Annotated in this window: 43 protein-coding genes, 1 tRNA gene and 1 pseudogene (1 of these 45 running past the window's edge); 19 read left to right on the forward strand and 26 right to left on the reverse strand. The window is 65.9% G+C overall.

Going from position 1 to position 57,671, the window contains the following annotated elements; translation table 11 throughout:
* On the forward strand, positions 1–219 hold a 219-nt coding region (locus AC0GNO_RS21285), incomplete at its 5' end, for a transposase (protein WP_472905418.1).
* A 358-nt stretch (positions 220–577) separates the two neighbouring features.
* On the opposite strand, the gene AC0GNO_RS21290 is transcribed toward AC0GNO_RS21285, so the two are convergent.
* Complete coding sequence (locus AC0GNO_RS21290) at positions 578–1,540, reverse strand: IS5 family transposase (protein ID WP_472905419.1); 963 nt, start codon at positions 1,538–1,540, stop codon at positions 578–580.
* Between the two features lie 177 nt (positions 1,541–1,717).
* Between AC0GNO_RS21290 and AC0GNO_RS21295 the strand changes: the two genes are divergently transcribed.
* A complete protein-coding gene (locus AC0GNO_RS21295; RefSeq protein ID WP_472905420.1) occupies positions 1,718–3,619 on the forward strand; it encodes an ATP-binding cassette domain-containing protein in 1,902 nt (633 codons plus the stop codon).
* 140 nt (positions 3,620–3,759) lie between these two features.
* On the opposite strand, the gene AC0GNO_RS21300 is transcribed toward AC0GNO_RS21295, so the two are convergent.
* Positions 3,760–5,229 carry an aminotransferase-like domain-containing protein gene (locus AC0GNO_RS21300; protein ID WP_472905421.1) on the reverse strand — a complete coding sequence of 490 codons (1,470 nt, stop codon included), beginning with the start codon at positions 5,227–5,229 and terminating at the stop codon, positions 3,760–3,762.
* Positions 5,230–5,400: 171 nt separating this feature from the next.
* Here AC0GNO_RS21300 and AC0GNO_RS21305 point away from each other — a divergent pair, with 171 nt between their 5' ends.
* From AC0GNO_RS21305 to AC0GNO_RS21335, 7 genes are read left to right on the forward strand one after another with little or no spacing between them, the layout of a single operon-like run.
* Positions 5,401–6,042 (forward strand): LysE family translocator, encoded by a 642-nt coding sequence (locus AC0GNO_RS21305; RefSeq protein WP_472905422.1) that lies wholly within the window; start codon positions 5,401–5,403, stop codon positions 6,040–6,042.
* Positions 6,039–7,001: a DMT family transporter gene (locus AC0GNO_RS21310; RefSeq protein WP_472905423.1), complete on the forward strand. Its 963-nt coding sequence runs from the start codon at positions 6,039–6,041 to the stop codon at positions 6,999–7,001. The genes AC0GNO_RS21305 and AC0GNO_RS21310 overlap by 4 nt, the downstream gene beginning before the upstream one ends.
* Positions 6,998–8,170, forward strand: a complete 1,173-nt coding sequence (locus tag AC0GNO_RS21315; protein ID WP_472905424.1) for an aminotransferase-like domain-containing protein — start codon at positions 6,998–7,000, stop codon at positions 8,168–8,170. The genes AC0GNO_RS21310 and AC0GNO_RS21315 overlap by 4 nt, the downstream gene beginning before the upstream one ends.
* A 10-nt stretch (positions 8,171–8,180) precedes the next feature.
* Complete coding sequence (locus AC0GNO_RS21320; protein ID WP_472905425.1) at positions 8,181–8,798, forward strand: glutathione S-transferase family protein; 618 nt, start codon at positions 8,181–8,183, stop codon at positions 8,796–8,798.
* A gap of 15 nt (positions 8,799–8,813) precedes the next feature.
* Positions 8,814–9,689, forward strand: coding sequence for a PhzF family phenazine biosynthesis protein (locus AC0GNO_RS21325; protein ID WP_472889998.1), 876 nt, complete (start codon positions 8,814–8,816; stop codon positions 9,687–9,689).
* Complete coding sequence (locus AC0GNO_RS21330) at positions 9,686–10,381, forward strand: VOC family protein (protein ID WP_472889999.1); 696 nt, start codon at positions 9,686–9,688, stop codon at positions 10,379–10,381. The genes AC0GNO_RS21325 and AC0GNO_RS21330 overlap by 4 nt, the downstream gene beginning before the upstream one ends.
* A 16-nt stretch (positions 10,382–10,397) precedes the next feature.
* The gene (locus AC0GNO_RS21335; protein ID WP_472905426.1) at positions 10,398–11,369 is read left to right on the forward strand and encodes a threonine dehydratase; all 972 of its coding nucleotides are present in this window, start codon (positions 10,398–10,400) and stop codon (positions 11,367–11,369) included.
* 180 nt (positions 11,370–11,549) lie between these two features.
* On the opposite strand, the gene AC0GNO_RS21340 is transcribed toward AC0GNO_RS21335, so the two are convergent.
* Complete coding sequence (locus tag AC0GNO_RS21340; RefSeq protein WP_472905427.1) at positions 11,550–13,892, reverse strand: hybrid sensor histidine kinase/response regulator; 2,343 nt, start codon at positions 13,890–13,892, stop codon at positions 11,550–11,552.
* Between the two features lie 176 nt (positions 13,893–14,068).
* Between AC0GNO_RS21340 and AC0GNO_RS21345 the strand changes: the two genes are divergently transcribed.
* The gene (locus tag AC0GNO_RS21345) at positions 14,069–14,752 is read left to right on the forward strand and encodes a histidine phosphatase family protein (RefSeq protein WP_472905428.1); all 684 of its coding nucleotides are present in this window, start codon (positions 14,069–14,071) and stop codon (positions 14,750–14,752) included.
* Here the strand turns inward: AC0GNO_RS21345 and AC0GNO_RS21350 are convergent, their stop codons facing one another.
* Positions 14,753–15,586 carry a creatininase family protein gene (locus tag AC0GNO_RS21350; protein ID WP_472890003.1) on the reverse strand — a complete coding sequence of 278 codons (834 nt, stop codon included), beginning with the start codon at positions 15,584–15,586 and terminating at the stop codon, positions 14,753–14,755.
* Positions 15,587–15,631: 45 nt separating this feature from the next.
* Between AC0GNO_RS21350 and AC0GNO_RS21355 the strand changes: the two genes are divergently transcribed.
* Positions 15,632–16,405, forward strand: a complete 774-nt coding sequence (locus tag AC0GNO_RS21355; RefSeq protein WP_472905429.1) for an alanyl-tRNA editing protein — start codon at positions 15,632–15,634, stop codon at positions 16,403–16,405.
* A 74-nt stretch (positions 16,406–16,479) separates the two neighbouring features.
* Here AC0GNO_RS21355 and AC0GNO_RS21360 read toward each other — a convergent pair whose 3' ends face one another.
* A complete protein-coding gene (locus AC0GNO_RS21360) occupies positions 16,480–17,724 on the reverse strand; it encodes a class I SAM-dependent methyltransferase (RefSeq protein ID WP_472905430.1) in 1,245 nt (414 codons plus the stop codon).
* 271 nt (positions 17,725–17,995) lie between these two features.
* Between AC0GNO_RS21360 and AC0GNO_RS21365 the strand changes: the two genes are divergently transcribed.
* The 5 genes from AC0GNO_RS21365 (at position 17,996) to AC0GNO_RS21385 (ending at position 25,584) form a co-directional block, all read left to right on the forward strand.
* Positions 17,996–20,206, forward strand: a complete 2,211-nt coding sequence (locus tag AC0GNO_RS21365) for a protein-disulfide reductase DsbD family protein (RefSeq protein WP_472905431.1) — start codon at positions 17,996–17,998, stop codon at positions 20,204–20,206.
* Positions 20,207–20,343: 137 nt separating this feature from the next.
* Positions 20,344–20,976, forward strand: a complete 633-nt coding sequence (locus AC0GNO_RS21370; RefSeq protein WP_472905449.1) for a thioredoxin family protein — start codon at positions 20,344–20,346, stop codon at positions 20,974–20,976.
* A gap of 564 nt (positions 20,977–21,540) precedes the next feature.
* Positions 21,541–22,635 carry a uroporphyrinogen decarboxylase gene (hemE, locus tag AC0GNO_RS21375; protein ID WP_472905432.1) on the forward strand — a complete coding sequence of 365 codons (1,095 nt, stop codon included), beginning with the start codon at positions 21,541–21,543 and terminating at the stop codon, positions 22,633–22,635.
* Between the two features lie 399 nt (positions 22,636–23,034).
* A complete protein-coding gene (gene priA, locus AC0GNO_RS21380; RefSeq protein WP_472905433.1) occupies positions 23,035–25,182 on the forward strand; it encodes a replication restart helicase PriA in 2,148 nt (715 codons plus the stop codon).
* Between the two features lie 90 nt (positions 25,183–25,272).
* Positions 25,273–25,584 (forward strand): DUF167 domain-containing protein, encoded by a 312-nt coding sequence (locus AC0GNO_RS21385; RefSeq protein ID WP_472905450.1) that lies wholly within the window; start codon positions 25,273–25,275, stop codon positions 25,582–25,584.
* A 3-nt stretch (positions 25,585–25,587) separates the two neighbouring features.
* On the opposite strand, the gene AC0GNO_RS21390 is transcribed toward AC0GNO_RS21385, so the two are convergent.
* From AC0GNO_RS21390 to AC0GNO_RS21400, 3 genes are all read right to left on the reverse strand, one after another.
* The gene (locus AC0GNO_RS21390; RefSeq protein ID WP_472905434.1) at positions 25,588–26,148 is read right to left on the reverse strand and encodes a histidine phosphatase family protein; all 561 of its coding nucleotides are present in this window, start codon (positions 26,146–26,148) and stop codon (positions 25,588–25,590) included.
* A gap of 105 nt (positions 26,149–26,253) precedes the next feature.
* Positions 26,254–28,467, reverse strand: a complete 2,214-nt coding sequence (katG, locus tag AC0GNO_RS21395; RefSeq protein ID WP_472905435.1) for a catalase/peroxidase HPI — start codon at positions 28,465–28,467, stop codon at positions 26,254–26,256.
* A 208-nt stretch (positions 28,468–28,675) separates the two neighbouring features.
* Positions 28,676–29,638, reverse strand: coding sequence for an AEC family transporter (locus AC0GNO_RS21400; RefSeq protein WP_472905451.1), 963 nt, complete (start codon positions 29,636–29,638; stop codon positions 28,676–28,678).
* Positions 29,639–29,766: 128 nt separating this feature from the next.
* Here AC0GNO_RS21400 and AC0GNO_RS21405 point away from each other — a divergent pair, with 128 nt between their 5' ends.
* The 3 genes from AC0GNO_RS21405 to AC0GNO_RS21415 all read left to right on the forward strand — a co-directional run bounded on the left by AC0GNO_RS21405 (position 29,767) and on the right by AC0GNO_RS21415 (position 33,565).
* A complete protein-coding gene (locus AC0GNO_RS21405; RefSeq protein WP_472905436.1) occupies positions 29,767–31,839 on the forward strand; it encodes an ATP-dependent helicase in 2,073 nt (690 codons plus the stop codon).
* Positions 31,836–32,345, forward strand: a complete 510-nt coding sequence (locus AC0GNO_RS21410; RefSeq protein ID WP_472905437.1) for a hypothetical protein — start codon at positions 31,836–31,838, stop codon at positions 32,343–32,345. Before AC0GNO_RS21405 ends, AC0GNO_RS21410 begins: the two co-directional genes overlap by 4 nt.
* 209 nt (positions 32,346–32,554) lie before the next feature.
* The gene (locus tag AC0GNO_RS21415; protein WP_472905438.1) at positions 32,555–33,565 is read left to right on the forward strand and encodes a cytochrome-c peroxidase; all 1,011 of its coding nucleotides are present in this window, start codon (positions 32,555–32,557) and stop codon (positions 33,563–33,565) included.
* A gap of 103 nt (positions 33,566–33,668) precedes the next feature.
* On the opposite strand, the gene AC0GNO_RS21420 is transcribed toward AC0GNO_RS21415, so the two are convergent.
* From AC0GNO_RS21420 to rplJ, 18 genes and pseudogenes are all read right to left on the reverse strand, one after another.
* Complete coding sequence (locus AC0GNO_RS21420) at positions 33,669–34,067, reverse strand: hypothetical protein (protein ID WP_472890015.1); 399 nt, start codon at positions 34,065–34,067, stop codon at positions 33,669–33,671.
* Between the two features lie 686 nt (positions 34,068–34,753).
* A pseudogene (locus AC0GNO_RS21425) lies at positions 34,754–35,251 on the reverse strand (metallophosphoesterase family protein); the annotation flags it as partial.
* Between the two features lie 436 nt (positions 35,252–35,687).
* Positions 35,688–36,692: a relaxase/mobilization nuclease domain-containing protein gene (locus AC0GNO_RS21430; protein ID WP_472905439.1), complete on the reverse strand. Its 1,005-nt coding sequence runs from the start codon at positions 36,690–36,692 to the stop codon at positions 35,688–35,690.
* Positions 36,689–37,237 carry a hypothetical protein gene (locus AC0GNO_RS21435; RefSeq protein ID WP_472905440.1) on the reverse strand — a complete coding sequence of 183 codons (549 nt, stop codon included), beginning with the start codon at positions 37,235–37,237 and terminating at the stop codon, positions 36,689–36,691. Before AC0GNO_RS21435 ends, AC0GNO_RS21430 begins: the two co-directional genes overlap by 4 nt.
* Positions 37,218–38,159 carry a ParB/RepB/Spo0J family partition protein gene (locus AC0GNO_RS21440; RefSeq protein WP_472905441.1) on the reverse strand — a complete coding sequence of 314 codons (942 nt, stop codon included), beginning with the start codon at positions 38,157–38,159 and terminating at the stop codon, positions 37,218–37,220. Before AC0GNO_RS21440 ends, AC0GNO_RS21435 begins: the two co-directional genes overlap by 20 nt.
* Before the next feature lie 94 nt (positions 38,160–38,253).
* On the reverse strand, positions 38,254–39,858 hold the full coding sequence (locus AC0GNO_RS21445) for a Fic family protein (protein WP_472905442.1): 1,605 nt from the start codon (positions 39,856–39,858) through the stop codon (positions 38,254–38,256).
* Between the two features lie 134 nt (positions 39,859–39,992).
* Positions 39,993–41,312 carry a tyrosine-type recombinase/integrase gene (locus tag AC0GNO_RS21450; protein WP_472905443.1) on the reverse strand — a complete coding sequence of 440 codons (1,320 nt, stop codon included), beginning with the start codon at positions 41,310–41,312 and terminating at the stop codon, positions 39,993–39,995.
* Between the two features lie 182 nt (positions 41,313–41,494).
* Positions 41,495–41,570: transfer RNA gene (locus AC0GNO_RS21455), tRNA-Phe, on the reverse strand.
* A 53-nt stretch (positions 41,571–41,623) separates the two neighbouring features.
* Positions 41,624–42,316 carry a response regulator gene (locus AC0GNO_RS21460; RefSeq protein ID WP_472890016.1) on the reverse strand — a complete coding sequence of 231 codons (693 nt, stop codon included), beginning with the start codon at positions 42,314–42,316 and terminating at the stop codon, positions 41,624–41,626.
* Positions 42,317–42,346: 30 nt separating this feature from the next.
* Positions 42,347–44,593, reverse strand: a complete 2,247-nt coding sequence (locus tag AC0GNO_RS21465) for a sensor histidine kinase (protein ID WP_472905444.1) — start codon at positions 44,591–44,593, stop codon at positions 42,347–42,349.
* Positions 44,594–44,634: 41 nt separating this feature from the next.
* Positions 44,635–45,225 carry a DUF4390 domain-containing protein gene (locus AC0GNO_RS21470; RefSeq protein WP_472890018.1) on the reverse strand — a complete coding sequence of 197 codons (591 nt, stop codon included), beginning with the start codon at positions 45,223–45,225 and terminating at the stop codon, positions 44,635–44,637.
* A gap of 94 nt (positions 45,226–45,319) precedes the next feature.
* Positions 45,320–46,669, reverse strand: coding sequence for a 16S rRNA (cytosine(967)-C(5))-methyltransferase RsmB (gene rsmB, locus AC0GNO_RS21475; protein ID WP_472905445.1), 1,350 nt, complete (start codon positions 46,667–46,669; stop codon positions 45,320–45,322).
* Positions 46,670–46,694: 25 nt separating this feature from the next.
* On the reverse strand, positions 46,695–47,765 hold the full coding sequence (locus AC0GNO_RS21480; RefSeq protein WP_472905446.1) for a M48 family metalloprotease: 1,071 nt from the start codon (positions 47,763–47,765) through the stop codon (positions 46,695–46,697).
* Position 47,766: 1 nt separating this feature from the next.
* A complete protein-coding gene (locus AC0GNO_RS21485) occupies positions 47,767–48,360 on the reverse strand; it encodes a LemA family protein (RefSeq protein WP_472890021.1) in 594 nt (197 codons plus the stop codon).
* Between the two features lie 182 nt (positions 48,361–48,542).
* Entirely contained in the window at positions 48,543–52,757 is a 4,215-nt protein-coding gene (gene rpoC / locus AC0GNO_RS21490) for a DNA-directed RNA polymerase subunit beta' (protein WP_472905447.1), read from the reverse strand.
* A gap of 27 nt (positions 52,758–52,784) precedes the next feature.
* Complete coding sequence (gene rpoB, locus AC0GNO_RS21495) at positions 52,785–56,909, reverse strand: DNA-directed RNA polymerase subunit beta (RefSeq protein ID WP_472905448.1); 4,125 nt, start codon at positions 56,907–56,909, stop codon at positions 52,785–52,787.
* A 335-nt stretch (positions 56,910–57,244) separates the two neighbouring features.
* Positions 57,245–57,619, reverse strand: a complete 375-nt coding sequence (rplL, locus tag AC0GNO_RS21500; RefSeq protein WP_177132494.1) for a 50S ribosomal protein L7/L12 — start codon at positions 57,617–57,619, stop codon at positions 57,245–57,247.
* A gap of 41 nt (positions 57,620–57,660) precedes the next feature.
* Positions 57,661–57,671 carry the 3' portion of a 50S ribosomal protein L10 gene (gene rplJ, locus AC0GNO_RS21505; protein ID WP_305359998.1) on the reverse strand. Its footprint extends 556 nt past the window's final position, so the window shows 11 of its 567 coding nt (coding positions 557–567); the start codon falls outside the window, past its right edge; the stop codon is at positions 57,661–57,663.

A 57,671-nucleotide genomic window follows, 5' to 3' on the forward strand; every position in this document is an offset into this window, starting at 1 on the left:
CCGCACAGCGCAGCGATGGATGCCAAGTTGAAGACACCCGAAGGCAAGGCTGCCTACCGCAAGAGGAAGTGGATCGTGGAGGCGCCCAACGGGTGGATCAAGAGCGTGCTGGGGTTCAGGCAGTTCAGTCTGCGGGGACTGGACAAGGTCAAGGCCGAGTTCAAGCTCGTGTGTCTGGCACTCAACTTGAGAAGGATATGCAGTTTGCGCGGCACTTGAGGGAAAACGGGGCATCTCGGGCCGCGAAACGGAGCGTTCTGACCCGCACAAGGCCGACACACAGACCACGCCAAACAACAGGAACGATCAAATCACCCGAGGCACCGCGCAGTTGCCCCCCAAATCAGCCCGCGAGACGTTCTGCCGCGCAGACATCCTAGATGTATGTTGAGGGGGGCAGCGGCCACAGGCCTTGGTCCGGTGTCATCTGAGCGCCCCTAAGGCTACGCTGAACAAGTAGCCGATTTGAGTGGCCCGCTGCCCAATGTGTCGCTGACGCGGGGAAGCCTCGCGATTTGACCGGGTTCCCCGGCCCTTCCAACGTTGCTTGCGCACTTGGAGTGCGCAGCGGACGCACTCATGCCATGAGGCGCTGACGCGCCAGGTAGATGTTGGCCAGACCCAGCACCACGAACGAGCGCGTGGCGTTCTTGGCCAGACCCCGGTAGCGCACCTTGGCAAAGCCCCAGAGCCGTTTGACCACAGCGAAGACGTGTTCGACCCGGGCGCGGACCTTGGACTTGTTGTGGTTCCTGGAGCGCTCGGCCTCGTCGATATCGCCACCCCTGCGCACGCGCTGGTTGGTGAAGTCCTTGGCCTTGGGGGCCTTCGATCCGATCAACGCCTTCTGGCTGGCGTAGGCACTGTCGCCATACACACGCTGCTCGTTGCCGTGCAGCAGATCGGGCAGCGGGTGCTTGTCGTGCACGTTGGCTGCTGTCACCACAGCGCTGTGCGCCAGCCCGGTGCGGCTGTCCACGCCAATGTGCATCTTCATCCCGAAATACCACTGCTGGCCTTTGCGGGTTTGGTGCATCTCGGGGTCGCGCTGCTTGTCCGCGTTCTTGGTGGAACTGGGCGCGCCGATGATGGTGGCGTCCACGATGGTGCCGGTGCCTACCTTCAAGCCTCGCGCCTGCAGCACCTCTCCCACTTTGGCAAACAGGGCCTCGCCCAGTTTGTGCTGCTCCAGCAGGCGGCGAAACTTCAGCAGGGTGGTCCCGTCAGGCACGCGCTCCCGCCCCAGATCGATGCCCACAAAGCGGCGCAGCGCCGTGCTGTCGAGCAGGGCCTCTTCGCAGGCCTCATCGGCCAGGTTGAACCAGTGCTGCACGAAGTACATCCGCAGCATGCGTTCGAGCCCGATCGGTGGGCGCCCGTTGCCGGCTTTGGGGTAGTGAGGTTCGATGACAGAGCACAGCGCCTGCCACGGCACGATCTGTTCCATCGTCGTCAGGAACACATCGCGCTTGGTCGGCTTGCGGTAGGGCTCGAATCCGTCGCCTTGATCGGCTGCCATCGCCAGGGTCTGTTGCTTCATCTTCACCTTAGTGTCTCAGGTGCATCGATACATGCAAACCTCGCGCCACCTCTCGACTTGTTCAGCGTAGCCCTAAATATATAGAACACGTGATCGCTCCACGCTCAAGAGGAAGGCTTGCACGCGCCTCATGGAGCGCACAGGGATAATCGCGTCTCCTTTGACTCTGGCTCCCCCATGGCACTCATCACCCTGCAAGACGCGCAACTGGCCTTTGGTCACGTCGCGCTGCTTGATCACACCGACTTTTCTCTTGAGGCCCAGGAACGGGTTGGCCTGATCGGGCGCAACGGGACGGGCAAGTCCTCTTTGCTGAAGATACTGGCGGCATTGGAAAAGCCGGACGACGGCACGCTACAAACACAGACCGGTTTGCGCGTCGCCTATGTACCGCAGGAGCCAGTGCTGGACTTGCAGAGCTCGGTGTTCGAGGCGGCCAGTGTGGGTCTGGCCGATGCTCGCGCCGCGCGCGATCTCTATTTGAGCGGTGAAGACGGCCTCGATCTGGATGCCCTGCAAAACCGCATCGAGGCACTGGACGCCTGGAACTGGGAACAAAGGGTGGAGGAGACGCTTCACCGCCTGCACCTGGAGCCTGATGTGACGGTCGGCACGCTTTCGGGCGGCAATAAGAAGCGTGTGGCCCTGGCACAGGCCCTGGTGAGCCGACCCGACGTGCTGCTGCTGGACGAGCCCACCAACCACCTGGATCTGGACAGCATCACATGGCTTGAAGATCTTCTGCTGGAGTACAAAGGGAGCGTCGTCACCATCAGCCACGATCGGGCGTTTCTGGACCGTGTTGCGACCCGGATGGTGGAACTGGACCGCGGACGCCTGCTGAGCTACCCCGGCAACTTCGCCCAGTACCAGCTGCTGAAAGAAGAGCAACTGGCCCAGGAGGCTGTCATCAACGCCCGCGCCGACAAGTTGCTTGCGCAGGAAGAGGTGTGGATCCGCAAGGGCGTGGAAGCCCGGCGCACCCGGGCGCAGGGTCGCATCACCCGGCTGGAAGGCCTGCGCGCCCAACGCGAGCAACGCCGCAATGCCCTGGGCAGCGTGAAACTGGAAGTGGCCAGCGGCACCTCCAGCGGGAAGATCGTGGCCGAGCTGGAGAAGATCTGCAAATCCTTCCCCACCGCCGATGGCGGGCAACGCATGGTGGTCCGCGATTTCACCGGCACCATCCTGCGCGGCGACAAGATCGGTCTGATCGGGCCCAATGGGGCGGGCAAAACGACCCTGCTGAAGATCATCCTGGGTGAGCTGGCGCCCGACAGCGGCACGATCCGCCAGGGCAGCAAACAAACCGTGGCCTACTTTGACCAGATGCGCGACCAGATCGACCTGGACGCCACGCTGGAGGACTTCATCAGCCCGGGTAGCGAGTGGATCGAGATCGGCAACAAGCGCACCCACGTCAAGAGCTACCTGAGCGACTTCCTGTTTTCGCCTGCACGCGCCAACGCACCGGTGCGCACGCTATCGGGTGGCGAGCGCAACCGCCTGCTGCTGGCGCGGCTGTTTGCGCGCCCGGCCAACGTGCTGGTGCTGGACGAGCCCACCAACGACCTGGACATCGACACGCTGGAGCTGCTGGAAGACCTGCTGCAGCAATACGAAGGCACGGTGTTCCTCGTCAGCCACGACCGACGCTTCCTGGACAACGTGGTCACCAGCACGCTGGTCTCAGAGGGAGAAGGCCGTTGGCGCGAATACGTGGGTGATGTGCAGGACTGGCTCACGCAGTCGGCGAGAGCCGAAGCGCTGCAGCGCGAGCGTGCGCCCGCCGCAGCGGCCACTGCACTGGCCCCCGTTTCGACCGTGCCCGCGGTGACCAACACCACGGCCTCACCGAAACGCAAGCTCAGCTACAAGGAGCAGCGCGAATTCGAAGCCCTGCAGGGGAAGATCGCCACGCTGGAGGCCGAACAGGCGGAGATCGACCGCGCACTGGCGGGGGGCCAACTCTTTGCCACCGATCCGGCCCGCGCCGCGCAATTGGGTGCCCGACACGCCGAAATAGAGTCTGAGTGGATGCAGGCCCTGGAGCGCTGGGAGGTGCTTGGAGGCGGTTGAACGCCCCAACCGGCCGAGTGCGGCGCCCGCTTGTCCAAGGGACTGGGCCGCGCTTTCACGCGACTGGCCACGCTTCGGCAGCGCGCTGCCACTGATGCAGGCCGAGGCGAAGCAGATCGACGGCGCGTTGGCCGCGCTGCTCAGCGCGCCGCCAGCCGCCTGAACACCTTCCAGAACGCCGCGTCCTGCGTGGTCGCGAAGTTGATGCGCATCAGCGTGCTCGGGGCGCGCGCGGCGTGGAACAGCGAGCCGGGCGCGATCAGGTAGCCCTCGTCCAGCATGCGCTGCGCCAGCGCCTCCGTGTCCACGCCCGTGTCCACCCAGCCGAACAGGCCCGCGGGCTCCGAGACGAAACGGCAACCCGCCGCCTGCGCCAGCTTCACGCTGCGGCTGCGGGCTTCGTCCAGCCGGGTGCGGATGCGCTCGGCATGGCGCAGCAGTTGGCCCTGCTCGATGCAGTGCGCCAGCGCGCGCTCCAGCAGGCTGGGCGTGGTGAGCGTGGTGAGCAGCTTGGTGTCGAGCAGTCGCTCCACCCAGTCGGGCGGCGCCACCAGGTAGCCCACGCGCCAGTTGGGCGCGAGGATCTTGGCGAAACCGCTGACGTAGATGGTGCGCTGCAAACCGTCGAGCACGCTCATGCGGGTGGCGTGCTCGGGCGCGATGTGGCCGTAGGTGTCGTCCTCCACCACGTAGAAACCGTGTTGCTGCGCGAGCTGCAGAACACGGTGCGCGCTCGCCGGCGAGAGGCTGTAGCCGGTCGGGTTGTGCAACACGCTCACGCTCACGAACAGCTTGGGTGCGTGTTCTTCGCAGTAGCGCGCCATCACCGCCAGATCGGGCCCCGCCGGTCCGCGCGGCACCGGCAGGATGCGCATGCCCATGGCCGCCAGCCGCGCGAACTCGACCGCCCAGCCCGGCTCTTCCACCATCACACAATCGCCCGGCTTCAGCAGGGTGCGGCTCACGATGTCGAGCGCGTGCGTGGCGCCCACGGTGGTGATGATCTGCTGCGGCCCAGCGGGCAGGCCCAGCACCTGCAGGCGGTCGGCCAGCACGCGGCGCAACTGCCCGTCGCCCAGCGGTTCGCCGTAACGCAGCGAGTTGTCGGCCAGCGCAGGCCCCGTGGTGACGCGGCGCACCGCCGCCTGCATGAAGTTGGAGACCATCCAGTCCGGCGGGAAGGCGCCCATGCCGGGCTGCGGCCGCGAGCCCGCCGGGTGGAACATGCCGCGGATCAGCGCCGCTGCGTTCACCGGCGCGGCCATGCGGTCGGACGACTCGGCGCCCGGTGCCGGAGCCGCACGCCCGGCACCCGCGCCCCGCAGCGGCGTGCGTTCACGCACGAAAAAGCCGCGGTAACGCTGCGCCTGCACCAGGCCCTGCGCCAGCAACAGGTCGTAGGCAGCCACCACCGTGGACGGGCTCAGGCCCTGCTGGGCCGCGCACTGGCGCACGCTGGGCAGGCGTGCGCCGGGTGCGAGCAGGCGGTCGCGGATGCGGGCGGCAAAACGTTCGGCCAGCTGCTCGGCCAGCGTCTGCGCCGCCGTGCGGCTGAGGGCGGGCGCACTGGACAACGCATCGCCGGGGCTGGCGTCGGAGGTGTTGAACATGGCAGTGTGTGGGCAGAACGAACCACACAGTTGTTGAACTGAATGCCCAAACTGTATGGCTTGTGTATTGGTGTGAAAGGATAAAGTGTCTGCCATGCGCCCGCAAGCCCTTTTCACTCACAACCGTCCGTTCAAGGCACCGGACCGGTGTGCACACGCGAAGGGCCGCCCATGAACGCCACCGAATTCAGCGCCCTGCTGGTGCTGGCCACGGCCACCAGCTTCACCCCGGGGCCCAACACCACACTGTCCACCGCGCTCGCGGCCAACTTCGGCCTGCGCCATTCGCTGCGCTTTGTCTGCGCGGTGCCGGTGGGCTGGGGTGTGCTGCTGGCGCTGTGCGCCGGGGGCCTGGGCACGCTGATCGTGGCGCAGCCGGCCTTGCGCTGGGCCATCCTCATCGGTGGTTGTACCTACCTGCTGTGGATGGCGTGGAAGCTCTGGGGCAGCCGCTCGCTCAGCCAGGTCAAGGCCGAGCGGCTGCAAGTCACCTTCCTGCAGGGTGTGATGCTGCAGTTCCTCAACATCAAGGCCTGGATGCTGGCGCTGTCCATCGTGGCGGGCTGGATCGCCGGGAGGCCGGACGCGCTGGAGCGCTTCGTGCAGGTGCTGCCGCTGATGCTGGCCTTCGCGTTTTTCAGCAACCTCCTCTATGCCTCGGTCGGTTCCCTGCTGCGCCACTGGCTGGCCGGTCCGGTGGTGGACGGCGTGGCCACGGGCGCGCGCCTGCAGGTGTTCAACCGCGTCATGGCCAGCGCGCTGGTGCTCACCGCCGGGTGGATGCTGATGACGGGCCTGGGAGGCCAGCCATGAGCCACAGCACCGCGCTGCCCGCCCTGCCCAGCCACCGCGAGCAGACCCTGGGCCTGTGGCTCGGCCTGGTCGGCGTGGTGGTGTTCGCGCTCACCCTGCCCATGACGCGACTGGCCACCGGCACGGCCGACGCGCCCCAGCTCTCGCCCTGGTTCGTCACCTGGGCGCGCGCCGCTCTGGCGGGCGGCCTGTCGCTGATCTACCTGCTGGCCACGCGCTCGCCGCTGCCGGCGCCCGAGCACCGCCAGCCGCTCGCGCTCTCGCTGCTGGGCAATGCCATCGGTTACCCGCTGCTGCTCGGCTGGGCGCTGCGCCACGTGACAGCCAGCCACGCCGCCGTGATCACCGCCCTGCTCCCGCTGGCCACCGCCGCCGCCGCGGCCTGGCTGCTGCACCAGCGCGCGCGCCTGGGCTTCTGGCTGTTCGCCGGGCTCGGCAGCCTGCTGGTGGCGGCCTACAGCCTGCTGCGCGCGCACCAGCTCGGCCACGGCTTCGGTCTGGCCTGGGCCGACGGGCTGCTGGTGGGCGCCGTGATCGCGGCCGCGCTCGGCTACGTGGCGGGCGCCAAGGTCACGCCGGTGCTCGGTGCCGAGCGCGTGATCAGCTGGGTCTGCGTGATGGCGCTGCCGCTCACCGTGCCCGGCGCGCTGCTGACCTGGCCCGATCAACCCATCAACACCTCGGCCTGGTGGGCGCTGCTCTACGTCGGCGTGTTCTCCATGTGGGCCGGCTTCTTCGCCTGGTTCCGCGGGCTGGCGCTGGGCGGCGCGCTGCGCGTGAGCCAGCTGCAATTGCTGCAACCCTTCGTCAGCATCCTGGCCGCCCTGCCGCTGCTGGGAGAATCGCTGGATGCGATGACGCTGGGCTTTGCACTCGCCGTGGTCGCCACCGTTTTCATGGGGCGCCGCATGGCCGCCCCGCCCGTCACACACCCCAAATCCAACAAGGAGACTTCATGAGCAGCACCTGGACCCTCGCGAAACGCGCCCACAAGATGAACCCGTCGGTGATCCGCGAGATCCTGAAAGTGACCGAGAAGCCCGGCATCATCAGCTTCGCCGGTGGCCTGCCCTCGCCCAAGACCTTCCCGGTCGAGGCCTTCGCCGCCGCCTGCGAAACCGTGCTGCGCACCGACGGTCGCGCTGCGCTGCAGTACGCGGCCAGCGAAGGCTACCGCCCGCTGTGCGAATGGGTCGCGGCCAGCATGCCCTGGGACGTGTCGGCCGATCAGGTGCTGATCACCACCGGCAGCCAGCAGGGCCTGGACCTGGTGGCCAAGGTGCTGATCGACGAAGGCAGCACCGTGCTGGTGGAAACGCCCACCTACCTCGGCGCGCTGCAGGCCTTCACGCCGATGGAACCGAACATCGTGAGCGTGGACAGCGATGCTGAGGGTGTGGACGTTGAAGACTTGGCCTCAAAGGCCGACGGCGCGCGTTTCCTCTACGTGCTGCCCAACTTCCAGAACCCCACCGGCCGCAGCATGAGCGAAGCACGGCGCCAGGCGCTGGTGGAGCGCGCCGCCGCCATCGGCCTGCCCCTGGTGGAAGACAACCCGTACGGCGACCTGTGGTTCGACCAGCCGCCCCCGAAACCGCTGACCGCGCGCAACCCCGAAGGCTGCATCTACCTGGGTTCGTTCTCCAAGGTGCTCGCGCCCGGCCTGCGCCTGGGTTACGTGATAGCGCCCAAGGCCATCATGCCCAAGCTGCTGCAGGCCAAGCAGGCCGCCGACCTGCACAGCCCCAGCTTCAACCAGCGCATGGTGGCCGAGGTGCTGAAGGACGGCTTCATTCACCGCCACGTGCCCACCATCCGCGCGCTCTACAAGGCGCAGTGCCACGCGATGCTGGAAGCGCTGCAGAAAGAAATGGCCGGACTGGACGTGGTGTGGAACTCGCCCGACGGCGGCATGTTCCTCTGGGTGCGCCTGCCCGAAGGCATGAACGCTGTGGAGCTGCTGCCGAAGGCGGTGGACAAGGGCGTGGCCTTCGTGCCCGGTGCCGCGTTCTACGCGGACCATGCGGACCCGCGCACGCTGCGCCTGTCGTTCGTGACGGCCAGCGAGGAGCAGATCCATATCGGCATCGCCGCGCTGGCGCAGGCGATCCGCGAGTCGTTGAAATAAGGCCGACGCCATGCTGCGCCTCTGGGGCCGCATCAGCTCGATCAACGTGAGCAAGGTGATGCTCTGTGCGCAGGTGCTCGGGCTGGAGGTGGAACGCATCGACGCGGGCCTGGCCTACGGCATCGTGAACACGCCGGACTACCGTGGCAAGAACCCGAATGGCCTGGTGCCGCTGCTCGAAGACGGCGACTTCATCCTCTGGGAATCGAACGTGATTGTGCGTTATCTGTGTGCACGCGCGGGTTCACCGCTGTACCCCCAAGACCTGCAACAACGCTTCAACGCCGAACGCTGGATGGACTGGCAGCAAACCGAGCTGAACCCGGCCGGCAGCCCCGCCTTCAAGCAATGGATCCGCACGCCGGCCGAACAGCGTTGCCCGCAGGTCATTGCCGCGTCGGTGGCCGCGACCGAGCCGCTGTTCGCACAGCTCGATGAGCATCTGTCAAAACAAGCCTTCATGGCCGGCGACGCGCTGAGCATGGCCGACATCCCCATCGCCTGCGAGGTGCACCGCTGGTGGGGCCTGCCGCAGCCGCGCCCCGCGTGGCCGCACCTGGAACGCTGGTACGCGCAGTGGCTCAGTTTGCCCGCGAGCCGTGGCGTGCTCGATCTCCCCCTGTCCTGACACCGGAAGCCCACCATGCAGCAACGCCCTTTCAAACAGGTCGACGTGTTCACCGCCACGCCTTACCGCGGCAACCCGCTGGCCGTGGTGCTCGACGGCAGCGGCCTCTCGGCCGCCGAGATGCAGCACTTCACCAACTGGACCAACCTGTCGGAATGCACCTTCCTGCTGCCGCCCAGCGATGAAGGCCGTGCGGCGGGAGCCGACTACCGCGTGCGCATCTTCTGCCCCGGCCGCGAGCTGCCCTTCGCCGGTCACCCCACGCTGGGCAGTTGCCACGCCTGGCTCGAAGCCGGTGGTGTGCCGCGCGGTGAACACGTGGTGCAGGAATGTGGTGTCGGGCTGGTCAAGCTGCGGCGCGACGGCCACCGGCTTGCGTTCGCCGCGCCGCCGCTGATCAAGAGCTGCCCGCTGCCTGAAGAAGACGTGGCGCTGATCGCGCGTGGCCTGGGCGTGGCGCGCGGCGACATCACGGCCCACGCCTGGTGCGACAACGGGCCCAACTGGCGCGGCGTGATGTTGCGCAGCGCCGAACAGGTTCTGGCGCTCAGGCCCGACGGCGCGGTGCTGGCCGGGCTGGACATTGGCGTGGTGGGCCCGCGCGGCAAGGTCGGCGTGGTCGGTGCCCGCGATGAACACGACACGTTGTTCGAGGTGCGCGCCTTCTTCCCCGGCAACAACGGCCTGTGCGAAGACCCCGTGACCGGCAGCCTGAACGCCGCGCTCGCGCAATGGCTGATCGGCGCGGGCCTGGCGCCCGAGCGCTACGTGGCCGCGCAAGGCACGGCGCTGGCGCGTGAGGGCCGCGTGTTCATCGAGCGCGACGCCAGCGGCACGATCTGGGTCGGCGGCCAGTCCGTCACCTGCATTCACGGCCACGTCACCCTGTGACCACCCCGCACAGCGCGCAGATCGACCACCTCGTGGTGGCCGCGCGCACGCTGGACGAAGGCGTGGCCTGGTGCGAGGCCACGCTGGGTGGGGTGCCCGGACCGGGCGGCGAACATGCCCTGTTCGGCACCCACAACCGGCTGTTGCGGCTGCACTGCGAACACGCCTCGCGCGCCTACCTGGAAATCATCGCGGTGAACCCGCAGGCCACGCCCACGCGCCCCGCCCCGCTGAAGCGCTGGTTCGATCTTGATGACCCGGCCCTGCAGGCGCGCCTGGCCCAACACGGGCCGCAACTGGTGCACTGGGTGGCCAGCGTGCCCGACATCGACGCCGCCACCCGCCAACTGACCTCCCTCGGCATTCACCGCGGCCCGGTGATCGCCGCGTCGCGCCCCACACCGAAGGGCCTGCTGCAATGGCGCATCACCGTGCGCGATGACGGCCAGCGCCTGTTCGGCGGTTGCCTGCCCACGTTGATCCAGTGGGGCGAGACACACCCCGCCAAAGCCATGCCGCCCAGCGGGCTCGCGCTGCGCGGCCTCACGCTCAGCCACCCCGAAGCGACCGCGTTGCAACAGGCGCTGAATGCCACCGGCCTGGATCAGCTTGCCGTGGCGCCGGGCCCCGCCGCGCTCACCGCGTTGCTCGATACACCCCACGGCCCCCACACGCTGACCTCGCTCCTTTGAACCACCGGTGCCCCTCATGTCCATTCAACTGCCCAACCTGCAAGACATCGAAGCCGCCGCCCAGGTGGTCTACCAATCCTTCCAGGCCACACCCCAATACCGGTGGGCCACGCTGACGCAGCGCCTGGGCGCGGACTGCTGGGTGAAACACGAAAACCACACGCCGGTGGGCGCGTTCAAGATCCGCGGCGGCCTGACCTATTTTCACCAGTTGAAGCAACGCGGCGAGCTGCCGCGCGAAGTGATGAGCGCCACGCGCGGCAACCACGGACAGAGCATCGGCTGGGCGGCGCGCGCGCACGGCGTGGCCTGCAGCATCGTCGTGCCGCTGGGCAACTCGCTGGAGAAGAACGCCGCCATGCGCGCGCTCGGCGTGAACCTGATCGAACACGGCGGCGACTTCCAGGCTGCGCGCGAACACGCTATCCAACTGGCCGCCGAGCGCGGCGCGCACATGGTGCCGAGCTACCACAAGGACCTGCTGCGCGGCGTGAGCACCTACTGGTGGGAATTTTTCCAGGCCGTGCCGCAGCTCGACGTGGTCTACGTGCCCATCGGTCAGGGCTCGGGCGCGTGTTCGGCCATCGCGGCCAAGCTCGCGCTGGGGCTCCCCGCCCGCATCGTCGGCGTGGTCAGCGCGCACGCCACCACCTACGCCGATTCGGTCGCTGCGGGACGCGTGGTCGAATCCCCCGTGAGCACCGAACTCGCCGACGGCATGGCCTGCCGCGTCGCCGACGATGCGGCGCTCGACGTCTTGATGCCGCACCTGGACCACGTGGTGAAAGTCAGCGACGACGAAGTGGCGCAGGCCATGCGCACGCTGTTCGCCGACACCCACAACGTCGCCGAAGGCGCGGGCGCGGCCAGCTTCGCCGCTGCGTGGCAGGAACGGGAAAGCCTCAAAGGAAAGGTCGTCGGCACCACGCTGTGCGGCGGCAATGTCGACAGCGAGGTATTCGCCAAGGTGCTGTCGAACACGGACTGAAAACGGGACCCCTCCGGCGAGAGGGTTCGTGCCGAGGATGCCGCGGAACCGGCTTTGCCAGGCCGCCAGCATCGCCCCCTGGGGGGCTGAGGACCGCGGCTCCGAGGCTGCCTGCGCAGGCTTGGACGGGACGAAGAGTCATCGGCTCTGACGATGACGCGGCCTGCAAGACACCCGCCCTTAGGCGGGGCGCGGGGGGGTCACAAGCCGCGCCACCACCTCGCAGAACGCCTCCACCGCGTCGGTCTTGAACACCACCTCGCGCACCCCGGCGGCCAGCGCTTCTGCCTGCAGTTCGTCGGTGATGTACCCCGAAGCCAAGGCCACCGGCAGATCCGGGCTGATCGCCAGCACGGCCTTGGCCACTTCCAGACCCGACATGCCCGGCATGTTGTAGTCGGTCATCACCAGATCAAACCCGGCGGGCTGGCTGCGCACGGCTTCAATGGCCTCGTTCTGGTCGGTCAACGCAGTGACCTTGTAGCCGCGCCGCTCCAGCAGGCGGCGCACCAGAAACACCAGGGTGTCGTCGTCGTCGAGGTAGAGGATGTGGCGCGGGTCGGTCATCGCATCAGGAGCCATGTCGGGTTTCTCCACTGAAGAGGGGCCGGGCAACTCGGTGTTACCACTTGTGTGGGTTGTCATTGTGCCCCCATCCGGGGTGAGCCCGGTATCGGCCGTTGCCGCGGACAGCGCCCGAACTGCGGGGAAATACAGCGTGAAGGTGGTGCCCACGCCGGGTGCGCTGTCCACCTCGATGGCACCTCCGTGCGTCTGCACGATACCCAGCACCACCGGCAACCCCAGGCCGGTACCGGCACCGACCACACGGGTGGTGAAAAACGGTTCGAACATGCGCACGCGCGTGGCCTCGTCCATGCCGCAGCCGTTGTCCTGCACCTGCACCCGGACCGCGCGATTTTCGGCACACGCCTGCACCACCGCGGCGGGCAGGCGCGGATCGTCGGACCCCAGTGCGTCGATCCGGTATTCAATGCGGCCGGCCCGCCCATTCAGCGCGTGGGCGGCGTTGGTGCCCAGGTTGAGCAGCACCTGGCTCAGTTGCGTGGCGTCGGCCAGGATGGGCGGCAGGCCGTCCGCACAGGTCTGCACCAGTTCAAACGGAGACGCGGTGGCCGCACGCAGCAAGCTGCAGGACTCGGCCACCACCTCGGCCACGTGCACCGGCCTGCGTTCCATGGGTTGCTGGCGGCTGAAGGCCTGGACCTGGCGCACCAGCTCGCGACCGCGTCGCGCCGCGGTACTGATCTCGTCCAGGCTTTCGCTGGCCAGGGAGTCGGGCGGCAGATCCTGGCGCGCCAGATCGGCATTGCCCAGGATGGCGGCCAGGATGTTGTTGAAATCGTGCGCCACGCCGCCCGCCAGCGTGCCGAGCGCTTCCATCTTGTGCGCCTGCGCCAGCTGGTGCTCCAGCGCCTGCTGGTGTCGCTGCGCCTCGCGCAGCGAGGTGATGTCCACGAAGGTGAACATCACGTGCCGCAGGTCACCGATGGCGTCGTTTTCGGGGTAGGCGTTGCACAGCGCCCACTGGGTCTGCGCGCCGTCGCCCGACTGCACCCCCAGGATCACGTCGGCCACGGGTTGCCCGGTGGCGAGCACGCGTTCAAACGGGACCTCGTGGCGCGGCATCGGTCGCCCGTCTTCGCTCAGCAAGCGCCATTCGGGCGCGAACGGCACGGGCATCGCCGAATGCGCATCGCGCTCGCTCCAGCCCAGAAAGCGCCGCGCCGCGCTGTTGACGCTGGCGAGCGTCTGGTCGGGCCGGAACACCATCACGCCAGCGCTCAGGTTTTCGATCAGCGCCCGCGAGTCGGCCTCACGGATCTGCAGCACCTGCCGCGCGCGATCACCCTGCTGCTGCAGGCGCAGCGTGACCAGAGAACTGAAGATCACCAGGCGCAGCAGCACGTCGATCATGGTGCCCAGCAAGAGCACAGGCACCGCCGGGCTCGTGCGTTCTCCGGTGGCGCTGACCGGCAGGAACCAGACGCTCACCGCCAGCCCGATCAGCGCCACGAGCTTGAACCAGGTGACCCAGCGCAGCACCTGCAATTCGAGGATGCGGTGAAGGGGGTCGAAGCGGCGGATGTCGTTCAAGGCCAGGCCGGCGATCACGACACCCGCCGCGGAAAACAGGATCTGGCGCGCCGCCATCGAGTCCCAGACCGAGGTCAGCAACACATTGCCAACGAACACGGCAAGCAGGGCCGCCAGCACCGGCCGCAGCGCGTAGGGCTGCCCCAGGTAGCTGCGAAGTCCGATCCACAAGAACGCCGCGCTGGCGACAAACGCGGTGTTGGCCACGCCGAAGGTGAGCAACTCGGGTCCGTCGGGACGCAGCCCCAGCCCCACCGAACCCAGGGCCGCCAACAGCCCGGAGACCGTCCACCAGCCCGGCCCGCCCACAGAGGGATGGCGGCGCGCTTGCGCGAAGAACGCGGCGGTCGCCAGCCCATCGACGCAAAGCCGAAGTGCCAGGATGGTCAACAAGTCAAGTTGCATGGAGGTGGGCAGGTTTTTCGTGGTTCCATTGAAGCACAGGACCCATCGGCCAAACGCCAGATGTGCCCTGATTTTCCAGCGCGTTTTTCCGCCGGGGGCCAAAGCGCAGCCGGCACGGAGGCCGGCAGTCGCTGTCGGGACAAAGCCCGGGCCCCGGCCTCCACCAGAATGACCCCATGGGAATCCTCTACCTTGTGCGCCATGGCCAGGCCTCGTTTGGCGCAGACGACTACGACCAGCTCAGCGCGCTCGGCCAGCGGCAGAGCGAACGACTGGGCCGCTACTGGGCCGAGCGCGGCCTGCGCTTCGGCGCCGTGCTCACGGGCAGCCTCAAGCGCCACGCCCAAACCTGGGCCGGCATCGCCAGCGGGGCCGGGCTGGACATCGAACCGCTGGTGTGGCCGGGACTCAACGAATACGACAGCGAGGCGGTGATCCGCGCCGTGCTGCCCTGCAGAAGCGGAGCCGTGCTCGGCGATCCCCACTCACCCGAGGGCTATCGCGCGCATTTCCGGCTGCTGCGCGACGGTCTCGCGCAGTGGATGGCGGGCACCGTGAGCCCACAGGGCATGCCGGAATACACCGACTTCGTGCACGGCATCACCAGCGCGCTGGACCATGTGCGGGCGAACCACAAGGGTCAGAACGTGCTGATCGTCTCCAGCGGGGGGCCGATCGCCACCGCGGTGGGCCACGTGCTGGGCCTGAGCCCGGACGCCACCATCGACCTCAACATGCGCATCCGCAACAGCGCCGTCACCGAGTTCCAGTTCAGCGCCCGGCGCCACACCCTGCTGACCTACAACACGCTGCCGCACCTGGACAGCCCGGACTACCAGGACTGGATCACGTACGCCTGATCAGTCGAACGCGGTGCGTTCGGTGAGCGTGTCGGGCGGCAGGCGGTCGATCTCGCCCAGCAACTGCGCCAGCGCGCGGCCCGCGGCGTCGAGAACGGCGTGGCCGTTCTCGGCGTTGGCGGCGCCCGCGTTGCCCACCGCGCCGTTGGCGTTGTAGTCCTGCATCATCCAGCCGAGCTTGGCGCTCCGGCCGTTGCCGAGGATGGGAAAGTGCATTGCGCGGTCCTGCGAGGTGGAACGGAAATACTCGGCCTGCTCCATGCGCACCCGCTCAGGGCGCAGCGCCAGCATCATGGCCGTTTCGATTTCGCCGGCGTGGATGCCGAAGCGGTGTTCGTCGGCGCTGAAACGCGCGTTCACGTCCTGCCCCTGCGCATCGGTCAGCGGCAGGCTGAACCAGTTCACGCTGTAGACCAGCATGCCCAGCCGCGCGCGCAGGTCGCGCGCCACCAGGTCCATCAGGCCCACCTGGCCGCCGTGGGCGTTGAGCAGCACCAGCTTCTTCACGCCGCTGGCGGCCACGCACTCGCCGATCTCGGTCCACAGGCGCAACACCGTCTCGGCCTTGAGCGTGAGCGTGCCGGCGAAGCGCGTGTGCTCCGGGCTGAAGCCCACCGCCTGCGTCGGCAAAAACAGCGCCGGCAGGTCGTGCGGGATGTGCGGCAGCGCGGCGGCGATCACGCCGTTGACCAGGTCGGTGTCCACCGACAGCGGCAGGTGCGGCCCGTGCTGCTCGGTGGCGGCCACCGGCAGCACCGCGATGGCACGCGCGCGGTCGAGCGCAGCGAAGTCGGCGGTGCTGAGGTCGGACCAGTGGCGGGCGGGCGCTTTCATGGCGGCAGTTTACGGCTTGTGGCCGCTGCCCCGTAAGATGAAGCCATGACCCAGGACCTCTTCCGCCAGGACGCCTACCTCACCGAGTGCAGCGCCACCGTCACCGCCGTGCACGAACACGGCATCGTGCTCGACCGCAGCGTGTTCTACCCGCTCGGCGGCGGGCAGGCCGGCGACGCGGGCGAACTGCTGCTGGCCGACGGTACCTCGATCACCATCGCCGACACCCGCAAGGGCAAGGACGCCGAAGGCCGGCCCACCGCCGACATCGTGCATGTGCCCGCCCCGGGCCAGGACGCGCTGCTCGCCACGCTGCAACCGGGCACGGCGCTGACCGCCCGCATCGATTGGGCGCGGCGCCACCGGCTGATGCGTTTTCACACCACCACCCACCTGCTGTGCCACCTGGTGCCGGTGCCCGTCAACGGCTGCTCGATCACGCCCGACTACGCGCGGCTCGATCTGGCCCTCACCGATCCGCTGGACAAGGATGCGCTCAGCGCCGGCATCGCCGCGCTGGTGGCCGCGGCGCACCCGGTGCACATCGGCGCCATCAGCGACGCCGAGCTGGACGCCAACCCGTCGCTGGTCAAGAGCATGAGCGTCTCGCCGCCGCGCGGCAGCGGCACGGTGCGCACCGTGCGCATCGGCGAGACCAGCCTGATCGACCTGCAGCCCTGCGGCGGCACGCATGTGGCCAACACCGCCGAAATCGGCCGCGTGGTGGTCACCAAGATCGAAAAGAAGAGCGCCACCACGCGCCGCGTGGTGCTCGGATTTCAGGAGGCCCCCCGCGTCGCCTTCGGCGCCACCCCCTGAAAGGGGCGACACCTGAGGCCCGGAAAAGCCGGTTCCTCGGTGTCTTCGGGATGGACCGTTTCGCGCGACGCGTGTCAGCGTTGGCGTGTGGGGGGGGACTCTCGGTACATCCAGCTCCGCGACCACGGCAGCCCCGCCGTGCCCTGCCCGGCCGGCCGGCACAGCACCTGGTAGAGCGCCACCTCGTCGTTCTCGAACGCCAGCGCGCAGCCCGCGAGGTAAATGCGCCAGATGCGCCAGCGCTTCTCGTCCAGCAGCGGTTTGATGCACCCGGTGTTGGCCTCAAAGGCTTCGCTCCAGAGCTGGGTGGTGCGCTGGTAGTGGCGGCGCAGGTTCTCCACGTCGAAGGCTTCGAGCCCCCCTTCCTGCAGCGTGCGCAACACGGTGCCGATGTGCGGCAGCTCGCCGCGCGGAAACACATAGCGGTCGATGAAATGGCCGCCGCCGTGGCGCGTTTCGCCGTCGCAGGCGTCGGTGCTGGTGATGCCGTGGTTCATCACCCAGCCATCGGGCTTGAGCAGGCGGCGGATGTGGCCAAAGTAGCTCGCCAGGTGGTCCAGTCCCACGTGTTCGAACATGCCCACGCTGGTGATGCGGTCGAACGGGCCGTCGCTCACATCGCGGTAGTCCTGCAAGCGGATCTGAATGCGGTCCTGCAGCCCCGCCGCGTGCACCCGCTCGCGCGCCAGCTCGTACTGGTTTTTCGACAGCGTCACGCCCACGCACTGCGCGCCATACTGCTGCGCCGCGCGCAGCACCAGCGCGCCCCAGCCGCAGCCGATGTCGAGCAGGCGCTGTCCCGGCTGCAGGCGGATCTTGCGCAGGATGTGGTCGATCTTCTTCAACTGCGCTTCGTCCAGCGTTTCGTCACCGTGTTCGAAGTAGGCGCAGGAATACACCATGCCCTCGCCCAGCCACTGGGCGTAGAACGCGTTCGACACGTCGTAGTGGTACTGGATCGCCTCGCTGTCGCTCTCGCGCGTGTGGCCAAAGCGTCGGCGGATGCGCCCGAGCAAGCCGGCTTCGGGCTGGGCCGACTCGGCCAGCCGGTGCGCCACGGCCAGGATGTCGGCCACCGAACCGTCCACATCCACCAGCCCCTCCACATAGGCCTGGCCCAGCGTGTCCAGCCCCGGATCGATCAGCAGCGGCAGCGCCGACGGGTCGCGCACGCGGATCTCCACCATCGGCTGCTCGAAGTCGCCCAAGGCCAGCGAAGCGCCGCCACCCGCGCCCCAGCTCAGGCGCACCGGCAGGTTCACCTGGTTCTTCATCCGCTGCGCCCACGGCAGCAAGGCGCGTTCGACGATCGATCCCATGCACAAGCCTCCATGCAGATCCGTCCAGGATTCGGTTTTTACATAAAGCTTCTGGTTCTGTGAACCCTCTGACCACCCCAACCGTTCAATGATTCCGATAGACGGCCTGCATGAAGCCACCAGACTTGACCCTGACAAACCAACAGCACTGACTTATATTCGGTCCCATCCCGGACGCGCCGGGTCCCAGGAACTTGAAGCCGGTAGCGCCCTCATACTTCACTGGCACCGCCCGCCCACCGCTGCGACGACCCCCCAAAACCCGCTCCCGATGCTCCAGAAACTGCTTTCATGTGCCGTCCGCTCTGTCCAGCGCCGGCTTCCGGCCTTGTCGCTGGCTTTGCTGCTGCCTCTCGCCGTGCAGGCGCAGGGCATCCTCGGTGGCGCCACCAGCCAGACCCTGCCCCAGATGGTGCAGGGCGAGCTGCTGGCCCACGCGCCCGAAGGCGCTGCGCCCGGGCAAAAGCTCTGGGTCGGCCTGCAGCTCACGCACACCCCAGAGTGGCACACCTACTGGAAGAACTCCGGCGACTCCGGCCTGCCCACCGAGCTGCAGTGGACCCTGCCCGAGGGCGTGACGGCCGGTGACATCGCCTGGCCCACGCCGCGCAAGTTCCCGCTTGGCACACTGGCCAATTACGGCTACGACGGCACCGTGCTGCTGCCGGTGCCGCTGACCGTGGCGCCCGGCTTCAAGGGCAGCCATGTGGACGTGCAGCTCTACGCCGCCTGGCTCGCCTGCCGCCAGGAATGCATTCCCGAAGAAGGCAACTTCACGCTGCGCATCCCCGTGCAAGGCTCGACCGCGCTGAACGGCCTGGCGTTCGAGGCCGCGCTGGCCGCCGGCCCGAAAGACCAGCCCGCCGCCGACAGCGCGCTGGCGCCCGAACCCGGCTTTCTGAACGCCTCGCTCGCCGGCCTGCCCGCGGCCTGGCAGGGGCAAAAACTGGAGTTTTTCCCCGAAGCCACCGGCCTGATCGAACCCGGCGCCGCCTGGACCCAGGCCTGGGACGGCGCACGCTGGACCGCCCGCGTGCCCCTTTCACCGCAGCGCAGCGACAGCCCGGCCCAGCTCGCCCTGGTGGTGGCCCAGGCCAACCCGCCCGGCGAAGGCGCGGGCAGTGCCGGCGTGCGCCTGACCGTGCCGGTGCAAGGCGACTGGCCCGCCGCCGCGGCCCTGCCGGTGGCCGTACCCGATGCGCTGCAGGCCGCGCTTGACGCCAATGCCGCGCGCGCCGCGGCCCCGGCAGGCCCGACGGGCGCACCGATCACGCTCTGGGCCGCCCTGATCGGCGCCCTTTTGGGCGGTGTGATCCTCAACCTCATGCCTTGCGTGTTCCCGGTGCTCGCCATCAAGGTGCTGGCGTTTGCCAAACACGCTGGGGACCGCAGCGCCCACCGCGCCAACGGCCTGGCCTACACCGCCGGTGTGGTGCTCTCCTTCCTGGCGCTCGGCGGCCTGCTGCTGGGCCTGCGCGCCGCGGGCGAGCAGCTCGGCTGGGGCTTCCAGCTGCAAAGCCCCGGCGTGGTGGCCGGGCTGGCCGTGCTGTTCACGCTGATTGGCCTCAACCTCGCCGGCCTGTTCGAATTTGGCAGCGTGCTGCCCAGCCGCGTGGCCAGCCTGCAGGCCCAAAACCCCACGCTCGATGCCTTCCTGACCGGCGTGCTCGCCACCGCCATCGCCTCGCCCTGCACCGCGCCGTTCATGGGCGCCTCGCTGGGCCTGGCCATCGCCCTGCCCACGGTGCAGGCGCTGGCCGTGTTCGGCATGCTCGGTCTGGGCATGGCGTTGCCCTATCTGGTGGCCAGCTGGTGGCCGGCCGTGGCACGCGCGTTGCCGCGCCCCGGCGCCTGGATGGACACCTTCCGCCGTGGCATGGCCTTCCCCATGTTCGCCACCGTGGTCTGGCTGCTATGGGTGCTGGGCCAGCAGAGCGGTATCGACGGCGCCGCGGCCCTGCTGATGCTGCTGGTGGTGCTGGCGCTGCTGGTGTGGACGCTCGGCCTGCGTGGCAAGAGCCGCACCGTGCTGGCCGGGTTCTCGCTCGTCGGTCTGCTGTGGCTGGGCTGGGCGGTTGGCCCCAACGTGACGCGGATGCAGGACGCCAGCCCCGGCGCCGAAGTCGCCACCGCCGTGCAGGGCGTGAGCTGGCAGCCCTGGAGCCCCGAGCGCCAGGCCGCCCTGCTGGCCGAGGGCCGCCCGGTGTTCATCGACTTCACCGCCGCCTGGTGCGTGACCTGCCAGTACAACAAGCGCACCACGCTCGCCAACGCCGATGTGCTGGGCGACATCGCCGCCAAAAACGTGGCCCTGCTGCGCGCCGACTGGACCCGACGCGACCCCGCCGTCACCGCCGCGCTGGCCAGCCTGGGCCGCAACGGCGTGCCGGTGTATGCGATTCACAAGAACGGACAGGCGCCGCAGGTGCTGTCCGAGGTGCTGGGCGTGGACGAGGTCCGCGCGGTGATTGCCGGGTTGTAATCCCCCCGCGCCGCCTGCGGCGTCACCCCCCGGGGGGCGCACCTGGCGGCCCGGCGGAGCCGGTTCCGCGGGTGCCTTGAACCAAAGCGCCGTGCCCGTGTCGTAGTTCTTCTGTTGTCCAACGGAGCCAGACCATGATGCAACGACGCCACTTCAACACCCTGGGCGCCACCGGTTTGGGCGTGCTCGCCCTGCCAGCCGGCCTGCTGCCCCGTGCGGCCCACGCCGCCGCCAGCGTCGGCCAGCCCGCGCCCGATTTCACGCTGAGCGACACGGCGGGCAAACCCGTCAAGCTCTCGCAATTCAAGGGCAAGCTGGTGGTGCTGGAGTGGAACAACCCCGGCTGCCCCTTCGTGCGCAAGCACTACCAGGGCAACATGCAGGCGCTGCAGAAAGACTTCACCCATCAGGGCGTGGTCTGGCTGGCGATCAACTCCACCGAAGAGGCCAGCGGCGACTACCTCAGCCCGCCGCAGCTCGCGCGCTGGATGACCGAGAAAGGCGCCAGCCCCAGCGCCACGCTGATGGACGAAGACGGCAACGTCGGCAAGGCCTACGGCGCCCGCGTCACCCCCCACATGTACATCGTCAACGGCCAGGGCCTGCTGGCCTACGCGGGCGCCATCGACAGCATCCCCACCGCCCGCGTGGCCGACATCGAAAAAGCCACCAACCACGTGCGCCAGGGCCTGACCGAACTGCTGGCGGGCAAACCGGTGAGCGTGGCGACCAGCCAGGCTTACGGCTGCAGCGTGAAGTACAAGACCTGAAGGGTCGCGGCGTCTTGAGGCAAGACACCGGGAGGTCCGCGGCACAAGCCCGTCAGAAACAAACGCTTGACAGCCGTCACTTATGCACAAATCCTGTGCAGCGACCCGCCAGGACATCGCAGGGAATCAAAACACACCTCACCGGCCGGCCACATCCTCAAGTCTTTGATTTCATTGACTTTTTATTTTTGCCCTTTTTCTGGGCAGTTCAAGAAAACCCTTGATTTACAAGGCCTCCCGGTAGGTACACAGGCGCTATCAACAAAGTTATCCACAGAAAGATGGGGCATCGGCAGAAGCCAAGTCAAATCAAAGACTTACGCCACTTTTTGACAGTTCTGCCGAAGGATGAGCTGCCCGCGGACGGTGAAAGTGAGCACTGTGCGAGCCCAGTGCCTGGCCGGTACCGTTTCGATGACGTGATGGTTCAGGCGCCAAGGTCGACTTCGGTGCTCGCTGATGGCCGAATCCATCCCGCGATCGGCGCCGCGGATGCGCTGCTCATGCGTCAACGCCGCGCGGGATAATCCCAGCTTTCTATCGACGACCGCACCGGACACCCCCATGAGCTACGCCCCCCTGCAGAACGACACCTTCCTGCGCGCCTGCCTGCGCCAATCGACCGACCACACGCCGGTGTGGCTGATGCGCCAGGCCGGCCGCTACCTGCCCGAGTACTGCGCCACGCGCGCCCGGGCGGGCAGCTTCATGGGGCTGGCGACGAACGTGGACTATGCGACCGAGGTGACGCTGCAGCCGCTGGAGCGGTATGCGCTGGACGCGGCGATTTTGTTCAGCGACATCCTGACCGTGCCCGACGCCATGGGTCTGGGCCTCAGCTTCCAGCAGGGCGAGGGCCCGAAGTTTGCGAAGACGGTGCGCACCGAGGCCGACGTGGCCACGCTGGCCGTGCCGGACATGGAGAAGCTGCGCTACGTGTTTGACGCCGTGACCAGCATCCGCAAGGCGCTCAACGGCCGCGTGCCGCTGATCGGCTTTTCGGGCAGCCCCTGGACGCTGGCCTGCTACATGGTGGAGGGCGGTGGCTCGGACGACTACCGCGCGGTGAAATCGCTGATGTACAGCCGCCCGGACCTGATGCATCGCATCCTCGCGATCAACGCGGACTCGGTGGCAACGTACCTCAACGCCCAGATCGAGGCCGGCGCGCAGGCGGTGATGATCTTTGACAGCTGGGGCGGCGTGCTGGCCGACGGCAAGTTCCAGGACTTTTCGCTGGCCTACACCAAGCGCGTGCTCGCGCAGCTCAAGCGCGAACACGGGGGCGCCACCATTCCGCGCATCGTCTTCACCAAGGGCGGTGGCCTGTGGCTGGACGACATGAAGGGCCTGGACTGCGAAGCCCTGGGCCTGGACTGGACGGTGAACCTGGCCAAGGCACGCGCCGCGGTGGGCGACACCAAAGCCCTGCAAGGCAACATCGACCCGAACGTGCTGTTCGCGCCGCCCGAGGCGATCGACCGTGAAGTGGCGGCCGTGCTGGAGAGTTTTGGCAAACCCCACCAAGGCGCCGGCACCGGGCCCACGCACATCTTCAACCTGGGCCACGGCATCAGCCAGTACACCCCGCCGGAGAGCGTGAAGGTGCTGGTGGACGCGGTGCACACGCACTCGAAACGCCTGCGCGCGCAAGGTTGACCGCGGCCCTGGCCAGACCGGCCGGGCGGTCCCAGACCGCTGCATGGGGGTCAAAACCCCAGCCTGCGACAAGCCCATAGCACAAAAGCCCGGGAAAAAACGACTTGACACATCTCACTTATGCACAAATCTTGTGCTGCGGCGCCGCAACAATTTTTCGGCGCTTATGAATCGGTTCGGCGCAAGCCAACTCTCGCAAGTTGTTGATTTGATTGACTTTTGATTTCTGCTTTTTTTCCGGGCAGTTTAAGCAAGCCCTTGATTTACAAGGCTTCCCGGCCCGCAAAATGCACCTATCAACAAAGTTATCCACAGAAAGTCTGGATAGTCGGATAAGCCCCGGTAAATCAAAGACTTGCATCGCTTTCCGACAGTTGAACTGAGGAAACTCCGCTAACCATGGCTTTCTGGCCCAGCATCGTTGTTGCCACCCCGGCCCACAGCGGCGTGGGGGCGACGCTCACGTACCGAAGTGAGTTGTCGCTCGCGCCGGGGGTGCTGGTGCGTGTGCCGCTGGGGTCGCGCGAGGTGCTGGGCGTGGTCTGGGACTGCCCGGACGCACCACCCGAAGGCCTGACCGAAGCCCGGACCAAAGCGGTCGCGGGCGTGCTGGACGGCCTGCCGCCGCTGAATGCGTGCTGGCGCCAACTGGTGAAATTCAGCGCCCAGTATTACCAGCGCAGCCTGGGCGAGGTGGCACTGGCCGCGCTGCCGCCGCAGCTGCGCGGGCTCGACAGCACCCAACTGGCCCGCCGGCTCAAAAAGCGCGCCAAGGCGGGAGCGGCCGGACCGGCCACCCCGGGCGAACTGAGCGGACACGACCTGAGCGACGAGCAGGCCGAGGCGCTGCAGGCCCTGGCCGCTGCCAGCACCCCGGTGCTGCTGTTTGGAGCCACCGGCAGCGGCAAGACCGAGGTGTACCTGCGCGCCACACAGGCGGTGCTGGAAACCACGGTCTCTGACGGCGAAAGCCCCACCCAGGTGCTGGTGATGGTGCCCGAAATCAACCTCACACCCCAGCTGGAAGCGCGTTTTCGCGAGCGTTTCGAGCCCGGATTCGGCGCCGGCTCGGTGGTCTGCCTGCACAGCGGCATGACACCGGCACAGCGTTTGAACAGCTGGCTGGCGGCGCACACGGGCAGCGCGCGCATCGTGCTGGGCACACGCATGGCGATCTTTGCGAGCCTGCCGGGGCTGCGGCTGATCGTGGTGGATGAAGAACACGACCCGAGCTACAAGAGTCAGGAGGGTGCGCGCTATTCGGCGCGGGATCTGGCGGTGTACCGGGCGAAGGTGGAGAGCGAGGCGCTGGCGGCTGGGACAGCGGCGCTTCGCACTGTGGCCATGCCGCGCTGCCAGGTGCTGCTGGGCTCGGCCACGCCTTCGCTGGAGAGCTGGCACGCGGCGGACCAGGGGCGTTATGTGCGGCTGACCATGCCGGGGCGCATCGGCGGCGGGGCGCTGCCGCGCCTGCGCCTGGTGGACATGAACCACCAGCCCAAGGGCGCCGTGCTGGCGCCCCCGCTGCTGGCGGCCATGAGCGAGCGCATTGAACGCGGCGAGCAGTGCCTGGTGTTGCTGAACCGCCGCGGCTACGCGCCGGTGCTGGCCTGCCACGACTGCGGCTGGAAGAGCGGCTGCCCGCACTGCAGCGCCTACCGCGTGTTCCACAAACTCGACCGCACCCTGCGCTGCCACCACTGCGGCTTCACCGAGCGCGTGCCGCGAGCCTGTCCGGACTGCGGCAACCTCGACATCGCACCGGTGGGCCGCGGCACCGAGCAGGTGGAAGAACAGCTCGCCACCCTGCTGGCCGACGTGAAACGGCCCGACGGCAGCCCCGCGCGCGTGGCGCGCATGGACGCCGACTCGACCCGGCTCAAGGGCAGCCTGGAGCAGCAGCTCGCCGCGCTGCACAGCGGCGAGGTGGATGTGCTGGTGGGCACGCAGATGATCGCCAAGGGCCACGATTTCCGCCGCATCACGCTGGTGGCCGGCATCAACGCCGACTCGGCCCTGTTCGCCAGCGACTACCGTGCACCCGAGCGCCTGTTTGCCCTGCTGATGCAGGCGGCGGGCCGCGCCGGGCGCGACGCGGCGCAGAGTGGCGCGAGCGAGATGTGGGTGCAGACCTGGTACCCGCAGCACCCGCTGTTTGCCACACTGAAAAAACACGACTACCCGACTTTCGCCGCCGAGCAGCTGACCGAACGTGAGCAAGCCGGCATGCCGCCCTACGGTTTTCAGGCGCTGCTGCGCGCCGACGCGCGCACGCAGCAGGCGGCGCAGGCGTTCCTGAACATCGCCGGCGGGCAGGCCGCCGGCCTGCCGCACCGCGACGACATCACACTCTACCCTGCCGTGCCACTGACGATCCAGCGTGTGGCCAACGTGGAGCGCGCGCAGATGCTGGTGGAGACCCATTCGCGCGGCGCGCTGCAGCGTTTTCTGTCGGCGTGGCAACCGGTGCTGCACGCCTGCCGCAGCGCGCCCGAGGCCAAGGGGCTGGTGCGCTGGGCGGTGGACGTGGACCCGCTCACCATATAAGGCCGCACCATGGCGCGCAAATCCAAAGCCAAACCTCCGGTGCAATCGCTTGACGATGTCGAGGACGAAGAGCCGTCAACCGCGCCACGGATGAAGATGAACACGCCCTGCGCATGGGACGGCGACACGCTGGTGGTCAACATCCTGGGCACGCCGGCGGCCAAACGCGACGCGATCGGCAAGACCAAGGGCCACCAGCTCAAGGTGAGCGTGACGGCCACGCCGGTGGCGGGCAAGGCCACCGATCACATGGTGAAGTTCCTCGCCGAAGAGTTCGACGTGCCGGCCAAGGCCATCACCGTGGTGTTCGGCCGCTTCAACATCAACAAGCAGCTGCGCATCCTGGCGCCGAAAAAGATACCCGCCGTGCTGGCCAAGCTGCTGCTGGACGCGGGCCCGTAGGGCTCAGGGCAGCTGTCGCGTCAGGAAGACGCCGTTCGGGATGCGCTCGGCTTCAAAAAAGGCCGCATCGCTCAGACCGTCGATCAGGTAACGCAGGCAGCGCACCACGAAGCCGTGCGACACCAGCAACACGGTCTGGCCGTCGTGCATCGCGCGCAGCAGTTGCAGCCCGCGCTTGACCCGGTCCACCACCGCGCGGGTGGCTTCGGCACCGGGGGGTTCTTCGTCCCAGCGATAGGCCACGTTGCGCGCGGCGAGTTCGGGGAACTGCTGCGCGGCTTCGTCGGCGGTGAGGCCTTCGAATAGGCCGAAATCGCGCTCGCGGAAGTCGGCGTCCAGACGTGGCACCAGCCCGCGCGCGAGCGCCACCGGTTCGGCCGTCTGGCGCGCCCGCAGCATGGGCGAGACCACCAGGGCGTCGATGCCACCGGGCAGGGACCGCGCAAGCTGCTCCGCCTGGGCCAGACCGGTGGCGTTGAGCGGCAGGTCGAGCCGACCCTGCCAGCGTTCGTCGGTGTTGAGGTCGGTCTGGCCGTGGCGGGCCAGCAGAAGGGTCAGGGCCATGCGGAGGGGGTCGGGTGGAAAGCCCTGATCTTCGCACCGACCCAAAAAAGCCCCCGTAGCCGAAGCTGCGGGGGCCGGGGCAAGACAAGCTGCCGGATCAATGCATCACTTCTTCAGGTCAAAGCGGTCGAGGTTCATGACCTTGCTCCAGGCGGCGACGAAGTCTTTGACGAACTTCTGGCCACCGTCGTTCTGCGCGTAAACCTCTGCAATTGCCCGCAGCTGCGAGTTGGAACCGAAGACCAGGTCCACACGGGTGGCCGTCCACTTCACGGCGCCGGTCTGGCGGTCACGGCCCTCGTAGGCGTTGTCGCCGCTGGGCTTCCACGCGGTGGACATGTCCACCAGGTTGACGAAGAAGTCGTTGCTGAGCTGGCCAGGGCGCTGGGTGAACACGCCCGCCTGGCTGCCGCCGTGGTTGGCGCCGAGCACGCGCAGGCCGCCGACCAGCACCGTCATCTCCGGTGCGCTGAGTGTGAGCAGCTGCGCCTTGTCGAGCAGCATTTCTTCGGGCGCCACGCTGTAGGCCTTCTTCTGGAAGTTGCGGAAGCCATCACCCTCGGGCTCCATCACGCTGAACGATTCCACGTCGGTCTGGGCTTGCGAGGCGTCGGTGCGGCCCGGGGTGAAGGGCACGTCGACGACCTGGCCCGCGGCCCTGGCGGCGGCTTCCACCGCGGCGGCACCGGCCAGCACGATGAGGTCGGCCATGGACACCTGCTTGCCGCCGGTCTGCGCGCTGTTGAAGGTGGCCTGGATGCCTTCGAGCACGGCCAGCACCTTGGCCAGCTGCGCCGGCTGGTTGGCCTCCCAGTCTTTCTGCGGCGCCAGGCGGATGCGCGCACCGTTGGCGCCGCCGCGTTTGTCGGAGCCGCGGAAGCTGGACGCCGAGGCCCAGGCCGTGGAGACCAGTTCGCTCACGCTCAGGCCGCTGGCCAGCACGCGGGCCTTGAGTTCGGCCACGTCCTGGGCGTCGATCAGCGGGTGGTCCACCGCGGGCACCGGGTCCTGCCAGATCAGGTCTTCGGCCGGCACTTCGGGGCCGAGGTACAGGTTTTTCGGGCCCATGTCGCGGTGGGTCAGCTTGAACCAGGCGCGGGCGTAGGCGTCGGCGAACTCGTCCGGGTGGGCCGCGAAGTGGCGCGAGATCTTTTCGTAGGCCGGATCAAAACGCAGCGACATGTCGGCCGTGGTCATCATGGGCGCGTGCTTCTTCGACGGGTCGTGGGCGTCCACGATCATGTCTTCGTCTTCCACGTCCCTGGCGCGCCACTGGTGCGAGCCCGACGGGCTCTTGACCAGTTCCCACTCGTACTTGAACAGCACCTTGAAGTAGCCCATGTCCCACGTCGTCGGATTGGGTTTCCACGCGCCTTCGATGCCGCTGGTGGTGGTGTCACCGCCCTTGCCGCTGCCGAACTGGTTGATCCAGCCGAAACCCATTTCTTCGATGGGCGCGGCCTCGGGAGCGGGGCCCACCAGCGCCGGGTCGCCCGCGCCGTGTGCCTTGCCGAAGGTGTGGCCGCCGGCGGTGAGCGCGACGGTTTCGTAATCGTTCATGGCCATGCGTTTGAAGGTCTCGCGCACGTCGCGGCCGGAGAGCACCGGATCGGGGTTGCCGTCCGGGCCTTCGGGATTCACATAAATCAGGCCCATCTGCACGGCGGCCAGCGGGTTCTCCAGATCACGGTCGCCGCTGTAGCGGCTGTTGGCCTTGTCGCTGGTGGCAAGCCATTCGTGTTCGGCGCCCCAGTAGATGTCTTCTTCGGGCTGCCAGATGTCGGCGCGCCCGCCGCCAAAGCCGAAGGTCTTGAAGCCCATGGACTCCATGGCCACGTTGCCAGCCAGGATGATCAGGTCGGCCCAGGAGATGGCGTTGCCGTATTTCTGCTTGATCGGCCAGAGCAGGCGGCGCGCCTTGTCGAGGTTGCCGTTGTCGGGCCAGCTGTTGACCGGGGCGAAGCGCTGGTTGCCGGTGCCCGCGCCGCCGCGGCCGTCGGCCGTGCGGTAGGTGCCGGCGCTGTGCCAGGCCATGCGGATGAACAGGCCACCGTAGTGGCCCCAGTCGGCCGGCCACCAGTCCTGCGAGTCCGTCATCAGCGCGACCAGGTCATTCTTGAGCGCGGGAAAGTCGAGCTGCTTGAAGGCCTCGGCGTAGTCGAAGTCCGGGTCCATCGGGTTGGAGGCCGGGGCGTGCTGGTGCAGGATGCCCAGGTTCAGCTGGTTCGGCCACCAGTCGGCGTTGGACTGCGCGCCTTGCGTGGCGCGCGCGCCGGCCGCGGCGTGGAAGGGGCATCGGGCTTCGGATGGGTTGCTCATGGGGAGTCTCCAGTGGGATGAACGGGCTCGTTCAGTGGGCGAGGGCCGGTGCGGCGAAACGCTCCGCACCGTCGGCCACACAGCGGGCAAGGTGGTCGGAGCGGATCATGGCAGTGTTCCAGCGGGTGATCGAGGCCCCACTGTAGTGTCCGCTCTTTGATTTGACAACCTGATTGTTACTAGACAATGAATAGTCAATAACTATAGATCAGGTCATCAGCGCGACCGCGCCCGAGAACGTGAGGAAGGCGGCCGCGGTGGTCACCAGAATGATGCGGGCGATGCGCCCGTTGTCGGCGCCAAAGCGCTCGGCCAGCAGCGACACGTTGCTGGCGCTGGGCAGGGCCGCCACCAGCACCATCACCGTGAGCGCAAACGGCGTCAGTGGCACGCCGAGCTGGATCGCCGCCGTGCCGACCGCCAGCACCAGCAGCGGGTGCAGCAGCAGCTTCATGATCGCCACCGGCAGGTAGTCGCTGGTGGGCATGGGGTGGCTGGACTGGATCTGCGAACGCGCCAGCACCGCGCCGATGGTGAACAGCGCGACCGGCGAGGCCGCATCGGCCAGCAGCCAGACGGTTTTTTCCACCGGTCCGGGCAGGGTGAACTGCAGCGCCGAGGCCACGCCGCCCAGGATGATGGCCCAGGGCATGGGATTGACCACCACCCCGCGCAGCGCCTTTTTCGCGGCGTCCAGCATGGCTTCGGCGCCATGGCCCTCGCCCTCATCCAGCCGCGAGAGCGCGATGCACAGCGAGCTGGTGATCACCATGTCCACCACGATCAGCACGATCACCGGCCCCACGCTTTGCGGCCCGAGCAGCGCGGCGAGCAGCGGCACGCCCATGAAGCCGGTGTTGGGGAACGCCGCCACCAGCGCGCCCATGGACGCATCGTTCCAGCGGATGCGGCTGTTCATGGTCATGACGATGGCAAACGCCACCATGATCAGCGCGCACAGCAGGTAGACACCCGCCACCGAAGCATCGAGCAGCTGCGCGATCGGCGTGGTCGAGCCGAAGCGGTACAGCATGCAGGGCAGAGCGAAATACAGCACGAAGCCGTTCAACCCCGGGATCGCCTCCAGCGGCAGCATGCGCCGGTGCGCGGCCAGAAAGCCGGCGAGCACGAGCGCGAAGAAGGGGAAGGTGACGAGCAGGATGTTGAGCACGGTGGGCGATTGTCTCAGGATCACCTCGGTGCACCGGGCAAGCCGGACACCAGGCCTGCACGCCAGCGGGTGCGGGGGGGCCGCCGGTATCATCAGACGCTTTGCCGAATGCCAGCGATGAAGTCCCCATGTCCCACGGCCTGAACCTGGCCCAACTCGAAGCCGTGAACCACCTGGGCGGCCCCTGCCTGGTGCTGGCCGGCGCGGGCTCGGGCAAGACGCGGGTGATCACCCACAAGATCGGCCGCCTCATCAACGCCGGCCTCGCGGCCGACCGCATCGCCGCCATCACCTTCACGAACAAGGCCGCCGCCGAGATGCGCGAGCGCGCCAAGCAGCTGGTGGGGCGCGACGCGAAGAAAGTGCTGATCTGCACCTTCCACGCGCTGGGCGTGCGCCTGCTGCGCGAGGACGGCGCGGCGCTGGGGCTGAAGAAGAACTTCAGCATCCTCGACACCGACGACATCACCAGCATGCTCAAGGACTGTGGCGGCACCACCGACGCCAACACCGCGCGCGGCTGGCAGTGGGCGATCAGCGCCCTGAAGAGCGCGGGCCTGAATTCAGGCCAGGCGCTTGCCGCAGCGAAGGACGAGAACGAACGGATCACCGCGACCATCATGGCGCGCTACGAAGAGCGCCTCACCGCCTACCAGAGCGTGGACTTCGACGACCTGATCAGCCTGCCGCTCAAGCTGCTCACCGAGCACCTGGACGTGCGCGAGCGCTGGCAGAAGAAGATGGGCCACGTGCTGGTGGACGAGTACCAGGACACCAACGCCACGCAGTACGAGCTGCTGAAACTGCTGGTGGGCGAGCGCGCGCGCTTCACGGCCGTGGGCGACGACGACCAGTCCATCTACGGCTGGCGCGGCGCCACGCTGGACAACCTCAAGCGCCTGCCGCAGGACTTTCCCGAGCTCAAGGTCATCAAGCTGGAGCAGAACTACCGATCCACCAGCGCCATCCTGCGCGCGGCCAACAACGTGATCGGCCCCAACCCCAAGCTGTTCCCCAAGACGCTGTGGAGCGACCTTGGCGAAGGTGAGCCGGTGCGCGTGGTCGACGCCGACAACGAGGAGCACGAGGCCGAGCGCGCGGTGGCGCGCATCCAGAGCCTGCGCACGATCTCGCCGCACAAGGAGTGGCGCGACTTCGCCATCCTCTACCGCGCCAACCACATGGCGCGATCGTTCGAGCAGTCGCTGCGCCGCGCCCAGATCCCGTACAAGGTCTCGGGTGGCCAGAGCTTTTTTGACAAGGCCGAGATCCGCGACCTCTGTGCCTGGCTGCGCCTGCTGGTGAACAACGACGACGACCCGGCGTTTTTGCGCTCGGCCACCACGCCCAAACGCGGCATCGGCCACACCACGCTGCAACAGCTCGGCAACTTCGCCACGCAATACAAGCTCAGCCTGTTCGAGGCCCTGTTCTCCAACTCGCTGGGCGCCACGCTGCCCGCGCGCGCCGTGGCGACGCTGCACGAGTTTGGCCGTGCGGTGAACGACCTGGAGTACCGCGCCAGACACACGGTGGGTCACGAGGCCGCCCGCGCCTTTCTGAACGAGTGGCTCAAGGACATTGCCTACGAAAAGCACCTCTACGACAGCGAAGACAACGAGAAGGTGGCGGCCGCGCGCTGGACCAACGTGGTCGAATTCTGTGACTGGGTGGCGGGGCGCTGCGGCGGCCAGATCGAGGACGAGGCCGGCGTGCAGACCGAAACCGAGCGCAAGACGCTGCTCGAAGTGGTTCAGACCATCGCCCTGCTCTCGACCCTGAGCGAGCGCGAGAAGGACCAGAACGTGGTGACGCTCTCCACCCTGCACGCATCCAAAGGCCTGGAGTGGCCGCACGTGATGCTGGTGGGGGTGAACGAGGGCCTGCTGCCGTTCAAGATGGACGACGAAAATAACCGCGACGCCAGCGCCGAAAGCCTGGCGCAGCGCCTGCAGGAAGAGCGCCGCCTGATGTACGTGGGCATCACGCGCGCGCAGCGCACGCTGGCGGTGAGCTGGCTCAAGCGCCGCAAGAAGGGCCGCGAAAGCGTGCCCGGCATGGCCAGCCGCTTCATCCAGGAGATGGCGCTGGACCAGAACACGGTGAAAGAGGACCCGCGCGAAAAGCTGCGCGCGTTGCGTGCCGAGTTCGCCCAGCGCGCCACCGACCAGGCCGCACTCAAAGCGGCAGAGACGCCATGACGCCCCGCTGCCGACCCCGCATCCGCACCGGCCTCGCCCGCATCGCCACCGGGCTGCTGGCCGCCGCCACCGTGGCCGGCGCCCCTGCGCAGACGCCGGCCCGGGCACCCGCCAGCGCCTGCGCGGAGCCGGCCGCCATGGTGCCCGCGCAGCTGTACGGACTGTGGCAGCTCACGCTGTGGCCGGTGGGGGGTTCTGAGAGCGAACCCCTGTCCCGTGGCGCCATGCTGTTCGAACGCCATCCCGAGTACCCCGGCAGCGTGCGCGGGCACCTCAAACGCTCCACCGACGGCAACGACACGCAGGCCCTGGTGTCGGGTGACGTGGTCGACGGCGAATTCAACCTCGACGAGTCTGCCGACGGCGTGACCATGGACGCGGTCTGGGCCGGCGCCCCCCTGGACTGCGGCCTCACCCTGCGCGGCATCCGCCGCCCGGCGGAAGGCCGTCTCGCCGGGCAGCCCAGCCTGTACTTCCGACTGGAAAAAACGCCCGGCTGGCGTTGACCGCGGCGCCTGCGGGCGTTTTCTGCGACCGATAGCCACTGGCTAAATCTCACATAGCCGCACCCTATTGAGGTCGGGAAACGGGTTGATCCGTATCAAAGGGTGCTGGGGTTTACCCCCATACAGTGAACCCGTCACAAGCCAGCGTCTGCGGACGGACACCCGCCACCAGGCCGTGATACTTCTGACACTTTGAAAGTACCGACATCATGAAAACCAAGACATCATTCCAATGGGTCATCCGCGCGGTGGCTGCTGCCGCCATCCTGAGCACCGGCGCCGCCATGGCGCAGGACAAGGAACCCGTGTCGCCCCTGCCCGCCCCCAAGTCCGTGAACCCGGCTGCCGTTGAACTGGGCAAAAAACTGTTTTTTGATCCGCGTCTGTCCAAGTCCGGCTTCATCTCCTGCAACAGCTGCCACAACCTGAGCCTGGGCGGCACCGACAACCTGAAGACCTCCATCGGCCACAACTGGCAGCAGGGCCCGATCAACTCGCCCACGGTGCTGAACTCGCGACTGAACCTCGCGCAGTTCTGGGACGGCCGCGCCAAGGACCTGAAAGAACAGGCCGGCGGCCCGATCGCCAACCCGGGCGAAATGGCCTTCACGCATGAGCTCGCCATTGAAACGCTGAGGTCCATCCCTGGCTACGTGGATGAGTTCAAACAGGTCTTCAAGACCGACCAGCTCACCATCGACGAGGTGACCACCGCCATCGCCGCTTTTGAAGAAACCCTGGTGACGCCGAACTCGCGCTTTGACCAGTGGCTCGACGGCGACAAGAAGGCCATCACGGCCGACGAGCTGGCCGGCTACAAGCTGTTCAAGGACAGCGGTTGCGTGGCTTGCCACAACGGTCCCAACCTGGGCGGCAACTCGTTCCAGAAGATGGGTCTGGTACAGCCCTACAAAACCGCCAGCACCGCGGCCGGACGTGTGGACGTGACCGGCAAAGATGCCGACCGCCTGAACTTCAAAGTGCCAACGCTGCGCAACATCGAACTCACCTACCCCTACTTCCACGACGGCGCAGCCGAAACGATGACGGAAGCCGTGGACCTGATGGGCCGACTGCAGTTGGGCCGCGAGTTCAACAAGGACGAAAACGCCAAGATCGTGGCCTTCCTCAAGACCCTGACCGGCCAGCAACCGCAGATCGCGCTGCCGATCATGCCGCCTTCGACCGACAAGACGCCGAAGCCGCGTCCGTTCAACTGAGCATCTGCCGATGCCTCATGAAAAAAAACCGGCCTCGCGCCGGTTTTTTCTTGTCGGTTCCCAAGGCTCACCGTTGCGGCCAAGCCCGATCAGCGCGCACCGTTCAGCAGGCGGCCTCCACCGCCGGAACCGGATGGCCCTCGAACCATGCCTGCAACAGGCCTCCCAGCTGTTCGGGCACATCGTTGTCAAAACTCATCAGCACATCGGGCGCGAGCTTTTCGGCGGCCGACCTCAGAATTGCTGCGACGATGTCCCGGTGTTCGTCCGTGACCGATTGCGGGAGCCCGGCCTTCAGCACCGCCACAGTGGACTCGCGCATCCGGTCCGAGCCCAGGATGTGCCAGGCGTAGTCGATCTCATAGCGGTCGACGGCATCCTTCAGACTTTCCCCATCCAGGCGGGATTCTTCGGCAAAGCGGTTCAGGGTGCGGGTGGTGAGCTGGCTCACGAACTGGGCAACCAGTTCGGTGTGCCCATGCGCAAATGTTTCAGTGACCACGGGGGAGTCCTTGCAAGATGGTGGGCCGGAGCCCGGGGAGTCGGTCTTGCCGACAGCGAATCCTGAGATTCAGTGAACCGGTTCGGTGCCGAACCGGCCTGGATCGACCACACAAAAGGTCAACCCGGAAAAGCAAAAGCCCATCTCGTTGGATGGGCTTTTGCGAGGTGTTTGGTGGCCTGGGACGGAATCTAAGGACTCGCGGTAGGCCCTAAACGCCGCAAGTTCCATGGTTGCTATTTTAGCAGTTACTGCGTGAGTTACTGCACAAAAACTTGACAATAAAAACATCTTCGAACCACCGACCTTCAGTTTGTTTTCAGCTACCTCTGTGTCCCAAAAATGACCCCAGCCTGTCGGTTCAAAGCAACGGGCAAACATCGACAAGCCCACGGGAGCTGTTGCTTCGAAAAAAATTGGCTTGCTGAATTTTAGTCACTGCCCCTTTGACCTGACTGCAGAAGGTCTGTGATGCTTGTGCTCGAAACTGTTGAGGTCCCGATGTCTCCAGGAAAGAAGGTCGCCGACGAGTTCTACATCCACCTCTCGGTAGTCGAAATGATCCAGGATGCGCCAACAAGGCACGCTATCGAGAGAGCGGTGCAAGGATTGCCCGCGACTATCTTGCCTCTGCCAAACGTTGCGAAGTACAACATGCGCACTGGCCGGGTGTCCCTACTTAGCTACCCTTCCAGCGCCGTGTGCAGCACTCCGATGTTGAAATGATCTGCGGCGGGAGCCGGGTATCCCGTGACCAGATTGGAGGTAACGTCTCGTTGTTTGAAGCTCTGTCCGTGGAGAGCGACCATCAGACCTTCGATCTTGAAAGTCTGGGACTTGTTGGCGCCGAAGGTGTGCACGTTGTCTGGGAGTTCCAGCTTGCGCGTCATCTCGCTCTCGGCATCGTGGTTGCCGAACAGGACATAGACTGGGATACCTGCGCGCTTGAGGCGGCCCATCTCCTTGCAGAAGAAGATTCCCGTGTTGTAGTCGCGCCAGGAGCCATCGTAAAGATCGCCCGCGATGACCATGAAGTGCACCGTCTCTTCGATGGCCCGATCTACTAGGACGGTGAATGCATCGCGCGTCGCGCAGCGCAACTGCTCTGCGGGGGCGTCCGGATAGGCGACAAGCCCGTTCAACGGGCTATCCAGATGGATGTCCGCAGCATGGATGAATTTCATCGCCCCCCCACTGTAAGTCGATCTCTTAAAAGCCGTTGGCGCCGTCCCGATGGACGTATCCCAGCCGCATGTATAGCATCCCGTTACATCGAGTGAGCAACAGGGGTGAAATAAATGAGACTACACGCCCAACTCAAGCCACGATGAGACAGGCGCGAAGCCTTCGACGCATTGAGATACCCGCAAAGGCTTGTGCCGGTTGCGGGAATCAATCACCACCTGTTGGCTATCAACTCGACATCGCTAGGTCTAGCCGCGATCCTTCGAGGCGTGGCAATCATTGCTCTTTCGATGTCCGGCTTCATGCATTCGCGCACGTTTGGGCATCAGTTCTGAACGTCTGAGAGCAGCCTTCTCCGGCCATTGGCCATGCCCTGGTCGATATTGAACAGTGGCTGAGTTGGCCGTCCCTAGGATGCTGGTCGAGCAAACCCGTTCAGCGCTCCATGTCGACAGAGGGCCTGGTTTTCACAACCTCTCGCGACTGCACCGGGGTGGTTCGTTGCTTGTCCTGACGCGCTGCCTCGCGTTGCAGTCGTGGCGCGACCTCCTTGAAGTACGCCGATTCGCTCACGAACCGCACGATGTGCTTTGCAAGTTCCTGGTCCCCCGGCACATCGGATGCCTGCAGCGCCTTCTTGATGTGCGCCCAGGCCTCGAATGCCCCGGAGTGGCTGCGCTCGTAATTTGCACCTGACTTGACCAGCTGCTCGCCGCTCTGACTCAACCGCCCTTGCTGCCGTGCCTTCACCTGCCAGATGCGTTCATCCCGTCGGTTCGCCCCGCGCGAGGCCTGCCGCGTCGCCTCGGCCTCCACACCCAGTTCCCGCAACTTCTCCGCAAAGGTCTCGCGCCAGCGGTGCAGGTCCGTCTTGCGCGGGTTCAGTCGCTTGCCGTCGTTCGACTCGGCCTTCACGCTCAGGTGCACGTGTGGGTTGGCCTGGTGCTCGTGCAGCACCATCACGTAGTGGTGATCCCTCAGTTCGCGCTTCGCGAACCCGCGTGCGGCCTTCAGCACGGTCTGCGCATCGGTGCCACGCGGCATCGACAGCATGATGTTGAAGGCCTCGCGCCGGTGGCTGGTCTCCGGGATCAGAGACCCGCTGACGCGCCATTGCTCGATCAGGTCGTGCATGGCCTCCTTGCCCTCGCGCACGACACCCCGGTCGTCCTCGATGCGCAGCTGGCCGTTCTTGCAGATGTAGCGAAAGTGCGCCGCGATGGCGCCCATGCCCCGGCCACCCCCGGTGACCTTCACCATCACCTGCGGCGCCCGCCGCACCACGGTGGCAGCGATGCGTTGGCGGATCGCGGCCGCGCTGGGCCGGTTCGGGGGGGTCAGGCGCGGCGTGGCGTCCGGCTTGACGATGCGGCTGGGCGGGTAGAACAGACGCTCGCCCCATTGCACCAGCACGCCGTCGATGGAGGGGTCGGTCGTCATTGGGGTCGCCTGGTGGCCCGCAGCTCGGCCACCAGCTGTGCTGCCGTGTCCAGGTGGCGCCGGATGTCTTCGTTCAGCGTCTTCATGCCGGCCCGGAAGCGTTCCAGCTCCTGCGACGCCCCGGGCTTGACCATGTGCAAGATGCGCAGGTAAGCGCTGAGATCGGTGCTGATGACGGCCAGCCGGTTGGTGGAGGCCTGCAGCGCGGCCACGGCCTGGGTGTGGTTCCTGGGCACCGGAGCGCCTTCGATGAGGGCGGCCACATAGATGCTCTGCGAGACATTGGCGATGCGGGCCTGGAAGTTCATTAACGCGGCGTGTCCGGCAGGCAGGCGCAACGTGACCTTGACGACCTGCTCCTCGCGCACATATTTCAGGGGTGTCGGATCTGGCTTCTGATCGCCAGACTTCGGGGCCAGGTAGGCCAGCACGGCCTGGCGCACCAGGGCTGCCGGGGTCATCTGGTTCACCAGTGCGCGCGTCTGCAGCGGCTCGCGCAGGCCACGCAGATCGATGGTCACCCGGTCACGCTGAGGCTTTCCCATGGCCTGCCTCGGCACTGACGGGTCTGGTTTCCGGTGCCAGCCTGGCGGCCAGCTCGGCGACACGCTGGCGCAATGCCAGCACCTGATCGTGGGGGAGGGCATCGATGCCTCCCGACCGGTTCAGCCGCAGCAGTGCGGCATCCAGCCGCTCACAGAGCCCGGTGGCGCGGGCCAGTGCCTGCGCCATCTTGTCCGGTCGAGGGGTCGTCGGTGTCGGCTTGTCAGCAGCGGGTGCCACCATCCGAGCCGCATCACGCAGGCTGGCCACGGCCTCGCGGGTGATGGGCTCCGTGCCAGCGACAAGGGCCGCCACCTGCTCGGGTTGCTCTTCATGCAGGCGGCTCAGTTCGTGGAGCGTGCGCGGGGATTCGCAGCGCCCGTTTCTCAGTGCCTGGTCGAGCACGGGTGGCAGGCTGAGCAAGGCTAGGTGGTGCGCCACCGTGGTGAGGTCCATGCCCAGCTGGCGGCCGACTTCGGCGTTGGATTCGCCGGCATCCACCCGTCGCCGGATGAACTGCGCGAGTTCGAGCGGGGAGAGGTTCTGTCGCTTCAGGTTCTCGGCCACCTGGTCGTAGGCATTGCGAGCCTCGACTGCGAAGATCACGGGCACTGTGGTCAGCCCGGCCTGGATGGCTGCGCGCCAGCGCCGGCTGCCAAAGCGGATCAGGTAGCGGCCCTTGTCCTCCCGTTCGCTGACCACGATGGGCTGCAGGATGCCGCGCTGGGCAATGTCCTGCGCCAGCTCCTCGATGGCCTCCGGCGGAAACGCCTTGCGCGGGTTGTCCGGGTCTTCGTCCAGCTGGTCGATGGGCACCATCAACGCCAGGCCCGTCGGCACGGGTCTGCCCTCGAACAGGTTCAACTGGTCAAGGTTGATGCCAGGGGGCTTGCGATTGGCAAGGAAGTTGGTGAGCGAGCCCATGATGGATCGTCGAGGGTGACGACGACCACTCTAGGGGGCAACTTGGGCGGGTTGCGTGCTGGATTCGGGCTGAAATCCAGCTCTGTGAACGCCCTTACCCAATGATCGGCGCGGGCTCCCGTCCTTCAAAGGCCGATTGCACGGCCTCGACCATACGCAACGCGAGCAGCCTGTCTTCGAGCTGCGGATACTCCCGCACCAGCTTGCCCGACACCTGCCAACTGTTGTCCTTGATCGAACGGATGAGGCGGGCGGCATCCGGGTCCGGCATCTCCATCACGTCCTTGATGCGTCGCTGGGCGAGCTGGAATTTCAGCAGCACCCTCGCCTCTTCCGCCATCTCGCTGCGGATCGTGTGCGCGACCAGCCTGGCCGTGTAGACCGCGTGCTCGGTGAGGTCGGGGTAGCGCCACGCGAAGTTGGCGTCCGCATAGTCATCAAAAACGAGATTCGATTTCACGCCATCGGCATAGGTGATCAGCGAACCGAACCGGTGGGCCTCGGCATACCGCCGCATGAGAGGCCGAGAGAAAGACTCCAGCGTGCGGTCGTAGCCGTGCCCGAACTCGCGGGTGTTCGTGATGCCCGCCGACACGGGAAGGATGATGCCATCGGGCACCGCGCCGTCGCGCTGCAGCGTGTCGTTGATCAGGAAGCGGTGGATGCGTCCGTTGCCGTCGCTCATGGGGTGCACATAGACGAAACCGAAGGCGATGGCAGCTGCACGCGCCAGCGCCTCCTGGCCTCGCGTGGCACGCTCGAACTCGATAAGTCCATCACGCATGCCTGCAACGTCATCGAAATGGGGAGCGATGTAGTGGACGATGTCGCCCTGGAGGCTGGACTGGCCCACGAACACCGGTGAGCGGCGAAGGCCCATGCTGAGTGCCGCCTCACCCAATATGCCCGCTTGCAGCACTCGCAGGCTCGCGTCAGACATCGGGTCAGCGATCTTGCCGCAATGCTCTCCGATGACATGCGCGAAACGCTTGATGCGGTCGGTCTTGTCGGCTTCGTTTTCAATGAGAAAGCTGGCCCGCGACTCCTTCAGCGTTAGCCATGCTGCGGCTCGCATCAACACGTCTTCGCCAAACTCGCTGTCGAGTTCAGCCAGCGCAGCAGCGGGATCGAATGCCAGCGCCTCTTGCAGCGCCGACGTCCTGCGCACGAGCGGGCAGAAGTTGCGGTTGCCCGGCAGGTTGTTGTCGACCCGCCAGCGTTTGTCGCGCAGCGCCTGCGTGCGCGTCAGATAGACCGTGGCGTCCACGGCGGAGATGTATGCGCCGTTGGTGAGGTCGGGCACGTCCAGGCGCGTCCCGGTCAGCCATTCGTAGAAGAAACCCGCGCGGCGGGCGTACTTGCCCGTAGGTTCCTCCCGGCACCAGGCGGCGATGGGCTCGGGACCGGTGGCGGCAAACAGCCGGGCGAAGAACTCCAGGTGCACTTCCTCGTACTTCAGGCCGAACCCGAAGTGGCCTGCAAAGCTGTCCTCCGGGCGGTATCCCGGGGTGTACTGGTTCTGGTCCAGCTCGGGCGCGAGCTTGCTGAAACGGGTCGTGCCAATGCTCGACACCACCCGCAAGGGTTGCACAAGGCGAAGTCCGTGCGCCGCTTCCAGCGCCTTGAAACCCACATGCATGTTACGTAAATCCGATACCCAGAGTGTGAAAACGATATCAAGAGCCAGTGACAACTCCATAACGATATGAAGCACTGTTACACAAAAGCGATTTTCGAACAATCAAAATGCAAACAAAAATGCCTAGGCATGTGAAAACAGTACGAAAAATGCCCGGTAATACCAAAACACCGAAGTGAAACAGGGGAAGTCACTCAGGTGCGTTGAAAGCGCTCTGGTCCCGCCTGCTTCACCTTACTCCGCCTCGCCACCACTTCACCGAGCCTCAGCTGGTCCAGGTAGTCGGCCCAGGCCTGCAACATTGCGCGTCGCTGATCCACGAACTCCGTCCGGTTGTAGGCCCGCCCCAGGCTGTCCCGCACCGAGTGCGCCAGCTGTGCCTCGATCACGTCTGGGCTGAAGCCCAGGCGCTCGTGCAGCATGGTCCTGGCGGTCGCCCTGAACCCGTGGCCTGTGACCTCGTCGGCCGGGAAGCCCATGGCACGCAGGGCTGCATTGATGGTGTTCTCACTCATGGGGCGGTGGTGGTGCCGCTCACCGCGAAACACCATCGTGGCATGGCCGGTCAGTTGGTGCAGGTCGCGCAGCACAGCCACCGCCTGCCGGGGCAGCGGCACCAGGTGCGGCGCGCCCTGCTGCTTTTCGCGCTGCTCGCGCTTCATGCGCACCGAAGGCACGGTCCAAAGCGCTGCGTCCAGATCGATCTCGGGCCACTCAGCAAAGCGCAGTTCCCCAGGCCGCAGCAACAGCATCGGTGCCAGCTTCAGCGCCGCACGGACCACCGGCGTGGCGGCATAGGCGTCGCAGGCGCGCAGCAGTTCGCCGAAGCGCTTGGGGTCGGTGATGGCCGGGAAGTGCTGTGGTTCTGGCCTGCGCAGTGCGTCTTTCAGATCACGCGCCGGGTTGATGGTGCTGCGCCCCGTGGCGATGGCGTAGCGAAAGATCTGCCCGCAGCTCTCCAGCGCACGGTGGGCGGTTTCGATCACGCCTCGCGCCTCGATGCGCCGCAGCACTTCCAGCAGCTGGCTCGGTGTGATACCGGTCACCGGCGCGCTGCCGACGTAGGGAAACACGTCGTTCTCCAGCCGGGCGATGACCTTCTCCGAATAGCCCTGCGCCCAGCCGCCACGACGGATCTCGAACCACTCGCGGCCCACTTCTTCAAACGAATTGATGGGTGGCAGGCCTTGTTGCTGCCGCTTCTCAGCCTCGATGGCCTTGGCGTGCACGACACGCTGCGCCTTGCGCTCCTGGCTTGGGTCCTGGCCGTCAGCCACCTTCTCACGCGCTGCATCGGCCTTGCGCCGTGCAATCGCCAAGGTCGTGGAGGGATAGGTACCGAGTGAGAGCGTCTTGCGCCGCCCTTCGAACGTGTAGTCCAGGCGCCAGCCGTGCGCGCCCCCTTTCACGAAGAGCAGCAGGTACAGGCCATCACCGTCCGTCAGCCGCTTGCGCGGATCGCCGCTGCGCACGGCCTTGATGGTGGCATCCGAGGGAATGAGGTAGCGGGCCATTGCAGTAACTTTCTGGCCCGAAACAGCGATCAGGCCGGTTACTGCGGAAGTTACTGCGCAAGGGGGAAGAACTCAAGGAATTTCCCGAGACCCCCTGGGACAAGAAAAAAGCCCTTGAGCGTTGATTCTCAAGGGCTTTTAGGATCTTCTGGGACGTCCTGGGACGACTCAAAACAGTAACTTGGTGGCCTGGGACGGAATCGAACCATCGACACGCGGATTTTCAATCCGCTGCTCTACCAACTGAGCTACCGGGCCAAACAGAAGCGAGATTGTAGCAGCTTATCGACCCCACTTTGCAGACGCTGCGTTCAAAGGGCGTTGCGCTTGCTGCGGGCGAGATCCACGCCAAGCTGCTTGAGCTTGCGGTACAGGTGGGTGCGCTCCAGACCCGTCTTTTCAGCCACCCGCGTCATGGAGCCGGACTCCTTGGCCAGGTGGTATTCGAAATAGGCCTTCTCGAACTCGTCGCGCGCCTCGCGCAGCGGCCCTTCCAGGTTGAAGGCCTGCGAAGGCTGGGGACCGATGTCAAACACCACATCGGGCTGGCTGCCACCGGTCATGGCCACTTCCACGGTCAGTTCCATCACGGGCGCGAGCGCGCCATTTTTCAGGGGCAACGCAGCACCGACCCTGGCCACCGGTTTGTTCAGCCCCATGTCCACGGCTTTGAGCAGCTTCTGCAGGGTGATGGGCTTTTCGAGGAAGGCGGTGGCGCCGATGCGTGTGGCTTCCACGGCGGTATCGATGGTGGCGTGTCCGCTCATCATGATCACGGGCATGTTGAGCATGCCACCGCTGGCCCATTCCTTGAGCAAGGTCACGCCATCGGTGTCGGGCATCCAGATATCCAGCAACACCAGATCAGGGCGCATCTGCGTGCGCAGAACACGGGCTTGAGCGGCGTTTTCCGCCAGCTCGACCGTGTGGCCTTCGTCGTTGAGGATCTCGGAGAGAAGATCCCGGATGCCCAGTTCGTCGTCTACGACCAGAATAGTTGCCATGGCGTGAAATGTTTCCCTCGGTCCGTGTTGTCAATTTGCAACTGCGAATGATAACGACACTTGGGCGCCCACCACTTTGCCATCGATCAACCGGTTGCTGATATCCACGCGCCCGCCATGCTCTTCCATGATTTTCTTGACCACCGCCAGGCCCAAGCCGGTGCCTTTGGTCTTGGTCGTGACATAGGGTTCGAACGCCCGCTTGAGGATGTTTTCAGCGAATCCGGGACCCTGATCGATCACGGACAGGCGCACCCACTGGCCCGAGCCTGAGCGCCGGGTGTGGAGCAGTACTTCGGCACCGGCTTGCCCGGCCATGGCGTCCTGCGCGTTCTGCACCAGGTTGTGCAGGATCTGTCGCAGTTGCTGCGGATCGGCCATCACACTGGGGCAGTCATCGTCCAGATCGGTCTTCACGGGCACCGCCGAGCTGTCATACAGGACCAGAATGTCGCGCACCAGGGCATTGAGGTCGGTGGGCGTGAGTTGTGCTGCAGGCAGCCGCGCGTAGTCTCGGAACTCGTTGACCAGGTGCTTCATGGCGTCGACCTGATCGACGATGGTGCGGACCGATTTGTCCAGCAGGGCCTGCTCTGCCGGCTGAACCTTGCCCTGCAGTTTCATGGCCAGGCGCTCGGCGGACAGCTGGATGGGTGTCAGCGGGTTCTTGATCTCGTGCGCCAGGCGCCGCGCCACTTCGCCCCAGGCGCGCGCGCGCTGGGCGGACACCATCTCCGACACGTCGTCAAACACCAGCAAGCGCTCGTTGTTGGGCAGCAAGGCCCCGCGGGCGATCAACGTGATGCCTTCATGCTGGCCCGTGGCGTCGTGCGCGCCGAGTTCAAACGATTGCTGCCAGTGACCGCCTTCGTGCGGGGTGTCATCGGACAGGAAGCGCTCGAACTGCTGCAGCACCTGCGCCGCAAAATTTTCCAGGCCAACCACGGCCGCCAGCGGTTGCCCAAGATGCAGCCCCAGCGGGGTGCGCAGGATGCGGGCCGCCCCCGGGTTGACACTGAGCACGCCGCCGCGCTCGTCCAGCACGACCACACCGGCCGTGAGGTTGTCGAGGATGGTCTGCAGGTTGTCGCGGGCGGCGTCCACCTGCTCCATGCTGTGCTGCACCGCCGAGCGCGCATCGGCGAGGTCCTGCGTCATGTGGGCGAAAGTGCGGGTCAGGCCCGCGAGCTCGTCGCGCGAGGTCAGTTCAACCTTGGGCGCGAGGTTGCCCTGGGCGACCTCGCGCATGCCTTCGGCGAGCACCAGCAAGGGACGCACCAGGTGATTGCCCAGCAACACCGCCAGCAACACGGCGCCGAAGATGGCCAGAAAAAGGGCCAGCGTGAGCGTGCCGATGTACATGCGTTGCAGCCCCTGGCGTCCCAGCGCGCGCTCCTGGTATTCGCGGTTGGCCACCTGAACGGCCAAGGCATCGGCGACCAGCGCTCGCGGCAGGGGCACCACGACCTGGAGGTAGCGCGGGTTTTCATTGAATCCAAAACCGGCCGCCTCCACGAGGGCCAGCACCTTGATGTGTGCCTGTGCCACCAACAAGCCGGCCTGTGCCGGCTCTTCCCCACCCTCATCAAGCCCTTCGACCAGCACCATCACCCGGTTCGCGCGAACGCTGCGCAACTGGGCCATGCCAGGACGGTCGGGCGAAAAGTCGAAGCGCGAGGCGCCGGCGCTGGCGATCGCCTGCCCCGAAGCGCTCCAGAGCACCAGATCGCTCGCCGACAGGCTTTCGCGCAGCCGCTCCAGTGCCAGCACCGCCGAGGCGTCGGGCACCCGCGACAGCTGTTCCGCGGCCATGCGGGTCTTGGCGCCGAGATCGGCACTCAGGGTGTCCAGCGTGGTGCGACCCAGGTTCAGCCCTGCGGTCAGCGCAGATTCCACCCGCACGTCAAACCAGCTTTCGATGGACCGCGAAACGAACTGGTACGACACCGTGTAGATCAGCAGCCCGGGCAACACCCCGACCAGCCCGATGATGGCGGCCAGCTTGAGGAGCAGCTGGCTCCCGAACTTGCCACGCCGCAGACGTCTGACCAGCCGCACCGCCAGCCACACGATGACGAGGAACAACAAGGTCGCCACCGTCACATTGACACCGAACAGCCAGGAAAAATTCTGCTCGTAGAGCACGCGGTTGCGTGTGGCCAGGGTGAGCAGGAACAGCAGCACCATGCCCAGACCGGTCATGACCACCAGGGCCACGATCACCGCCCAGCGCATGGAGGCGCGTCTTTTCTCGGGAGATCGGACGTGTTCGCTCATGAATCAGCGGCGGAGGAGGAAGAGCGGCGGGCCATCACACCTCACCGCGCCGGTTCGCCGGGCCTGACCTCAACGGCGATGTCCGGAGGCGGATCGACCTTGGCTTGATGGGGCACATCGAGCCGCCCATCCACCTCGATGTTCCAGTCGGACTGGTTGGCCATGCCGATCTGGAACGGGCGCGGCAGCAGCGAAAGATCCAGGCTGAACCGCCATTCGACCCGGTGCTGCGCACCGTCGTCCAACCGGGCTGCGTCGGCAATGACCCAGCTGGAAACGCGGCCCACGACCGCCAGCACCTCGTCAAGGCTCTCGAAGTTCTGGTGCAGCGCATATTGCAGTGCCGCCGCACCCGAGCCCGTCACACCATCGTGGGCCTGACTCAGACGCCAGCGCCGGGTCAGTGGCTGGTAGGCCAGCCGAAAGGTCCGGACCATCGAACTCACGCGTTTGTCGGCCCAGTACCAGCGGTCGCGGTACACGTCGGCCTGCCAGACGAAGTACATCGGCACACCCTTGAGCAGGGCATCTTCAACCGCCGCCGTGGCGACCGAGCCCAGTCGCACGGAAAGTGTCAGCGCATCCGTGTTGCGCTGAAGGCTGACGAACTGGATTTCGGGCTCGCGTGCCATGACGGGTCCCGCCAGGCAAGCCAGCGCGAACACCCAGACCAAAGCACGAACCCATCGCAACGACAGACGCGTTGCCGCCCGGCGCACGGCCCCCTCAAGGCCCGGCCTTGTCGATGCGTGCGTAAAAGAAACCGTCGTATCCACCGGGCACATTGTCGTTGAACTCCCCATGGGCAGCGGCGGTTCCGGGGAGCAAATGGCCAGGGGAAGGCTGCAGAACGGCATCGGTGTGGTGCAGCAGAAACGCATTCACCTGTTCGGATCCTTCGGCCTGGAACACCGAGCAGGTGCAATACAGCAGGCGACCACCCGGCTTGAGCAGCGGCCACAGCCGCTCCAGCAACTGCCGCTGCACAGCCACGAGTTGGGCCACGTCGCTGGCCCGGCGCAGCCAGCGCACGTCGGGGTGGCGGCGCACGATGCCCGAAGCGGTGCAGGGCGCGTCGAGCAGGATGGCGTCAAAGGGACGCCCATCCCACCAGCCCGCGGTGTTGGCGGCGTCGGCGCACTGCACCTCGGCGCTCAGGCCCAGGCGTTGCAGATTGTCGTGGATGCGCGTGCAGCGCTGTGCATCCACATCGAGCGCCAGCAGGTCGAGATCGGCGCGTTCGAGCAGGTGCGCGGTCTTGCCGCCGGGCGCGGCACAGGCGTCGAGCACGCGGTCGGCGGCGCTCCAGGCGCGGCCGTCGAGCAGCAGGCTGGCGGCCATCTGGGCCGCTGCGTCCTGCACGGAAACGTGCCCTAGCACGAAGCCGGGCAGGCGCTCCACCGGCTGCGCTGCCGACAGCACCAGACCGTCATCGCCCACCGGGCTGGCCGACAGACCGGCGGCCTCCAGCTGGGCGCGGTAGTCGTCCCGCGTGACGCGGCGCCGGTTGACCCGCAGCGCCATCGGTCCGGGCACGTTGTTGGCCTGGAGGATCGCGGTCCAGTGTTCGGGATGGTCGCGCTGCAACCGCTCCACCCACCAGAGCGGGTGGTTCCAGCGTGCCACCGGATCGTCCACCAGTTGCGCGCACAGGGCCTCGCGTTCGCGCAGAAACCGCCGCAGGCAGGCGTTGAGAAAGCCCGCCTGCATGCTGGTGCTGCGCTGCTGCTTGGCCGCCTCCACCGCCTGATCCACCACGGTGTGGGGCTGGTAGTGCTGCCCGTTTTCATCACCCAGCAACACGGCCAGCGCGCTGTGCAGCAAGGCCAGCACCGGCGCGGCAGGCGCACGCTGCGCCAGCAGCCGACCGAGTGCGCGCGCAGCGCCGAGCTGGCGCAGGGTCTGGAAGGTGAGCGCCTGCACGCCCGGTCGCAGCGCCGATGCCACTTGCGGCAGCATCTCGCTGAGCGAGCGACCCTGTTCGACCGCGAGCACGCACTGGGCGGTCCAGCGCAGTTGCGTGGCCAGCGTTGGCGCGTTGGGCACCGGGCGGTCTGCGGAGCTGTTGGAAGTCAATGAGGGTCCTGGTAGATATTCGCCATCAGCTGAGTGTCCAGCCCGGAGCCTGAGGTCCTGAAGGATCTGTCGGCGCGGCTTGGTCAGTGGCTGTGGCATCCAGCGCGTGGTCACGCTCCAGGGACAGCGCCCCCATGTGGCGGCCATAGATGCGGCGGATGCGCTGCTCCAGCGTGGGGTGCGAATCGAGCCAGTGTGCCACCTGACCGACCTCGTTCCCCACCAGCAGCATGTGCTGCACCGTGGAGCCGATCTGGCGGGGTGCAAAGTCCGCCTGGCGCTGGCTCTTGACCTTGCGCAGCACACCGCCGAGGCCATCGCGGCTGCGCGTCCACTGCACAGCGCGTGCGTCGGCCAGGTATTCGCGCTGGCGCGACACCGCCGCCTGCAAGGCGTGCCCTGCCACCCAGCCCAACCAGCCGGCAGCCATGATGGCCAGTCCCAGCAAGGCCGCGGCCATGCGCCGGCCCCGCACATCGGGTTCAAACAGGTGCTGGCCCATGCGGTAGAGCATCTCCAGGCCGAACACCATGCCGATCAGCCGCATGTTGAGGCGCGTATCGCCTTCACGGATGTGGCTGAATTCGTGGGCCACCAGCCCCTGCAGCTCCTCGCGCGTCAGGAACTCGAGCGCACCGCGGGTGACCGCAACCACAGCGTCGTCTTCATCCCAACCGGTGGCAAAGGCGTTGATGCCCTGGTCGCGCGCCACCACCATGGCGGTCGGCCGCTTCATGCCCGACGATATGGCCATCTCGTCGACGATGTTGCAGAAACGCTGCTCGTCGAAGTTGCCCGATGGCTGCGCGGGCCGTGCGCCCATCTGTTCGGCCAGACGCTGACCGCCACCGCTGGCCAGGCGTGAGGTTTCCACCCACCAGCCGCCCAGCACAAACAGCAACACCACGGCGGTGTTGACTGCAAAGAAGTGTCGCGGGAAACCCGCTCCCGGGAACCAGAAGCTCCAGGTCAGCCCCCAGGCCAGGGCCAGAGCGGCATTGACCGCCAGCACCAGCAGCAACACGGTGAGCGCGAAGACCAGCAGCAGCTTGCGGGTCTGCCCGCGCGCCTCACGTTGCGACTCGAAAATCAGCACGTCAGAACGCGACCTTCACGGCCTGGCGCTCGGTTTCGTTGCTGGTGGATTCCAGCATCGACTGGGTCGGAAAATTGAACAGGCGCGCCACGATCAGCGTCGGGAACTGGGCCGCCGCATCGTTGAATTCGAGCACATGGTCGTTGTAGGCCTGGCGCGCGAAGCCAATGCGGTTTTCGGTGCTCGAGAGCTCTTCACTGAGCTCCCGCATGGTCTGGTCGGCTTTGAGGTCGGGGTAAGCCTCGGCCACCGCAAACAGGCGGCCCAGCGCGCCACCGAGCAGTTGCTCGGCACCGGCCAGCGCGCCGAGCGCGCCGGCATTCAGGGGGCTGGCGGCGGCGCTCTGTTCGGCACTGCGCGCCTGATTGCGCGCAGCGATCACGGCTTCCAGCGTCTGCGCTTCGTGCGCCAGGTATTTGCGCGCCACTTCGACCAGGTTGGGGATCAGGTCGTAACGACGCTTCAACTGCACGTCGATCTGGCCAAAAGCGTTGGCGATGGCATTTTTCAGCCGCACCAGGCGGTTGTAGGCGCCCACGGCCCAGAACACCAACGCCAGCCCAACGGCCAGCAAAATCCACAAAGTAGCCGACATGGTGTGTGAACTCCTGTGATCAAACAAACGCCCTCGATCCGGCACCTGGGCGCTGGCAATATACCCCAGCGCCCGTCCACGTTGTCAGGAGCATCGACCCGCAGACAAGTAAAAACGCCCCCGGCCAGATGGCCGGGGGCGTTCAGGAACTCAGCGGTGAAGCCGGGTTCAGTTCGTGTGGCTTATTCAGCCGCTTCGTTGGTACTCGAAGCGTCGGCCTGATCGGCCGCCAGCGACACGGCGTCGGCTTCGGCGATGGCGCGACGCTCTTCGTCGTCCATCTTTTCCTTGACCTTGCGCGCCTCGTGGTAAGCCATGCCGGTACCGGCCGGGATCAGACGACCCACGATCACGTTTTCCTTCAGGCCACGCAGTTCGTCGCGCTTGCCCATGATGGCCGCTTCGGTCAACACGCGGGTGGTTTCCTGGAAGGAAGCCGCCGAGATGAAGGAATCGGTGGACAGCGAGGCCTTGGTGATACCCAGCAGCACGTTGCTGTAGACCGCGGGCAGCTTGCCCTCGGCGCGCAGCGCGTCGTTGGTGTTGAGGATCTCCGAACGCTCGACCTGCTCACCGGCGATGTAGTTCGAATCGCCCACGCTGTCGACGATCACGCGGCGCAGCATCTGGCGCACGATCACCTCGATGTGCTTGTCGTTGATCTTCACGCCCTGGAGTCGGTACACGTCCTGCACCTCGTCCACGATGTAACGCGACAGCTCTTCGATGCCCAGCAGGCGCAGGATGTCCTGCGGATCGGCCGGGCCGTCCACCACGCTCTCGCCCTTGTTGACCACCTGGCCTTCGTGCACCAGGATGTTCTTTTCCTTGGGGATGAGTTCGTCCCAGATCTTGCCTTCCGGATCGGTGATCTGCAGGCGAACCTTGCCCTTGGTCTCCTTGCCGAACGACACGGTACCGGTCATCTCGGCCAGCATGCCCTTGTCCTTCGGGCTGCGGGCTTCGAACAGCTCGGCCACCCGCGGCAGACCGCCGGTGATGTCGCGCGTCTTCTGGCCTTCGACCGGGATGCGGGCGAGCACGTGGCCGGGGCCGACGTCCTGACCGTCGCGCACTTCCAGCAGCGCGCCGATCTGGAAGCCCACCGTCACCGAGTGGTCGGTGCCAGGGATCTTCACTTCGTTGCCCTGGGCATCGAGCAGCTTGACCAGGGGGCGCACCACCTTGGTCGAACCGCGGTGCTTCGGATCGATCACCACCAGCGAGGACAGACCGGTCACGTCGTTGACCTGCTTGGCCACCGTCAGACCCTCTTCCACGTTCTCGAACTTCACCTGACCGGCGAATTCCGTGATGATGGGTCGGGTCAGCGGGTCCCAGTTGGCCAGGATCGCGCCAGCCTTGATGGCCTGGTCGGCCTTGACCGCCAGGATGGCGCCGTAGGGCACCTTGTGGCGTTCGCGCTCGCGACCGATTTCGTCGTGGATGATGATTTCGCCGGAACGCGCAATCACCACCAGCTCGCCCTTGGTGTTGGTCACATAACGCATGGTGGCGTTGAAACCGATCGAACCGCTGGACTTGGCTTCCACGCTGGAGGCCACGGCCGCACGCGACGCCGCACCACCGATGTGGAAGGTGCGCATGGTCAGCTGCGTGCCGGGTTCGCCAATCGACTGGGCTGCGATCACACCGACGGCTTCGCCGATGTTCACCAGGCCACCGCGGCCCAGGTCGCGGCCATAGCACTTGGCGCAGATGCCGAAGCGGGTTTCGCAGGTCAGTGCGGTGCGCACCTTGACCTCGTCCACGCCAGCGGCTTCCAGCTCGTCGAGCATGTCTTCGTCCAGCAGGGTGCCGGCCGGCAACAGGACCGCGCGGGTCTCCGGGTGGATCACCTCATCGCAGGTGGTGCGGCCCAGGATGCGGTCGCGCAGCGACTCGATCACTTCACCACCTTCGACGATGGCGCGCATCACCGTGCCGTTGGTCGTACCGCAGTCCTGGCTGTTGACCACCAGATCCTGCGTCACGTCCACCAGACGGCGGGTCAGGTAACCCGAGTTCGCGGTCTTCAGCGCCGTGTCGGCCAGGCCCTTTCGGGCGCCGTGGGTGGAGATGAAGTACTGCAACACGTTCAGACCTTCACGGAAGTTCGCCGTGATGGGGGTCTCGATGATGGAGCCGTCGGGCTTGGCCATCAGGCCGCGCATGCCGGCCAGCTGGCGAATCTGGGCCGCGCTACCGCGGGCACCCGAGTCGGCCATCATGTAGATGGAGTTGAACGACTCCTGGTCCACTTCCTTGCCGTGGCGGTCGGTGGTCTTCTGCTTGGCCAGTTGGGCCATCATGACCTTGGAGATCTCGTCACCGGCCTTGCCCCAGATGTCCACCACCTTGTTGTAGCGTTCGCCCGCGGTCACCAGACCCGAAGCGTATTGCTGGGCGATTTCCTTCACCTCTTTTTCCGAGCGTTCGATGATGGCCGGCTTTTCCTTCGGCACCAGCATGTCGTCCACGGCAATCGAGATACCGGCGCGGGTGGCCAGTCGGAAACCGTTCTGCAACAGCTTGTCGGCGAAAACCACGGTCTCTTTCAGACCGCACTTGCGGAAAGACACGTTGATCAGCTTGGAGATTTCCTTCTTCTTCAGCGGCTTGTTCAGCACTTCGAAAGGCAGGCCCTTGGGCAGGATCTCGGACAGCAGCGCGCGGCCAACCGTCGTGTCGACCAGGGAGATGAAAGGCGTGAATTCACCCGTGGCCTTGTCCAGCGTGTACTGCTGCAGACGCACGCTGATCTTGGCGGTGATCTCGACCACGCCGTTGTCCAGCGCACGCTGCAGTTCCAGCAGGTCGGCAAAGATCATGCCTTCGCCCTTGCCGTTGATGCGCTCGCGGGTCGCGTAGTACAGACCCAGCACCACGTCTTGCGACGGCACGATGGAGGGTTCGCCGTTGGCCGGGAACAGGATGTTGTTCGAGGCCAGCATCAGGGTGCGGGCTTCGATCTGGGCTTCCACCGACAGCGGCACGTGAACGGCCATCTGGTCGCCATCGAAGTCGGCGTTGAAGGCCGCGCAAACGAGGGGGTGCAGCTGGATCGCCTTGCCTTCGATCAGGATGGGTTCAAAAGCCTGGATACCCAGGCGGTGCAGCGTGGGTGCGCGGTTCAGCATCACCGGGTGCTCTTTGATCACCTCTTCCAGGATGTCCCACACCACCGGCGTGCCGGCTTCGACTTCCTTCTTCGCGGCCTTGATGGTGGTCGCGATGCCCATGGCTTCGAGACGCGAGAAGATGAAAGGCTTGAACAGCTCCAGCGCCATCAGCTTGGGCAGGCCGCACTGGTGCAGCTTGAGCGTCGGACCGACCACGATGACCGAACGGCCCGAGTAGTCCACGCGCTTGCCCAGCAAGTTCTGGCGGAAACGGCCGCTCTTGCCCTTGATCATGTCGGCCAGCGACTTGAGAGCGCGCTTGTTGGCGCCCGTCATGGCCTTGCCACGGCGACCGTTGTCCAGCAGCGAGTCCACGGCTTCCTGCAGCATGCGCTTTTCGTTGCGCGCAATGATTTCAGGGGCCTTGAGTTCGAGCAGGCGGCGCAGACGGCTGTTGCGGTTGATGACGCGGCGGTACAGGTCGTTCAGGTCAGAGGTCGCGAAGCGGCCGCCGTCCAGCGGCACCAGCGGACGCAGGTCCGGCGGCAGCACGGGCAGCACGTCCAGCACCATCCACTCGGGTTTGATGCCGGACTTCTTGAAGGCTTCCAGCACCTTCAGGCGCTTGGCGTTCTTCTTGATCTTGAGCTCGGAACCGGTCAGGTCGTTGCGCAGCTTTTCGATCTCGATCTCGAGGTCGATGGCCTGCAGCAGCTCCTTGATACCTTCGGCGCCCATCTTGGCAATGAACTCGTCGCCGAATTCCTTGCGCTTGGCGTCGTAGTCGTCCTCGGTCATGATCGCGAATTTCTTCAGCGGCGTCATGCCCGGATCGACGATCACATAGGCTTCGAAGTACAGCACGCGTTCGATGTCGCGCAGCGTCATGTCCAGGATCAGGCCCAGACGCGAAGGCAGCGACTTCAGGAACCAGATGTGGGCGCAGGGCGCGGCCAGGTCGATGTGACCCATGCGCTCGCGGCGCACCTTGGTCTGCGTGACTTCAACGCCGCACTTCTCGCAGATCACGCCGCGGTGCTTGAGGCGCTTGTACTTGCCGCACAGGCATTCGTAGTCCTTGATGGGACCAAAAATCTTGGCGCAGAACAGGCCGTCGCGTTCGGGCTTGAACGTGCGGTAGTTGATGGTCTCGGGCTTCTTGACTTCGCCGAAAGACCACGAGCGGATTTTTTCCGGCGAAGCCAGGCCGATGCGGATGGCATCGAAATGCTCGTCGGGCGTGAACTGCTTGAACAGGTCGAGTAATGATTTCATGGGTTCAATCCTTGTCTTGCCGGCGAATTAGGAGCGTTCGAGTTCGATGTCGATACCGAGCGAACGAATTTCCTTGACCAGCACGTTGAACGACTCGGGCATGCCCGCTTCGATCGAGTGCTCGCCCTTGACGATGCTTTCGTACACCTTGGTGCGGCCCTGCACGTCGTCGGACTTGACGGTGAGCATTTCCTGCAGGATGTAGGAAGCGCCGTAGGCTTCGAGTGCCCACACTTCCATCTCGCCGAAACGCTGACCACCGAACTGCGCCTTGCCGCCCAGCGGTTGCTGCGTGACCAGGGAGTACGGGCCGGTGGAACGGGCGTGCATCTTGTCGTCGACCAAGTGGTGCAGCTTCAGGAAGTGCATGTAGCCCACGGTGGTCTTGCGCTCGAAAGCGTCACCCGTGCGGCCGTCGTACAGCTGCGCCTGGGTGCGGGTTTCGGTCAGGCCCTTCTTGGCGGCGATGTCGTCCGGGTACGCCAGCTTCAGCATGGCGCGGATTTCATCTTCCGACGCACCATCGAACACCGGCGTGGCAAACGGTACGCCGTTCGTCAGGTTTTCGGCCATCTCCATCACGTCAGCGTCGCTGAGCTCGGACAGGGTCTCTTTCTTGCCGGTGTGGTTGTAGACCGTTTCGAGGAACGCTCGCATTTCGGAAGCCTTGGCTTCCTGCTGCAGCATGTCGCCGATGCGCTGGCCAATGCCCTTGCCGGCCCAGCCCAGGTGGACTTCCAGCACCTGACCCACGTTCATGCGCGAAGGCACGCCCAGCGGGTTCAGCACGATGTCGGCGGGCGTGCCGTCGGCCATGTAGGGCATGTCTTCGACCGGAACGATCTTGGAAACCACACCCTTGTTGCCGTGGCGGCCGGCCATCTTGTCACCCGGCTGCAGGCGGCGCTTGACGGCGAGGTAGACCTTGACCATCTTCAACACGCCAGCGGGCAGCTCGTCGCCCTGCGTGAGCTTCTTGCGTTTCTCTTCGAACGCGAGGTCGAAGCTGTGACGCGTCTGCTCCATCGAGTTCTTGATCGACTCCAGCTGGGCGGCGACATCATCGTCGGCGGGACGGATGTCGAACCAGTGGTACTTCTCAACGTCGGCCAGGTAGGCCTTGTCGATGGTCGTGCCCTTGGTCAGCTTCTTGGGGCCGCCGTTGGCGAGCTTGCCGGTCAGCAGCTTTTCGATACGGTCGAAGGCGTCGGCTTCCACGATGCGCAGCTGGTCGTTCAGGTCCAGGCGGAAACGCTTGAGCTCGTCGTCGATGATCTGCTGGGCGCGCTTGTCGCGCGTGATGCCTTCGCGGGTGAAGACCTGCACGTCGATCACGGTGCCTTGCGAGCCCTGGTCCACGCGCAGCGAGGTGTCTTTCACGTCGCTGGCCTTCTCGCCGAAGATGGCGCGCAGCAGTTTTTCTTCAGGCGTGAGCGTGGTCTCGCCCTTGGGTGTGACCTTGCCCACCAGCACGTCGCCGGGCAGCACTTCGGCGCCGACGTAGATGATGCCGGAGTCGTCCAGGCGGTTGAGCTGCTGCTCGGCCAGGTTGGGGATGTCGCGGGTGATTTCTTCCGCGCCCAGCTTGGTGTCGCGCGCCATGACCACCAGTTCCTCGATGTGGATCGAGGTGTAGCGGTCTTCGGCGACCACGCGCTCGGAGATCAGGATCGAGTCCTCGAAGTTGTAGCCGTTCCAGGGCATGAAGGCGATCAGCATGTTCTGGCCGATCGAGATTTCACCCAGGTCGGTCGAAGCGCCGTCGGCGATCACGTCACCCTTGCCCAGCAGATCGCCCTTCTTGACGATCGGGCGCTGGTGGATGTTGGTGTTCTGGTTGGAACGCTGGTACTTGATCAGGTTGTAGATGTCCACACCGACTTCACCGGCCACGGCTTCGGCGTCGTTCACGCGGATCACGATGCGGGTCGCGTCCACGTAGTCGACCACGCCGCCGCGCTTGGCGGTGACCACGGTGCCGGAGTCGATCGCGGCGACGCGCTCGATGCCGGTGCCGACCAGCGGCTTCTCGGGACGCAGCACAGGCACGGCCTGGCGCGACATGTTGGCGCCCATCAGCGCGCGGTTCGCGTCATCGTGCTCCAGGAAAGGAACCAGTGAGGCGGCCACCGACACGATCTGCGCCGGCGACACGTCCATGTACTGGATGGTGTCGGCCGAGGTCAGGATGGATTCACCCTTTTCACGCGCGGAAATCAGGTCGCCGGTCAGGCGGCCTTCGGCGTCCAGCGTGGCATTGGCCTGGGCGATGACGTACTTGCCTTCTTCAATGGCCGACAGGTAGTCGATCTGGTTCGTCACCTGGCCATCGATCACGCGACGGTACGGTGTTTCGATGAAGCCGTATTCGTTCAGGCGCGCGTACAGGGCCAGTGAGTTGATCAGGCCGATGTTTGGACCTTCAGGCGTTTCAATCGGGCAGACGCGACCGTAGTGGGTCACGTGCACGTCGCGCACTTCGAAGCCGGCACGTTCGCGGGTCAGACCACCCGGGCCAAGGGCCGACACGCGGCGCTTGTGGGTGATCTCGGCCAGCGGGTTGGTCTGGTCCATGAACTGCGACAGCTGCGACGCGCCGAAGAACTCCTTCAGGGCCGCGGAAATCGGCTTGGAGTTGATCAGGTCGTGCGGCATCAGCGGCTCTTGCTCGGCCTGGCCCAGACGCTCTTTCACGGCCTTTTCGATGCGCGCCAGACCGGTGCGGTACTGGTTCTCGGCGAGTTCGCCGACGCAGCGCACACGGCGGTTACCCAGGTGGTCGATGTCATCCACTTCGCCCCGGCCATTGCGCAGGTCCACGAGGATCTTGACCACGGCCAGGATGTCTTCGTTGGACAGCACCATGGCGCCGGTGGATTCGTCGCGGCCCACGCGGGCGTTGAACTTCATGCGGCCCACGCGCGACAGGTCGTACGTGTCCGGGTTGTAGAACAGGCGGTGGAACAGGGCCTGCACCGCGTCTTCGGTCGGCGGTTCGCCGGGGCGCATCATGCGGTAGATGGCGACACGGGCGGCGAACTCGTCAGCGGTTTCGTCGCTGCGCAGGGTCTGGCTGATGTAAGCGCCCTGGTCGAGTTCGTTGGTGTAGAGGCACTGCAGGTCCTGCACGCCCGAGGTGCGCAGTTTCTTCAGCAGCACTTCAGTCAACTCATCGTTGGCCTTGGCGATGATCTCGCCGGTGTCGGCGTCCACGATGTTGCGCGCAACCACGCGGCCGATCATGAAGTCTTCGGGCACGCTGATGTGCGTGGTGCCGGACTGTTCCATTTCGCGGGTGTGGCGCACGGTGATGCGCTTGTCCTTGGCGACCACGACCTTGCCCGACTTGTCGGTGATGTCAAAACGGGCCACCTCGCCACGCAGGCGCTCGGGCACGAAGGCCATCTGGGCGCCGCTGTCCATCAGGCGGAAGTGGTCGTTGACGAAGAAGTTGGCCAGGATGGTTTCCGGCGTCAGACCGATGGCCTTGAGCAGGATGGTGACCGGCATCTTGCGACGGCGGTCGACGCGGAAGAACAGCACGTCCTTCGGATCGAATTCGAAGTCGAGCCACGAACCGCGGTAAGGAATGATGCGGGCCGAGAACAACAGCTTGCCCGAGCTGTGGGTCTTGCCCTTGTCGTGTTCGAAGAACACACCGGGTGAACGGTGCAACTGCGACACGATGACACGCTCGGTGCCGTTGATGATGAAGGAACCCTTGTCGGTCATCAGGGGCACTTCGCCCATGTAGACCTCTTGCTCCTTGACTTCCTTGATGACCTTGGACTGGCTGGTCGAGGACTCACGGTCGTAAATGATGAGCTGCACGCGAGCCCGCACGGCCGAAGCAAAGGTCAGACCACGGGTCTGGCATTCGCGCACGTCGAAAGCGGGCTTGGCCAGGTTGTACTCGACGAACTTCATCTCCACAAAGCCGTTGTGCGAGACGATGGGGAAGGCGGCCTCAAACGCAGCCTGAAGGCCCTCGTTGGTGCGCTTTTTGGGAGCCGAATCGGCTTGCAGGAACGCGGTGTACGCGTCCTTTTGCATCTGCAAGAGGTAAGGAATCGCGATGACGGTTTCGCGGGTGCCAAAACTCTTTCGGATGCGTTTGCGTTCGGTGTATGAATAATTCGATGCTGTGGCCATGAGATCTCCGGGCTTGAGGTCTGCGGCGACTGTCTGCCTACCAGGGATGGACTCCTGGTGACTTGCTTGGTGGCTGGCCTCTACCAACCATTGGCGGACGGCCTGTGCATTGCACACAGGCCCGAACCAAGTCGTTTTCTGCAGTCGGGGTCAGAAAACACTGATAAACAAACTCGGAAAAGTTTGCTTATCAGTGTTATTTAAAACACGGCACCAGTGCATGGGCGCTGCAGTGGGTTTGAAACACTGCAAAAGTGCCATCGGCACTGGCGGCTCAGAAAGCACCAAAGGCTGGAGGCTCTTTCGAGCACTCCAGCCCTGGCCTGGCGAGTGAATTACTTCAGCTCGGCCTTGGCGCCGGCATCCACCAGCTTCTTCACTGCGGCTTCGGCGTCGGCCTTGGCAACAGCTTCTTTCACGTTCTTCGGAGCGCCGTCGACCAGGTCCTTGGCTTCTTTCAGGCCCAGACCGGTGATTTCGCGCACGGCCTTGATGACGGAGACCTTGTTGGCGCCGGCTTCGAGCAGCACGACGTTGAATTCGGTCTTCTCTTCAGCAGCAGCAGCGGCACCGCCACCACCAGCGGCAGGAGCGGCCATGGCGGCAGCGCTCACACCAAACTTCTCTTCGATGGCTTTCACCAGGTCGTTGAGTTCCATGACCGTCATGCTGTCCAGCGCGGTCAAAAATGCGTCTTTATCGAATGCCATTTTGATTTCCTAACAATTGGTTAAACGAATCTGCCACGCCTTCAGGCGGCGG

The sequence above is a fragment of the Hydrogenophaga sp. L310 genome (genome assembly GCF_055703065.1).

Excerpts from the sequence above, each read along its gene's own strand:
- AC0GNO_RS21445 (WP_472905442.1), bottom strand. The coding sequence starts at position 39,858 with ATGGAGTTGTCACTGGCTCTTGATATCGTTTTCACACTCTGGGTATCG.
- AC0GNO_RS21365 (WP_472905431.1), top strand. The coding sequence starts at position 17,996 with ATGCTCCAGAAACTGCTTTCATGTGCCGTCCGCTCTGTCCAGCGCCGG.
- hemE (WP_472905432.1), top strand. The coding sequence starts at position 21,541 with ATGAGCTACGCCCCCCTGCAGAACGACACCTTCCTGCGCGCCTGCCTG.
- katG (WP_472905435.1), bottom strand. The coding sequence starts at position 28,467 with ATGAGCAACCCATCCGAAGCCCGATGCCCCTTCCACGCCGCGGCCGGC.
- AC0GNO_RS21485 (WP_472890021.1), bottom strand. The coding sequence starts at position 48,360 with ATGTCGGCTACTTTGTGGATTTTGCTGGCCGTTGGGCTGGCGTTGGTG.
- AC0GNO_RS21440 (WP_472905441.1), bottom strand. The coding sequence starts at position 38,159 with ATGGGCTCGCTCACCAACTTCCTTGCCAATCGCAAGCCCCCTGGCATC.
- AC0GNO_RS21460 (WP_472890016.1), bottom strand. The coding sequence starts at position 42,316 with ATGGCAACTATTCTGGTCGTAGACGACGAACTGGGCATCCGGGATCTT.
- AC0GNO_RS21345 (WP_472905428.1), top strand. The coding sequence starts at position 14,069 with ATGGGAATCCTCTACCTTGTGCGCCATGGCCAGGCCTCGTTTGGCGCA.
- AC0GNO_RS21390 (WP_472905434.1), bottom strand. The coding sequence starts at position 26,148 with ATGGCCCTGACCCTTCTGCTGGCCCGCCACGGCCAGACCGACCTCAAC.
- AC0GNO_RS21450 (WP_472905443.1), bottom strand. The coding sequence starts at position 41,312 with ATGGCCCGCTACCTCATTCCCTCGGATGCCACCATCAAGGCCGTGCGC.
- AC0GNO_RS21300 (WP_472905421.1), bottom strand. The coding sequence starts at position 5,229 with ATGTTCAACACCTCCGACGCCAGCCCCGGCGATGCGTTGTCCAGTGCG.
- AC0GNO_RS21385 (WP_472905450.1), top strand. The coding sequence starts at position 25,273 with ATGAAGATGAACACGCCCTGCGCATGGGACGGCGACACGCTGGTGGTC.
- AC0GNO_RS21350 (WP_472890003.1), bottom strand. The coding sequence starts at position 15,586 with ATGAAAGCGCCCGCCCGCCACTGGTCCGACCTCAGCACCGCCGACTTC.
- AC0GNO_RS21430 (WP_472905439.1), bottom strand. The coding sequence starts at position 36,692 with ATGACGACCGACCCCTCCATCGACGGCGTGCTGGTGCAATGGGGCGAG.
- priA (WP_472905433.1), top strand. The coding sequence starts at position 23,035 with ATGGCTTTCTGGCCCAGCATCGTTGTTGCCACCCCGGCCCACAGCGGC.
- rpoC (WP_472905447.1), bottom strand. The coding sequence starts at position 52,757 with ATGAAATCATTACTCGACCTGTTCAAGCAGTTCACGCCCGACGAGCAT.
- AC0GNO_RS21415 (WP_472905438.1), top strand. The coding sequence starts at position 32,555 with ATGAAAACCAAGACATCATTCCAATGGGTCATCCGCGCGGTGGCTGCT.
- AC0GNO_RS21435 (WP_472905440.1), bottom strand. The coding sequence starts at position 37,237 with ATGGGAAAGCCTCAGCGTGACCGGGTGACCATCGATCTGCGTGGCCTG.
- AC0GNO_RS21295 (WP_472905420.1), top strand. The coding sequence starts at position 1,718 with ATGGCACTCATCACCCTGCAAGACGCGCAACTGGCCTTTGGTCACGTC.
- AC0GNO_RS21360 (WP_472905430.1), bottom strand. The coding sequence starts at position 17,724 with ATGGGATCGATCGTCGAACGCGCCTTGCTGCCGTGGGCGCAGCGGATG.
- AC0GNO_RS21465 (WP_472905444.1), bottom strand. The coding sequence starts at position 44,593 with ATGAGCGAACACGTCCGATCTCCCGAGAAAAGACGCGCCTCCATGCGC.
- AC0GNO_RS21310 (WP_472905423.1), top strand. The coding sequence starts at position 6,039 with ATGAGCCACAGCACCGCGCTGCCCGCCCTGCCCAGCCACCGCGAGCAG.
- AC0GNO_RS21370 (WP_472905449.1), top strand. The coding sequence starts at position 20,344 with ATGCAACGACGCCACTTCAACACCCTGGGCGCCACCGGTTTGGGCGTG.
- rpoB (WP_472905448.1), bottom strand. The coding sequence starts at position 56,909 with ATGGCCACAGCATCGAATTATTCATACACCGAACGCAAACGCATCCGA.
- AC0GNO_RS21305 (WP_472905422.1), top strand. The coding sequence starts at position 5,401 with ATGAACGCCACCGAATTCAGCGCCCTGCTGGTGCTGGCCACGGCCACC.
- AC0GNO_RS21325 (WP_472889998.1), top strand. The coding sequence starts at position 8,814 with ATGCAGCAACGCCCTTTCAAACAGGTCGACGTGTTCACCGCCACGCCT.
- AC0GNO_RS21335 (WP_472905426.1), top strand. The coding sequence starts at position 10,398 with ATGTCCATTCAACTGCCCAACCTGCAAGACATCGAAGCCGCCGCCCAG.
- AC0GNO_RS21320 (WP_472905425.1), top strand. The coding sequence starts at position 8,181 with ATGCTGCGCCTCTGGGGCCGCATCAGCTCGATCAACGTGAGCAAGGTG.
- AC0GNO_RS21410 (WP_472905437.1), top strand. The coding sequence starts at position 31,836 with ATGACGCCCCGCTGCCGACCCCGCATCCGCACCGGCCTCGCCCGCATC.
- AC0GNO_RS21340 (WP_472905427.1), bottom strand. The coding sequence starts at position 13,892 with ATGCAACTTGACTTGTTGACCATCCTGGCACTTCGGCTTTGCGTCGAT.
- AC0GNO_RS21470 (WP_472890018.1), bottom strand. The coding sequence starts at position 45,225 with ATGGCACGCGAGCCCGAAATCCAGTTCGTCAGCCTTCAGCGCAACACG.
- AC0GNO_RS21315 (WP_472905424.1), top strand. The coding sequence starts at position 6,998 with ATGAGCAGCACCTGGACCCTCGCGAAACGCGCCCACAAGATGAACCCG.
- rplL (WP_177132494.1), bottom strand. The coding sequence starts at position 57,619 with ATGGCATTCGATAAAGACGCATTTTTGACCGCGCTGGACAGCATGACG.
- AC0GNO_RS21355 (WP_472905429.1), top strand. The coding sequence starts at position 15,632 with ATGACCCAGGACCTCTTCCGCCAGGACGCCTACCTCACCGAGTGCAGC.
- AC0GNO_RS21405 (WP_472905436.1), top strand. The coding sequence starts at position 29,767 with ATGTCCCACGGCCTGAACCTGGCCCAACTCGAAGCCGTGAACCACCTG.
- AC0GNO_RS21290 (WP_472905419.1), bottom strand. The coding sequence starts at position 1,540 with ATGAAGCAACAGACCCTGGCGATGGCAGCCGATCAAGGCGACGGATTC.